The organism is Croceitalea marina (assembly GCF_042684265.1).
GTDB classification, from domain to species: domain Bacteria; phylum Bacteroidota; class Bacteroidia; order Flavobacteriales; family Flavobacteriaceae; genus Croceitalea; species Croceitalea marina.
The window spans coordinates 57,126-114,796 of record NZ_JBHULB010000017.1; the positions used below are offsets into that span (position 1 = coordinate 57,126).

Below are 57,671 nucleotides of genomic sequence, written 5' to 3' on the forward strand. Positions count from 1 at the left end.
GAATATAGATGTATGCCCCTTCTCGGCTGAAAGCGGTATTCAATGTCGTTAGAGACTCATCTTTAGAAGCTACTTTGTTAAAATATACATCTATTACCTGTTTGTACATTGGCTTGGTCAATGCCGAGCTCATCAAACAAATGTCTACACCATCATGGGTAGTTTCCGATAAAAAAGAGCTGTAAATACCATCTATAAAAACAATTTTATAGGTATCTATTTCATGCAGAAAATAGCGTTTTACATCTTTGTATTCCAATGCGTTTTCTTGCTTTGGAAAAATGCTAAAATCTATTTTCTGAAGGTTATTTAAGGATGTATATTTCCAGGCTTCATCTTTTTTAGTGGGAAAACCTTTTGCCTCAAAATTCTTTATGGCTTCTGAACGAATGTCATGAACAGGATGTTCAACGTCTACGTTGTTTTCGAACGCCATAAAGGAGGAAATTAATTTCTCTTTTAAATCCATTTTCAAAAAGTTTAAGGTTTTTCTAGTTTCATGTTTAAGGTTAGTTTTCCTTGAACTTGTTTCCTTTGAAATCCTTTTTATTTAAATAGTTAATAAAATTCGCTATCCTTCGACTTAAAGTTTCATAGTCTGCAACCAATTTTTGTGCCTCCTTATCAGTTATGTAATCATTATCAAAAACGCAATAAAGTTGCGACCTGGTTTCTCCTGCGGAGGCCTTTGCAATAGATAAGAACTGTCTAAACTCTAAATTTCCATATCTTTCAAAACCTTCAGCGATATTATCCATAACAGAACCAGAAGATGCCTTAATTTGATCTCTTAACCTGAAATCGGATTTTAAATCTGTCGTCTTAACAATTTGAATAATCTCTTTAGATAACTCTCTTGCCCTTTGCCAAATTTCTAAATCTTCAAATTTCTTTATAGTCGCCATAGCTTGAAACAAAAGAAACTAGAAATTAAGCGATAACACCGTTCTTTATCCAGTCGTATCCTTTTTCTTCAAGCTCCATAGCCAATTCTTTTCCGCCAGACTTCACTATTTTACCATTATGTAAGACATGAACAAAATCAGGGACGATATAATCTAACAATCTTTGGTAGTGCGTAATTACGATAACAGCATTATCCTTACTCTTTAGCTTGTTAACGCCATTGGCAACAATTCGCAATGCATCAATATCTAAACCGGAATCCGTTTCATCCAAAATGGCAACTTTAGGTTCTAGCATGGCCATTTGAAAAATCTCGTTACGCTTTTTCTCTCCTCCCGAAAAACCTTCGTTCAATGATCTAGATAAAAACTTCCTATCAATTTCAAGTAGTTCAGATTTTTCACGAATAAGTTTCAACATATCTTTAGCAGGCATATCTTCCAAACCTCTAGCCTTACGAGATTCATTGATTGCCGTTTTCATAAAATTCGTAACGGAAACACCGGGAATTTCTACTGGATATTGAAAAGAAAGAAACACCCCTTTGTGTGCTCTTTCTTCAGGAGCAACATCTTCTAAATCTTCTCCATTCAATTCTACCGAACCCTCGGTTACCTCAAATTCTTCTTTGCCTGCGATTACAGAAGCTAAGGTACTTTTACCTGAACCATTCGGCCCCATAATAGCATGAACCTCACCTGCTTTAACCTCAAGGTTTATTCCTTTTAGTATTTCTTTATCCTCTACTTGAGCGTGTAGATTATTGATTTTCAACATCGTCTCTTAATTTAAATATTTAGGTGCCTTAGGCATTTTATTAAAATCTTCTTTTTGGTGCTGCAAGTATACTTTCGCATTCTTTTCTTTGGCAAAAGCCTCAAAAGCATCCATACTTTTCAATGTTTGTTGCACATCTGTATTAAAAACCGGCACACGTTTGTGCTCTCTATTTTCATAGGTATGGTATAAATCCCCGGTTAAAAGTGTTGGCCCATTTTCCACCAAATCCAAATACAATACTTGATGCCCCGGGGTATGGCCAGGCATTGATTTTATCACTACACTTCCGTCACCAAAAACATCATAATCACCATTTAGTTTTTGTACGTTGGTAAGCTCTTTTATTGCCTCGTATAGACCAGCATTTTCACTATTCTTAATTTCATCACTGGTAACCATTGCGTACTCCGCCTCTTGAACCAGCCACTTGGCATCTTTAAAAAAATTGGCATGGCCACTATGGTCAAAATGTGAATGGGAGAGTGCGATATAATCAATATCGTCAGCTGTCATATCGATACTTTTTAACTGATTTAGAACAGAATCCCTTCTTGAAATAGTGAAGGCACCACCCGGAGGCGTCACAGGTTCTGGGGAAGCCACTAAAGCTTCAGGAAGACCTGCATCCCACATTAAATTTCCTTTAGGATGTGAGATCACATAAAATGCATCGGCAAACTCTTTAGATTGCCCATGGTAGGTAGTGTCTTGAGAGAACAACTCCAAATTGTTCACCATAACAGTACCCCCATCAAAAGTATACAGTTTTACTTCTGGTTTTTCTGATTTTGTGATAGCTTCCTCGGCTTCTTTTTTTATCTCCTTACAAGAAAAAAGCGTTACCGAAATTAAAAATGTGAGTAGTATTTTTTTCATTTTCATGTTTCTATTAAAATCTTAGGAATAATCGACCATGCTAGCAGAACACCCCTAAAGTCCCTTCGAGGGGACAATCCAAAAATTAGCCTACCGAACCTTCTAGGCTTATTTCCAATAGTTTTTGAGCTTCAACGGCAAACTCCATTGGAAGCTTGTTGAGCACTTCTTTACTAAAACCATTCACTATTAATGCGATTGCCTTTTCAGTATCGATACCTCTTTGATTGCAATAAAAAATTTGGTCTTCACCAATCTTACTGGTCGTTGCCTCATGCTCTATTTGAGCCGATTTATTTTTAGCTTCGATATATGGAAAAGTATGCGCACCGCATTCGTTGCCCATTAACAAAGAATCACATTGCGAAAAATTTCTTGCGTTTTCTGCTCGAGAACCAATCTGAACCAAACCTCGATAACTGTTTTGTGATTTTCCTGCAGATATACCTTTTGAAATAATGGTACTCTTCGTATTCTTGCCCAAGTGAATCATTTTCGTACCCGTATCGGCTTGCTGAAAATTATTGGTAACGGCAATTGAATAGAATTCACCAACCGAATTATTTCCTTTCAGGATACAAGAAGGATATTTCCAAGTGACTGCAGAACCTGTTTCGACTTGGGTCCAAGAAATTTTGGAATTTGTCTCACATAGACCCCTTTTCGTTACAAAGTTGTAAACACCACCTTTACCCTCTTTATTCCCCGGAAACCAATTTTGTACCGTTGAATATTTGATTTCTGCATCATCTAAAGCAATCAATTCCACAACCGCGGCGTGCAATTGATTTTCATCACGTGAAGGTGCGGTACACCCTTCTAAATAACTTACATAACTGCTTTCGTCGGCTATGACCAAAGTACGTTCAAACTGACCCGTACCCCCTTCATTAATTCTAAAATACGTCGATAGTTCCATAGGACATTTCACCCCTTTCGGAATATAGCAAAAAGAGCCATCTGTAAAAACTGCTGAATTTAATGCAGCATAAAAATTATCTTTTTTAGGGACAACCGTACCCATATATTTTTTAACCAATTCAGGGTGTTCTTGAATTGCCTCCGAAATCGGCATAAAAATAATACCCTTTTCGGCCAAAGTCTTTTGAAATGTAGTGGCTACGGAAACCGAATCTACAACAATGTCAACCGCGACATTTTGAAGCTTTTTTTGCTCATCTACAGAAATTCCCAACTTCTTGTACATCTCAAGTAACTCAGGATCTACATCATCTAAAGTTTTGTTGGGGTCCGCTTTTTTTGGTGCGGAATAATAACTTATGGCCTGAAAATCTGGTTTTTCATAACGAACATTCGCCCATTCTGGTTCTTCCATCTTTTCCCAAATGCGGTAGGCGTCCAAGCGCCACTCGGTCATCCATTCCGGCTCGTTTTTCTTCTTGGAAATAGCACGGACAATGTCTTCGTTTAAACCTTTTGGAAAAGTATCCGATTCTATATTGGTGTAGAAACCATATTCATACTCTTTGGTTTCTAACTCTTTCTTTAATTCCTCTTCTGTATATGCCATCTTCTAATGTCTCTTTATAATGAAAAGCTTTCACCACAGCCACATGTTCTTTGGGCATTTGGGTTATTAAAAACAAAGCCCTTACCGTTTAAACCGCCAGAATATTCGAGGACGGTTCCGACCAGATATAAAAAACTTTTTTTATCGACTATTATTCGAACATCGTTATCTTCAAAAACCTTATCGGTTTCACCCATTTTATTATCAAAATCCAATTCATAGGAAAGACCGCTACAACCGCCACTTTTGACCCCTACACGCACGTAATCTTTTGTAGCATCAAACCCTTCCTCAGTCATTAAGTTGATGACTTTCTGTTTAGCTGTTTCTGATACTTGAATCATAATTAACTAGATTAAATCTAAATAGCTTACAAATATAGACGATAAGTAGGATTTCTACCTATTTCCTAACATTATTATAACGTATGTTTTAATAAGGGTTTTCTATTAGACCTGAATAGAAACTAATTGATTTTTGCAACAACCAAATCTACCCCTCCTTTATGTTTAATCTCGGGGAAATCACCACTGGCCGTTTCTCCAACGACAAAAATGCTACCATCATTGGCTTCAATAGCATCATAGGCAAAGTCTAAATCTGTACCTCCCATAGAAACTTCGTTTAGAAGATTTCCTTGGGCGTCTGTGGTAAGTATCCAAAAATCATTTTCTCCTTGGTTTACCGATACATCTTTATCAGCGCTTTTAGAATTACCCGATATGATAAAACCGCCGTTTACTGCGAGATTTACCGAGTCGGCAGAATCGAACCCACTACCCCCATAACTGTGCTGCCAGATTAGCTCTCCAGCAAAACTTATTTTTATCAACCAAACATCAGAGCTTCCGTTGTTTTCGGTTACTTGAGTATCGTTACTAAAGGTATTACCTACGATTACATAATTACCATCCGCTGTTTTTGAAATATCTCTTGATTGTTCTATACCTGTGCCTCCAAAAGACCGCTCCCACTCTAAACTACCGTTCTTATCAACTTTTACTACCCAAAAATCATAGCTTCCTTTTGGGTCAGAAATGTCAAAATCATCACTTTCAGATGCTCCTGAAAGTATAAATCCGCCATCAAGTGCATTTATTACACCGAATGATCTATCATTATTGGTTCCTCCAAAAAATCTACGCCAAACAATAGTGCCGTCGGCATCCAATTTCGTTCCCCAAAATTCCCCAACGCCATGCCTGGTCAAACCTGAGTTCTTATTTGTACTACCCTCCCCATTGGAAGAGGTAACATCTAAAAAGCCTGAGAAAAATAGCCCTCCGTCTGGAGTTTCAATAATATCATAAGAGTGATCATGCCCAGAAAAGCCAAAACTTTTTTCCCATAAAATTTCACCCAAAGCATCTAACCTAAGTACCCAATTATCGTGGAACCCTTCATTATTACTCGCATCTCCATCATCACTCATAGCATAGCCCGTAATGGCATATCCGCCATCGGCGGTTTGTATCACTTTTTGCCCACGATCATCTTTGCTTCCTCCATAGGTTTTTTGCCATTGTAAATTACCTTCGGCATCTAACTTTAGCAACCAATAGTCGTTTACGTTTAGTGTTTTAGCTGACAAATCGCCGTCCGTACTATTCGTAAAACCGAATACGACAAAGCCTCCATCTTTTGTCTGTAGTATACTTCTTGGCGAATCATCACCTGAGCCTCCAAAATTTTTGATCCAAGTACTTTGGTTTACCGCCTCTATATTTTCCGAATTATTATCATCGTCACTACAGGCAAACACTAAGCATATCGCTAAACCAAAAACAACCTTCTTCATAGCTAAAAGAATTTTATTAGTTTGATTTCTTTACAATAAAAAGGCCTGAATTGATATCATTGATTACAATTTTTCCGCTTTCGAAATAGGGATAAACACTCCAAACACCATCGAAACTTGTTGCATTATTAGCGGGTAACGTATCAAAAAAGCCAGTCTCCGTAATAACTTCACTACCAATTTGTGAAATGTCCAAAACACGCATTCCAGCGGAATAATTGGCCAAGAAAAATTCATCACCCAAGACATAACCATTGTGGTCAATAGCAGCCGTTGGACCGGTATAGGTGGTGTGCAATATAGGATTGTTTAAATCTTGCAGGTCAAAGACCAAGGTTCTTGAGTTAAAGCCAAAATCACGTTCATCTAATTCATCGCCTAAAAGAAAATACCGTTGGTCTTCGGTAAACCATCCTTGATGGGTGTAACTTAACTGACTATAATTTAGGGTGGCAATTCTTGTTGGGTTGGCCTTATCGGTAATATCTACAATTGCAATTTGGTCTTCGTTCGCCCCAATAAAAATCTCCCTTCCTGCGTAATCAGTATCCGGCCCGGCATATGAAATTACCTGGGCATCGTGACTGTATCCATCAGCTCCATATCCTCCAACAGCAGTTGGGTTTAGCGGGTCTTGAATGTCAATAAAATGTACCCCGCCATTAAACGCATCATTTCTTGCCGTACCTACGGGATAGGCAAAACCCATTGTTTCGTTGATTACAATATTGTGGGCGTTACCAATGCCTGTATAACGTTCGTCTGCAGTAAAAGTTTGGGGTGGATTACTTACATTTCTAAGTTTTGTCAAATCAAAAACCTGTATGCCATGGCCTGAGGCCTCTGCAACAATAAAAGCAAAGTCTTGATAGATTTTAACATCTCGCCAAGGGCTTGAACTTGTAGCTGTAGGTAATTTGCCCAGGTATATCGGGTCGTCTTCAGAAATATCAACAAAAGCAGTGCCGTTATCCAGTCCGACCAAAGCATACTCTTTACCGCTACTACTATCTGTCCATCCCCATATGTCATTTGCTGCTGAAGCCGATAACTCTGAAAGGTTTAGTCTGCCGAGCAAATCATATCCGTTACATGGAAAATTACCAGCCAATCCGTTTTCGCAAGGGTCTATGCCCTTAATTTCATAAAAAGTATTGTCTTGGCCACCTAACAAAAGACCATTGGTAGGTTCGCTAAGTTGCAATTCAAAGCTTTCTGTATTCTCAAGGTTCGTATCATCGATAATAGACAAACCAGGTATCGCTATAGCTGAAGCTACTGAGCCATCATAACTCCCCTCAGGTATGGTTATAGTCAATGGCGCTTCTAATGTGTAATCGACTCCTAAAGTTGCATCACCTGTATCAGTATTTATGATCGTAATAGTTGTATTGGCAGCAATTATTCCACTAACTACCAACATAGGAAGGTTTCCACCACTATTTTCCCTGTCCGAACCCGATGCTTGAGAAAATGCAACCGACGTGCTCTCGTCATCAATGATTGTCAGAACTAGCGTAGACCGCGTTCCTAAAACGGCATCACCTGTAGGATTGCTCAGACTAAATCGAATAGTTTCAAAACCTTCGACTAAGTCATCATCTTGAAAAATTAAACTTCCAATATCAATAGCAGTATTGCTTGTGCCGTCATAAGTTCCCGCTGGTATATTGATAGTATTGGGAGAAGTAAAGCTAAAATCTACCCCATTACCTGTTGCAGAACTTAAGTCATCAATATTTATGGTAACTGTTGTTGGGTTTTCAACAGCACCATTCAATATTAAAACTAAATCATTTTGACCACTGTTTTCTGCCAAAGACGTGGTCGCTTCAGAAAACTGCACCGTGACACGGGCTTCGATTATGGTGTTAGAAGAATTATCCTTATTACATCCAAAAAAAACGAAAAGGAATAGCAGTAGGCATATCTGTTTCATAGCATAGAAACTTTTAGTAAATCGTAAAGATACAAAACACAAAATTCGTGCCTTAAAAATTTGGCTATCAGCTCTTTTAAAATCAATTAATTGAATTAACTTGAAGGGCGAAATCAAAAAACCTTATTTCCTATGGCTAAAAAGAGACCTTACCATAAAAATTCTCGAAGAAATTTTCTTAAAAACACCAGCTTGGCAGCTACCGGATTTATGATTGTTCCCCGACATGTTTTAGGCGGCCAAGGTTATATTCCTCCTAGCGATAAGCTCAATATTGCGGGTATTGGTGTAGGTGGTAAAGGCCATAGTGATCTTACATCATTTGCTGAAAGCCCCAACGTAAATATCGTTTCATTATGCGATGTAGATGATAGGTTGGCCGTTAGGTCAAGAGAAGCTTTCCCACGTGCCAGTTATTATGCAGATTTTAGGGAAATGCTTGAGAAAGAGGGTAAAAACATAGATGCTGTTTCCGTTTCCACACCTGACCATAACCACGCCGTACCTGCCTATCAAGCAATGGCGATGGGCAAACATGTTTATGTACAGAAACCTTTGACCCATGATATTTGGGAAGCAAGGATGTTGACAGAGGCAGCCAAAAAATTCAAAGTGGTCACCCAAATGGGCAATCAAGGTGCTTCAGGCGAAGGTGTCCGAAAAATGAAGGAAATTTATAATACGGGTATCATTGGAGAAGTTCACACTGTAAAATGTTGGACCAATCGGGCTATATGGCCACAGGCATTACAAACCCCTACGAAAAAAGATAAAATTCCTAAGGGGCTCAACTGGGACCTTTGGTTAGGTACAGCAGCAATGCGAGATTACAATGATGCCTACCTTCCTTTTGATTGGCGCGGTTGGTCAGATTTTGGAACGGGTGCTTTGGGTGATATGGCCTGCCACATTATGGATCCGGTTTATAGAATTCTGCCTATACTCTATCCTACGCAGGTAGAGTGTAGTGTTTCGGATTCTTTCAGCGGTAATTTTCAATATAAAGACTACCCTAAAAGTTTTCCTAACTCTAGTAAAATCCACCTAAAATATCCAAGAACAGATGGTAAAGGAAACATAAAGGTTACTTGGATGGATGGCGGACTTTTACCTGAAAGACCCGAGGAATTAGGAGATAATGAAGCCCTAGGCAACTGGGATGGTGGCGTGCTCTTTATAGGCACAAAAGGAAAATTAATGGCAGATTGTTATGGGGCCAATCCAAGATTACTGCCATTATCACTAAACGAACAGTTTGAAGTTGAAGAAACTTTACCGAGAGTTCCTGAGGGGCATTACCTGCAATGGGTGAATGCCTGCATGGCCGGTTATGGTAATGCCGAAACCAGTTCTTCCTTTGATTATGCAGGGCCTTTTACCGAGAGCATTCTCATCGGTAATTTAGCTCTAAAAGCCTATTTTGAAGTAGACCCTAAAGCAGAGAACAAAGGTTTCTGGAGTGGCGGTGGGCAATACTACGGTAGAAAACGCTTGCAATGGGATGCCAAAAACATGAAAGTGACCAATTTTGAACCCGCGAATAAGTATGTAAAACGAACGTATAGAGAAGGGTACTCTATGGGTTGATAGTAGTAATTTTTCTAAAAGATAAAAATTGAAACTGGAGTTTTTTAGCTCCAGTTTTTTTATGCCTACATGTTAGGTTTACTCCTTACTTTTGCAAAATGCTAGCGGATAAAAACGAACAACGGACTTCAATTGAAGAGCTTGGTGAATTCGGACTTATAAAACACCTCACCAAAGACTTTGAACTCAATCATAAATCTACACTAAAAGGTATCGGTGACGATGCCGCCGTTTTAGATTTTAAATCAAAAAAAACAGTGGTCTCTACAGACTTATTGGTAGAGGGTGTACATTTTGATTTAAGCTATATGCCTTTAAAGCATTTAGGCTACAAATCGGTAGTAGTGAACTTGTCGGATATATATGCTATGAATGCCAACGCTACACAAATAACCGTGTCCTTGGCAGTTTCAAATCGTTTTCCGTTAGAAGCTTTAGAGGAATTTTATGCTGGAGTAGCTGCCGCATGTAAAGTTTATGGAATAGATTTAATTGGTGGCGATACCACATCTTCAACTAAAGGGATGCTCATAAGCATTACCGCTATTGGCGAAGTTGATGAAGAAAAGCTGGTCTATCGGTCAGGCGCCAAAGAAAATGACCTTCTTGTTGTAACAGGTGACATTGGCGGTGCTTATTTAGGCCTTCAGATTTTAGAAAGGGAAAAGGAGGTTTTTAAGGTAAATCCTCAAAATCAACCAGACCTGGAGCCTTACTCTTATTTAATAGAACGGCAATTAAAGCCAGAAGCGAGAAAAGATATTGTAGACCTATTGGAAAAGTTAGAGGTACAGCCTACGGCCATGATCGATATTAGTGATGGCCTATCTTCAGAAATTTTGCATTTGTGCGAACAAAGCAAAGTAGGATGTAATCTATATGAAGAAAAAATTCCTTTAGACCCAACTGTCATTTCAGCATCAGAAGAGTTTAAAATGGATAGTACGATGATTGCTTTAAGCGGAGGCGAAGATTACGAGCTGTTGTTTACGATAGCTCAAGCTGACTTTGATAAAATTAAGGGCAATCCTAATCTAACTGTAATCGGTCATATGACCCAACAGAGCGAAGGGGCGCATCTTGTGGCAAGAAATAATACCAAGATTCCTATCACGGCCCAAGGCTGGAATAGTTTTAATGCCTCTTAGGCTACTTGTCTTCTTACGGTACTGGTTCTACGGTTACGCTTTTGGTACATCTCTTCCAAAGTCTTGTTTATTTCTTGCATAACAGGGGTCAAAGCAGAAAGTTTACCACGTTCATCAGTGGTAACCTGTTTTTGACAATGCAGACATTTGTACTCTTTAATATGCTCCGTAACTCGTTTTGAAACGGTGTAGTGGTGTCCAAAAATATGGCAGAAGATGCCAGTTAATTTATTTCCTTCAGGGGTAGTTTTTTTCATAAGCCGGGGAGCTGTTAGCATAACGATTTGGGGTCGAAAATGCGGGATTATTATTTCTTTTTGTTGATTTTTACAAGACAAATTATTCACCTTGTATGTAGTTGAACGATTTGCTCCCATGTTTTAGTATATGTATTTAGTTGACAATTAGACTTTTCGATGAAATACATCGATTAAGTGTTAAAAAGTATCGGTGATTAACATCGGAAACAATATACAATTTTGACCTATATTAACAAATAATTTAGACACATGTACAGCAAAAAAGTCACTGTTGTAGTTGCTTTCGCACTTTTCTCGTTGTTTTTTGGGGCAGGAAATCTTATTCTTCCACCTCAGCTTGGTTTTAAAGCCGGTGACACTTGGTGGTTGGTTGCACTCGGGTTTTGTATTTCGGCAGTTTTAATTCCAATATTGGGAATCTTAGCACACGCCAAATTACAGGGCGGAATGTTCGATTTTGCCAAAAAAGTATCGCCAACTTTTAGTTTGATTTACTGTTATATCGTTTATGCCATTTCAATCAGTTTACCATCGCCACGAACAGCCTCGGTTACACATGAAATGGGCGTTCAACCTTTGTTCGATTCTTCACCCTTATTGACCAGTGTCGTTTATTTCATTCTGGTATTTCTTTTTGTGGTGAATAGATCTAAAATTTTAGATATTATCGGAAAACTATTGACCCCAGCCATAATTCTAATTTTATTGGCTATAGTCTGTACTACGATTTTCAATTTTGAATTTAGTTTTGGCGAAAACGTATTCACCAGTCCTTTTTCAAGCGGCATTTTAGAAGGCTATCAAACTTTTGATGCCATTGGTGCGGTCGTTGTCGGTGGGGTAATTATCATTTCTATCAACCTCAAACATACCGAATCAAATTATTCGGCCAAACGAACTTTAATTGCCAAAGCAGGATGGTTGGCAGGTCTAGGTCTTTTTTTAATCTATGCAGGTCTAATTGTAACTGGTGCCATGATGCACACTTCATTTGATTCAGATATTTCAAGAACCGCCCTTTTGAGTGGTATTAGCATTAAAACCTTAGGAAGCACGGCCAGCTTCTTTTTAAGTGTTTTGGTAAGCTTGGCCTGCTTCACTACTGCCGTAGGTATCGTTACCGGTACGGCAGATTTTGTAAAGGGCCAGTTTAAAGATTCTCGAACCGCCTATGTCATCACTGCAATAATAGGGTGTATTTTAGGGGTGCTTATGGGGCAGTTTGATGTCCATTACATTATAGCCGTTGCAATTCCGGCATTAATGTTTATTTACCCAATAACAATCGTTCTTATTCTGCTGAATGTTCTCCCGAATAAATATGCTTCCAAACAAGTTTTTAGAGCAGTTGTACTTGCCACTATTATCTTTAGTATTCCTGATTTCTTAGGAAGTATTGGCTTAGGTGAAGTTATCGCCGGAATCTCTAAATGGATTCCTTTGAGTAAATTTCAAATGGGTTGGGTATTGCCTGCGTTGTTGGCCTTTGTTGTTGCCAATGGTAACATTAAAGCTGAAACTGCAAAGAATTAGATTTCTCACATAAGTTCGAAATGACTTGTTGCAGTTCTAGTCATTTCGAAATGAGCTTTCACTCGGAAGTTACCGAAGTAAAAGCGATTGAGAAATCTCATTATTTTTTCTTTTAACTTTAATAAATGAACAAACTCGTAATTGTTGGTAATGGTTTTGATTTGGCACATGGGCTACCAACTTCATACAAAGACTTTATTGACGATTTCTGGAAAAATCTAAGAAAAAAATTCAATACATCGCCCTATAAAGAAATGGTTTTTTTAAATGAGGACTATATGGGTGTCTTTGATTACGGAAAAATTAACTCATTCTATGATTTTGAGAATAATATACAGAAATACTGCAAGCAATATAACGCTCACTATTCTTACCAAAGTAAAATTTGCTCAATTAAAATTGAAAATCATAGACTTGAGATTGTTGAAATGCCAATATTTGGTTTTAAAAATGATTTTTTTAGGGTTCTTTGCTCAAAATCGTTAGTAAACTGGGTAGATATTGAGAATGAATATTATAACGAATTATTATCCCGAGCCAAACAAATAAGTAGAGATTCTGAAGAAAATGATATACGTGTACTAAACCAAGAATTTGAAAATATTAAAAAAATATTTGAAGAATATCTAGAGCGAAGTGTAATTAATTCATTTAAACTTAATGAATTTAAAGGTCGAGAATGGATCAAACTATATGATTTTTTTAAACCCATTTCTATTTTTAACAATAATTCAAAACTTTTAGAAGAATTTAGATTAAAAGAAGATCAAAAAGAAATCCGACAAATTTTTGAAAATGAAAATAATGGTGAAAAAGGTAACACCAGCACTTATGTTCTAAATTTTAATTATACAACTACTACAGGGCAATACTTGTATCAAATTTTTAAATCAGATTATTACAATAATCTCAATCATATTCATGGCATATTATCTAATAAAGATGATAACCAAATAAATTTTGGTTTTGGAGATGAAATGGATGATGATTATAGATATATCGAGAATTTGAATGATAATGAATTTTTGAAAAACTTTAAATCCTTTAAATATTCTCAAAACTCAAATTACAAAAACCTTTTAAATTATATTGACTCTGATAAGTTTCAAGTTTACATTATGGGACATTCCTGTGGGCTCTCGGATAGAACTTTATTGAATACCATATTTGAACATAAAAATTGTCGTTCTATAAAAGTATTTTATCATAAAAGAGAAGATGGTAGCGATAATTTCACGGAAATAATACAGAATATCTCAAGACATTTTAATGATAAAAAAGAGATGCGAGCTAAGTTGGTAAACAAATCACTTTGTGAACCTTTGCCGCAAGATATCCGTTTCCAGAAAAAAGAGTCATAACGCTAATCCTTCGACAAGCTCAGGATGACAAGCCAAACTACCAAGCAGCATAAATTAAAAATCCGCCAAAGAAAAAGGCAAGCGGAGAAATGAATTGAAAATAAAGTGGCTTAAGTATTTCTGCTGCTTTTAGCGAATAAGCGTGATGTAGTCTTCTTGGTAAAATTAATAGCACTATGGAAGTGATTAGCATCACCCAGCCCAAAAATTTGAAAAATTCTGGAGATTTCGAAAAACCGGAATAATATACCAAAGCTGCGGCCGGTATCATTCTTATCACTAATTCTCCATAGTTAATCGATTAGTGCTCCCTGCCTTCTTTAAAGTTGCCCTTGCTTTTTTAGGATTAAATAACATTAAAAAACCAGCTAAGATTATAAACACGCCAAAAGCAATGATACTATATTTTGCAAATACCACCCAATGTTCCAATCTTAATGTATTTAAGGTTCAGTATTGGTTTCCTTTTTAAATTCTCCGAAACCTCTAATCATAGCTTTTATGCATTCACAAGGTGTTGGCCCACCCTCCCAAATACCCTCACAGGGCACTTCAATAATTTCGTTTCTATTTTGTTTTACCCAGTCTTTTGCCGTGTAATACAAATCAGGGTCATTTGAAGAAGTAGTGACAGAACGAATATTCCCTTTTTTTACGGTGATTCGAAAAGTGTCGGTAACATTAAAGTCTATGGCCAAAGCTGCCATAAGGTCGTCTTTCACCGTTACCGGACAAAGTAGGGTTGAATCGTTTTGAACCACAAAATCTTGCCGATTCAATACCATATAATTTCCACATTTAGCCCATTTCTGATAATATAAGATGCTAGGTTGTGATTCTTTGGCCTCCGAAAGTACCGAAGCCAGCCTAACCTTGTCAAATGAATAAAAAGCATCAATGAACTCGCTTGCAAGCGTCTCTTTTGTGGGAGTACTAGAAGGTGCAACGTTTTTACAACTCGTCAACAACAAAATACATACTATTAGAATCGATATCCCCTTCATAATTTTAGGTTTGTTTATTAGTAAAGCATCTGTTCTACTACCGCATCAACTCCTCAATTTCATCGGCCTCGACTGGAATATTTGCCATTAAATTAAAAGGTTCTCCTTTCTCTTGAATTACCACGTCATCTTCTATACGAATCCCCATACTTTCTTCAGGAATATAGATTCCGGGTTCTACCGTAAATACCATATTAGCTTTCATGGGTGTTTTTAGCGCTCCGTAATCGTGGGTATTTAACCCAATATGGTGGCTTGTACCGTGCATGAAGTATTTTTTATAGGCTGGCCACTTAGGATTTTCGTTTTGTACATCGGCTTTGTCCAACAAACCAAGGCCCAATAATTCTGAAGTCATAAGTTTACCACATTCTTTGTGATACTCTGTCCAAAGCGTGCCAGGCACCAATAGTTTTGTAGCTTCATTTTTTACACGAAGTACGGCATTATAAACTTCTTTTTGGCGCTTGGTGTACTTTCCGTTTACGGGAATGGTTCTTGTCAAATCACTGGAGTAATTGGCATACTCCGCAGCAACATCCATTAAAATCAGATCACCATCCTTACACTGCTGATTGTTCTCTATATAATGCAGCACATTCGCATTGTTACCAGAGGCTATGATGGGCGTATACGCAAAACCTTTTGAACGGTTGCGAAGGAACTCGTGCAATAACTCTGCCTCTATCTCATACTCCCAAACACCCGGTTTTATGAAATCGAGTAGTCTACGAAAGCCCTTCTCGGTGATATTACAGGCCGTTTGCATTAGTTCGATTTCTTCGGGTTCTTTTACCCCCCTTATTTCATTTAAGATAGGAAAACTTTTTGCCCATTGGTGTGCCGGGAATTCTTGTTTACATTTTAAGATAAACCGGTCTTCTCGGGTTTGGGTTTCTACGGCTTGGCGATAGTGCTCGTTGGTATTGAAGTAAACCGTATCCGCTTCGGTCATGATATCAAAAAAGATTTTATCAAAATCTGATAGCCAGTAAATAGTCTTAATACCTGAAACTTGAGTCGCCTTTTCTTTGGTCAATTTTTCACCTTCCCAAACGGCAATATGTTCATTCGTTTCCCTAACAAAAAGGATTTCACGTTGCTTTTTATCCATCGCATCAGGAAATAAAACCAAGATAGTTTCTTCTTGGTCTGCACCGCTCAAATAAAAAATATCGCGATGCTGCTCAAAAGGCATTGTTGCGTCAGCACTTATTGGATAAATATCATTGGAATTAAATACCGCAATGCTTTTTGGCTTCATCTGTGCCATAAACTTCTTGCGATTCTTTATGAAAAGTGTATTGGGAATTTGCTCGTATTTCATCAGGAAGTATTTTCTCAAAAATAGCGATTCCGCATACCCTTACAAAACAAAAAAGGGCCCTAAGGCCCTAAGTTTAAGTTGGCAGTTATTTAGTTATTTTGACATTGCGCCTTTAATAGCGCCAATTATTGCCATTATTACTCCACCTCCGACGCCACCGCCAGCTACGCTACCCAGAATTCCCGCTACATCCATACCTCCATCACCTGCTAGTCCGAGCATACCTAAAAGATATCCTCCAAGTCCTCCACCTAAAATTCCTGAAATGGAATTTCCAAGTGTTCCTAAATTCAGTTTTGGCAATAACTTACCTGCTACGTTTCCGCCTACAGCTCCAGAAATAAGCTGAATAATTAATGGCAAATACTCTTCCATATTTTTAGTTTTAATGGTTACTTGATAATAAATAAACGTCATTTTAATGGAAATCGCAAAAATTAATATAATTAATTGTCATCTATTCAATTTTTTAGCTTCATTTTTTAGCTCTTATTAGTTTGTTGTAATAGCGGGTTATTCATAACTTCCACTTCAAATTAAATCAACCCATAATGAGACACTTCCTTTTTCTTTTTTCTTTCTTAATTGTGCAATTAAGTTTTTCACAGCAGTCTGCTACTTCCGCAGCTGAAGTCGAAAAAGCATTGAGCCAAAAGGCTGAAATGGCAAAAAACTCCCTTGTAAAAAATATTTCCCTAAAAAATATTGGCCCTTCTGTGATGAGCGGTCGCGTAGTAGATTTGGAAGTAAATCCGGATAATCCCACGGAATTTTATGTGGCTTATGCTTCGGGTGGTTTATGGCATACAAGCTCTAATGGTATTTCTTTCGAACCTATTTTAGACAATTCACAAACCCAAAATATTGGTGAGATTGCCGTGGATTGGAAGAACGAAATCATATGGGTGGGTACAGGAGAGAATAATTCTTCGCGTTCTTCATATGCCGGTATCGGCATTTTGAAGTCAAGGGATAAAGGAAAAACTTGGGAGAATATGGGCCTAAAAGATTCGCACCATATTGGTAGAATTATTTTAAATCCCAACAACCCTGATGAAGTGGTAATCGGTGTTACAGGTCATCTCTATTCAAAGAATCAAGAACGCGGAATCTACAAAACGACCGATGGTGGCAAGTCATGGAAAAAGACCTTGTTCGTAAATGATGAAACGGGCATTATCGACGTAGCGTGCTCTCCAAACAATTTCAACATTCAATATGCCGCAGCTTGGCAAAAAGACCGTAAAGCTTGGAATTTTACTGGCAATGGTTCGGGCTCGGGAATTTATAAAAGTGTTGATGGAGGTTCAACTTGGACGCTTTCGACCACAACGGAAAGTGGTTTCCCTACTGGTAATGGTGTAGGCAGAATCGGTTTGGCCGTTTTTGATGACACCACAGTGTACGCTGTTCATGATAATCAGTTTAGACGTGAATCTGACGGTAAGAAGAAAAAGTCTTCTGACGAATTAACAAAAGACGATTTTAAAACCATGTCCACGGAAACGCTTCTGGCATTGGATAATAAAAAGTTAAATACCTATCTCAAAACAAATGGCTTTCAAGAAAAATACCGTGCAGAAAATGTAAAAAACATGGTCAAAGATGGTGCGGTAAAACCAGCCGATTTGGCCAAATATTTGGAGAATGCCAATTCTGCCCTGTTCGATACCCCAGTAATAGGAGCGGAAGTTTATCGTAGTGATGACGCCGGAAAAACATGGAGAAAAATGAACCAAGATTATATTGATGACCTTTTCTATAGCTATGGATATTATTTTGCCCAAGTACGTGTGGACCCTTCCGATAAAGACAAGATTTATTTGGCAGGGGTACCTTTAATTATGTCCAATGATGGCGGAAACACTTTTACCGCTATTGGCAAAGAAAATGTACACGCTGACCATCATGCCCTTTGGATAAATCCTAAAAGACCCGGCCATCTAATCAATGGAAATGACGGAGGAGTAAATATCACCTATGATGATGGCGGTACTTGGATGAAAAACAACTCACCTACCGTTGGTCAATTCTACGCAATAAATGTTGATAACGAAAAACCATATAATGTATACGGCGGGCTCCAAGACAACGGGGTTTGGAAAGGCGCCCACACATCAGAAGAAAACAACCGTTGGCAGCAGTCTGGCAAGAATCCATGGGAAATGATTATGGGTGGTGACGGCATGCAGGTACAAATTGACAATCGAAATTCTAATGTTGTTTACACCGGATTTCAATTTGGAAATTATTACCGATTGGATTTAGGAAAAAACAAACAAACCCGTATTCAACCAAAACATGAGTTGGGCGAGGCACCGTATCGCTTTAATTGGCAAACCCCCATCCTACTTTCATCTCACAATCAAGATATTTTGTATTTAGGCGGAAATAAATTACACCGCTCGTTAAACCAAGGTGACGATTGGGAAGCTATTTCTGATGATTTAACCCAAGGGTCTAAAGAAGGAAATGTTGCTTATGGCACCCTAACGACAATTTCAGAATCGCCATTCAAATTTGGTTTGTTGTATACCGGTAGTGATGACGGTTTAATTCACGTTTCTAAAAATGCGGGAGGCAGTTGGGAAAATGTTTCAGCATCGCTACCAAAAAATTTATGGGTGAGTGAAGTTGCTGCTTCCAAGCACAAAAAAGAACGTGTTTATGCCACCTTAAATGGCTACCGTTTTGATGATTTTACTTCTTATGTATTCGTGAGCAACGACTTTGGAAAAACCTGGAAAAGCATTTCAAAAGGAATTTCCACTTCACCAGTCAATGCTTTAGTTGAAGATCCGGAAAACGAAAATTTACTATTCGTTGGAACCGATAACGGACTTTATGTTTCCTTTAATCAAGGTACATCATGGGATTTGTTTCAAAACGGAATGCCCAATGTTGCCGTGCACGATTTGGTCATTCAGCCTGAAGCAAAACATTTGTTGGTCGGTACACATGGGCGCAGCATTTACAAGGCGGATATCTCAAAACTACAGCAAATGAATACCAACATTATGGACGATGATTTGTATGTTTTTGATGTGGATCCTATAAAACACTCCAAACGTTGGGGAAGCAGCTGGAGCAGTTGGGGCAAACCACAAACCCCAGGATTGGATGTGACTTTTTATTGCTCAAAAAAAGGTACTTGTACTGCTGTGGTTAAAACTGCAGACGGAATTGAAGTTAGTGCTACGGAAATGGATGTCGCTAAGGGATTAAATATTTTGTCTTATGATGTTGCTTTTACCAAAGAAGGTAAGCGTAACTTTCTTAAAAAAAATAAAATGAAATTGACCGAAGCTAAAAATGGAAAAACGTATTTACCTATAGGGAAGTACACCGTTGAGATTTCTGGCAATGGCGAAAAAGAAACAATCGAATTTGAACTAAAATAAATGCAACTAACCCTAAGCATTCCTGCATTACTTTTTCCCGCTATTTCGTTGACGATGCTGGCCTATAACGCTCGGTATTTGGCCATTGCCGCTTTAATTCGAAATCTTCACGGGCAGTATTCAAACGATGCCACTGCACCGCTCAAAAAGCAGATAGAACAACTTCGAAAAAGACTGGATATTATCAAATATATGCAAGCTACCGCTATTGTGAGTTTTCTATTGGCTGCGGTTACCATGTTTTTGGTCTATGTGGAACTTGAAGTATGGGCAAATATCATTTTTGGAATTAGTTTGGTCTTTTTAATGATATCCTTGATTCTTTCATTAATCGAGGTGCAATTATCCACGAAGGCCTTAGGGATTCAACTAAAAAATATGGAGGAGTAAAAAAAGCCCAAGTAAGCATTTACTTGGGCTTTTATATTGTCTAAGCCAATTGCAATTGCTTTAAAGCTTCTAAAATGGCAACTGTATCAGCTCTTTTAGTATAATCTTCATTAACAAAGGAATACAACACTTTTCTATTTGACCCAACAACTAATGTTGCTGGCATCGGTAGTTCAAAATTTGAATTTTCGTTATGGGCTTCTACATCAATACCAAAGGCATTGTATACTTCTTGGAGATCCGGTGGCATTTTAAAAACCAGACCAAGCTCTTTTGCATACGAGTTATCATAATCTGTAAGCACATCAAAAGCAATTTCATTTTTCTCTACTGTAGTAAGTGAATTATCCGGCGTCTCTGGTGTTATCGCGACCAAATTTGCCCCCAATTGCTTTAGCTCTGGTTGAATCTGTTGTAAGGCCCTTAACTCAAAATTACAATAGGGGCACCATCCACCGCGATAAAAAGAAATAACCAACGGGCCGTTATCCAATAGTTTGCCAAGGTCCAATTTTTCTCCTTTCGCATTCACAAGTTGGGTTACCGGAAGTGTATCACCCTTCTTAATACTATTATTTATAATATTTTCATTTACCAAGGCTTTAGTGGCCCTATCCATAATGGCCAAACTGGCAGCAGGAATTCGTTCTCTACTTTTTTTGTTATACGCTAATAATGTTTCTGTAAGTGACATAGTTATACTATTTACTCACTTAGGTCGTGTAAAATTTAAATCATTATCCAGCAATGGGTTAAAATACTGTTAAGGCTAAGCATACTCAAAATAAGCAGTTATTGATACTATCGGCCTATGTGGAATAAAGCATCCCCTTGGTTAACCACTGCTTGATGGTTTATACAGAAAACATATCCATCTGAAGGAGCCAATATCTTTTTACTTCTTTTAGCAAAAGTATCTGTAATGACACCTAATGTTTGTCCTTTTTCTATCGCCGCCCCATTCTCAACTTCCGGAATGAACATACCCGCCCTTGATGCTCTTACCCATCTTGTACTTTCTAAATGTACATTCTCTTTTTGCGATGATTTAGAACCGGCCAACATTCCATACTCAATAAGCACATTCTTAATACCTTCAATAGCAGTTTGTATCGAGAGTTCGTCAAAACGCATGCTCTCTCCAGCTTCATAAACAACTATAGGCTTATGTATTTTAAAAGCTGCTTTACGAAAAGAACCTGAAATTAATTTGGATGCAAAATAGAGGGGCGCATTAAAAATTTTGGCTAACTTCTTACTTATTTCATCCTCTGCGGTATACCGTATTTGAGGGTAGTTATGCCGCTGCCCTCCACCGGTATGCAAATCGATTCCGAAATCGATTTGAGGTAAAATTTCATTGGTATAATGATAAGCCATCCTACTTGCTAAAGATCCGGATTTTGTGCCAGGAAAACTTCTGTTCACATCTTTACCATCGGGCACATCTCTAGAAAAATGGATGAACCCGAAAATATTTAAAATAGGAACCACAATAACGGCTCCTTTTTCAATATTGAAATCGTTCTTTTCTAACATTCTTCTTAGGGTCTCAACACCATTAATTTCATCACCGTGGAGCCCGGCCTGAAGTAAAACTGTCGGCCCCGGTTTTTTGGCGTTAAAAACATGCACAGGAATATCGATTAAGGTACCTGTGGGCAAACGTGAAATTTGAATTCGCACCAGCTTATTTTGCCCTGGTTTGATATCATCGCCATTAATGGTTAGGGTCTTATTTTCGTTTTCTAAGGGCATTTCTTTCTACAAATTGAATGATATGTTTTGCCACATTTACCCCAGTGGCTCCTTCTATTCCTTTTAATCCTGGGGATGCGTTGACTTCTAATAAAACTGGTCCGTTCTTTGAGCGCATTAAATCCACTCCTGAAACGCCAAGGCCCAAATATTTTGTAGCATTAAGCGCAATATATTTTTCTCTTGGGCTAATCTCAACTTCCTCAGTTTTGCCTCCTCGATGTACATTAGATCTAAACTCATCAATCTCACTGGTACGTTTCATGCTGGCCACCACCTTGTTGCCCACAACAATAATGCGAATATCTTCACCATTGGCCTCCTCAACATAACGCTGCAATAAAATACTCGTGTCCATTTTATAAAAAGTGTCAATGATAGACTTTGCGGACTTTTTGCTTTCAGCCAAAATGACGCCCATCCCCTGCGTTCCTTCCTGAATTTTTATAATCACAGGTGCACCGCCCAAAATACGTATCTGCTCAGCAATATTATCAGGGTTTATAGAAAATAAGGTTTCAGGAATAGGGATGCCTTTTCTCGCCATTATCTGTAGGGTACGCACTTTATTTCTGGCTCTGGTAATACCTAAAGATCGGGCGGTACTGAAAACACCGTTCATTTCAAATTGTTTTACAATGGCCGCACCATGACGGGTAACTTTCGTGCCTATTCGCGGGATAATTGCATCAAACTCATTGGTAACATCTTCTTCGCCCAAAAATATTTTTGGTTTACCATCTCCTAATTTCACGGAGCATTTGGTATGATCAATAAGTTCTACATAATGGCCAAGTTTTTCAGCTTCTTCAGCAATTCTTCTCGTAGAATGTACATTTAAACTTACCGACAAAAGGGCGATATCCATACCAATATAAAAAGCAAATTATATACCCTTTCAATATCGCTCAAAAATTTTTGATTTGACGCTAAAGTGCTTTTTATTTTTTAAACAGTTTTATAATTAGTAGTGATCTAAATTTATTTTGTTCAGCTTTTTAATCGTTTTATGCAAACAAAAAAGTCATATCTTAAACAATTCAAATTCTTCGCTTAAACTGATTATAAATAAAATACGAAAACGTTGTAAAAGTTGTTAATAACTTGCCCGTACCGTAACTTTGTAATGTTAAAAAACTAACAAATGAGTGGATTGATTAAATCTTCGCTGGCCAGAAAAGTCGTGATGGCGCTTTCAGGTCTTTTTCTTGTCTTTTTCTTGGCGCAACATTTTACCATCAACATTACTTCCGTTATTGACCCAGAGACATTTAATACTTGGTCTCATTTTATGGGCTATAATCCTTTGGTGCAGTATCTGCTTCAGCCTATTCTAATTGCTGGGGTAATCATCCATTTTGTAATGGGCTTTATTTTAGAGTTTCAGAACCGAAGCGCAAGGGGGGTAAGCTATGTAAAATATAAAGGTAGTGCCAATGCACCTTGGGTATCTCGAAACATGATATATTCAGGTCTGGTCGTACTAGCCTTTTTAGGTCTTCATTTCTACGATTTTTGGGTACATGAAATGAGTTACAAATACATTGATGTACTTCCGGAAGACCCAACAAGATATCATGCGGAAACTGTCGAAAAATTCGCTCCGTTCTGGAGAACCGTTATTTACGTGATTTCGTTTGTTTTGCTGAGCCTTCATTTATGGCATGGCTTTGCATCATCATTTCAGAGTATGGGCTTGAACAATAAGTACACCCCAGCTATCAAAACATTTGCTAAAATCTTCGCGGTGGTAATTCCATTAGGCTTTGCTTTTATAGCACTTTACCACCACCTTAACCCAATAACACATTAATTATGGGAGTATTGGATTCTAAAGTTCCTGAAGGCCCATTGGCCGAAAAATGGACCAAACATAAAAACGACATTAACCTGGTTAACCCGGCCAACAAAAGAAACATCGATATTATCGTTGTCGGTACCGGTCTAGCCGGTGGTTCAGCTGCAGCAACTCTTGCAGAATTGGGTTATAATGTAAAAACATTCTGCTACCAAGATTCGCCACGACGCGCGCATTCTATTGCTGCCCAAGGTGGAATCAATGCAGCAAAAAACTATCAAGGTGATGGAGACAGTCCTTACCGATTATTTTACGACACTATTAAAGGTGGTGATTACAGATCTAGGGAGGCCAATGTATATCGCTTAGCGCAAGAATCTGTCAACATTATTGACCAATGTGTTGCCCAGGGTGTGCCTTTTGCACGTGAGTATGGAGGTTTGTTGGATAATCGTTCTTTTGGTGGTGTATTGGTTTCTAGAACTTTCTACGCCAAAGGACAAACAGGACAACAATTGTTACTAGGTGCCTATTCCGCAATGAACCGTCAAATCAACAGAGGAAAAATCAAACCAATGAACCGTCACGAAATGATGGATTTGGTATTGGTAGATGGAAAAGCACGTGGTATCATTGCCAGGGATTTGGTCACCGGAGAAATACAAAGACATTCGGCACATGCCGTGGTTTTGGCCACTGGTGGTTACGGCAATGTATTTTTTCTTTCAACCAATGCAATGGGTAGTAATGTAATGGCAGCATGGAGAGCACACCGAAGAGGTGCATTTATGGCCAATCCTTGTTTTACGCAGATTCATCCAACTTGTATTCCGGTTTCGGGAGACCATCAGTCCAAATTGACCTTGATGTCAGAGTCATTACGTAACGACGGTCGTATTTGGGTACCGAAGCGCAAAGAAGATGCAGAAGCAATTCGTGCCGGTAAATTAAAGCCAACACAACTTGCTGAAGAAGAACGCGACTATTATTTAGAACGTAGATATCCAGCTTTCGGCAACTTAGTTCCTCGTGATGTGGCGTCTAGAGCGGCAAAAGAACGTTGCGATGCTGGATTCGGAGTTAACAAAACCGGGGAAGCTGTTTATTTAGACTTCTCTGCGGCAATTAAACGTTACGGAACCGAAAAGGCACTTACCTCAGGTATGAAAAATGCCGATGAAGCGACTATCATAAAACTAGGTGAAGAAATTATAGAGGCCAAATACGGAAACTTATTTCAGATGTACGAGAAAATCGTTGATGAGAATCCGTATAAAACTCCTATGATGATTTACCCTGCCGTGCACTACACTATGGGCGGACTTTGGGTGGATTATAACTTACAAACAACCATACCCGGATGTTATGCCGCCGGTGAAGCAAACTTTAGCGATCACGGGGCCAATAGACTTGGTGCTTCGGCGCTAATGCAAGGTTTAGCAGACGGCTATTTTGTATTGCCTTATACTATTGGGGACTATCTCTCCGATGATATTAGAACGGGACCAATCTCTACAGATTCTCCAGAGTTTGAAGCTGCGGAAAAAGATGTTAAGGACAGGTTAGAGAAACTAATGTCCGGCAAAGGAGAACATTCCGTGGATTATTACCATAAGAAATTAGGTAAAATCATGTGGAACAAATGCGGAATGTCCCGTAATGAAAAAGAGCTTAAAGAAGCTATTGCAGAGATTTCTGAACTGCGTAAAGATTTCTGGGAAAATGTTAGAATTCCCGGAGAAGCCAATGCTAAAAACCAAGAGCTTGAAAAAGCTGGTCGCGTTGCCGACTTTTTAGAATTAGGTGAGCTTTTTGCCAAAGACGCTTTAACAAGAAACGAGTCTTGCGGTGGTCATTTCCGTGAAGAATACCAAACTCCTGAAGGAGAAGCCCTGAGGGACGATAAAAACTTCAAATTTGTTTCTGCTTGGGAATACAAAGGTGAGCCAAAAGATGCCAAGCTTCATAAAGAGACTTTGAAGTACGAAAATATTGAATTGAAAACACGCTCCTATAAATAATTGCTATGAAGTTAAACTTAAAAATTTGGAGACAGAAAGACGCTAACGCCAAAGGCAAAATGGCCGAATATACCCTTGATGGTATTGAAGGTGATATGTCTTTTCTAGAAATGTTAGACATCTTAAATGAAGATTTAATTGCAAAGGGTGAAGAACCCGTAGAATTTGATCACGATTGTCGTGAAGGTATTTGTGGTTCATGTTCTTTACAAATTAATGGCGAGCCTCATGGTCCGGACCGTTTGGTTACAACTTGCCAATTACACATGCGTAAATTCAATGACGGTGATACTATTGTCATTGAGCCTTTTAGAGCAAAAGCTTTTCCAGTAATTAAAGATTTAATTGTTGACAGAAGTGCTTTTGACCGTATTCAGCAAGCTGGTGGCTATGTTTCTGTAAATACTTCCGGAAATACCCAAGATGCCAACTCTATTCCAATCGATAAGCATGACGCAGATGAGGCTTTTTATTCTGCTGCATGTATTGGTTGTGGAGCTTGTGTGGCCGCTTGTAAAAATGCAAGTGCTATGTTATTTACTTCTGCAAAAGTATCTCAGTTTGCTTTGCTACCTCAAGGTCAAGTAGAAGCTGCTGACCGCGTTCAAAATATGGTGCGCCAAATGGACTTGGAAGGTTTTGGTAACTGTACCAACACTGGAGCTTGCGAAGTAGAATGCCCTAAAGGAATCTCATTAGAGAACATTGCCCGTATGAATAGGGAATATTTAGCGGCAAACATTAAGGGATAAACACGACTTTTTTAAACATATGAATCCTGCTCCCATCCGAGCAGGATTTTTTATTTTTAAATATGCCAAAAAAATATTCGGAAGAGCGTATTAAAGTCCCTCGATTCAATGAGAAATCTGGCTTTTACACTACCCCTGAACGCTCAAAGATTATGGGCAAAATCAGAGGTAAGAATACCAAGCCCGAACTTGCTTTTAGAAAAGCGCTATACGCGGCAGGTTACAGATATAGAATCGATTATAAAAAACTAATAGGCAAACCCGATATTGCCTTAAAAAAATATAAAACAGTCATTTTTATAGATGGTGAATACTGGCATGGTTATAATTGGGAAGAACGTAAACCTAAAATAAAGACCAACCGTGAGTTTTGGATTGCTAAGATTGAGCGAAACATGCAACGAGACAAGGAAGTTAACCAAGAGCTTCTAGCGTTAGGTTATACCGTATTTCGCTTTTGGGAAACCGATGTAAAAAAAAAATTGGATAACTGTCTTCAAAAAGTAATCCTCCATTTAGAAGCGGTACAACGACAAATCAAATAAAATTAGTTAACTTAGTTAACTAATTTTTAACCATGATTACAGCACCAATCATAAACTCTAAACTCCCAGATGTTAAAACGACAATTTTTACGGTTGTCGGTGACTTGGCCAGAAAACATAATGCCATTGATCTATCACAAGGGTTTCCCAATTTTGATGCCGACCCAGAGCTCATAGAACTTGTCAGCAAAGCAATGAGAAACGGGCACAACCAATACGCCGGCATGAAAGGGCTTCCAGAGCTGCGCGAAATACTATCCGATAAAATTCAAAAACTTAATGGCCATCACTATTCCCCGGAAAACGAAATTACAATAGTAGCAGGTGCTACTCAAGCTATCTATACCGCGATTACAGCTTTCATAAATGCTGGTGACGAAGTAATTGTTCTTAAGCCTGCATACGATTGTTATGAACCTGCCATTAAAATTAATGGGGGGCACACCGTTCATGTAGAACTTGATGCTCCCGGCTATGAAGTAGATTGGGAACTCTTCAAAACCAAAATAACTGCCAAAACCAAAATGGTAATCATCAATACGCCCCACAACCCCATAGGCCGTATTTTTTCAAAAAATGATATGTTACGGTTACAAAAAATTCTGCGTGGCACCAATATTATTTTATTGAGCGATGAAGTGTATGAGCATATTATTTTTGATGGCGAAACACATCAAAGTGCCTCACGTTTTATAGATTTGGCTTCTAGAAGCATCATATGCTCCTCTTTTGGAAAGACCTTTCATGTTACTGGTTGGAAAATCGGTTATTGCGTAGCTCCCCAAGGGCTTATGCATGAATTTCAAAAAGTGCATCAATTTAATGTGTTTTGTGTACCAAGACCGGTACAACATGCTTTGGCTACTTACCTTCAAACCGAAAATCACTATTTAGAATTAGGTGCTTTCTATCAAAAGAAACGAGATTTCTTTTTAGATGCCATTAAAGGTTCACGTTTTAAATTTACCCCTAGCCAGGGGTCATTTTTTCAAATTTTAGATTATTCAGAGATTACAGATGAGAAGGATGATGAACTTGTAAGGCGCCTCATTCTTGAACATAAATTGGCAAGCATTCCAGTTTCAGAATTTAATTTAAACTATAGAAGTGATAAAATGCTACGTTTTTGTTTTGCAAAAAAAGAAGAAACACTTCAACAAGCGGCCGATATTTTAAATAAAATATAACCTATTTTAAAGAAGCATTCACCTTTGTCATGAACTCACCTATTTTATTAGGTTCTAGCCAACGGGTAACCACGACCAAATCATTTTCCTTATCAATGACGATAAAATTACCTCCAAAACCTGCGGCGTAGTAGATGTTCTCTGAAAGCCCTTTCCAATGGCGACTTCCTTTTTTGTTCAGCCACCACATATAACCGTAGTTTACATTGGGTTTAGAAGGTGTAATCGCTTTTGAAATCCATTCTTTACTTAATAATCGCTCATTTTTCCAATGACCCTCATTTAAGAATAACAGTCCGAAACGTGCCATATCTTCGGTAGAAATAAATAAACCCGCCCCAGAATGGCCTCCTCCGGTAACTGATTTCATTTGTACTCCGTCAATTTCCGTCCATGCATGGTCATACCCGTGCCAACGCCACGTTGTAGAAGCATCTATTTGGTCCATTAAGTTTTCTTTTAAGACCATGGGCAAAGGTTTACGCCAAACATGAGTTAAAGAATAAGCCAAAACATTTACACGAACATCATTATATTCCATAACCGTTCCCGGTTCTTTTGGTCTTTCAAATTTCCAATCGTCGACATCTCCTTCTCTTGGTGGCCTGTCCCCCCAATCTTTTCCTCCCCATAATTCTCCAGACCATGCAGAATTTTGTTGTAACAAATGTTCCCAAGTTATTTTTGAATTGTGCTCACCATTAAAGGTACCGTCCCAAATATAATTTTCGACTTTATCATTTGTATTCGCTATCAATTTTTTATCTACGGCTAGACCGGCAACGGTGGATAAAAAACTTTTGGTAACGCTAAAGGTCATATCAACTCTTTTAGTATCGCCCCAAGAACCAACCAGATAACCGTTCTTTAAAATCATACCTGCTGGACCGCCTCGCTTTTTAGTGGGGCCTAAGATTTCATGAAAAGGCTCGCGTTCAAAACCCTTTAAAATAGCAATACGCAAATCTCTTGAGCCAGAATATTCATTATTCTTGGCGAACTCTATAGCTTCTGAGAGCTTTTCATTATTGATATTTAGCGTTTGGGCACTTTGCCCTTTCCAAATTTCATTGCGCTCAGGAAAGTAGTACTCCTGCCCGCAGAGAAGATTAAACGTCAACAGTATTGTTATACAACTCAGGCTTAACTTATTCATGTTATAGTTCTTTTCGCATTAACCAATCGGTTTGTTTGTCGTTTCCGATGTAATAGGGATGTGTATCAAACTTTACAAAACCATGTTTCTGGTAAAAACGAATGGCATCTAAATTATGTTCCCACACTCCAAGCCAAATATATTGTTTCTCTTTTTGTCTTGCGATTTTTAAAGCCTCTAACAGTGTTTTGGCACCTAAGTTCTTTCCTTGATGTTTATGAATAATATAAATCCGTTCCAATTCTATACCCTCTGGCTGTTTTAATTCGCTTTGGGCATCAAACTCATTTAATTTAAAGTACCCGATTAGTTGTTTCTTTAAATAAATGAAGAAGAAATGTGAAGCTTTGGTATTTAGTTCCCTTTTTAAAGTGGAATGTGAAAATGCTTTATGAATATAATCTTGAAAATCGCGTGGATTGTTCTGTAGTGAAAAGGCATCTGTAAAAGTCTCGCGGGAAATTTTAGAGAGTACAGGTACATCTTTCTCACAACATTTTTGAAAATCCAGTTCCATATAACTAATGTAACCCAAATGCGAATAATGAAAAAGGGCAACATCATGGATGTTGCCCTTTTAAAAATGTCTTTAATGAATCTTTATAACATAAAAAGCTTTTTTACTAATAGCGCAAAGCCAGCATAAAAATCATTACGATATACCTTGATTTCTTCTTCAATAGGCATATGGTTAAATTCTGATGTCATGGGGTAAATTTTAAGTGGTTAATTTGGGTAAATATTTTGTTATATCAAAACTAAACCACAACTATTAATAGTTAAAATTTATGTTGTGAATTCGAATTAGGTTGTTGTAAATGGAAAAACAAGTATGTTTTGATAGCCTAAACGAATAGTAATCTACATCCATCTATCGATATTTTTATTATTACGCCGATTAAATAAGGTGTATAAAATATATCATAGTAATATAGGAGTCCCAAACAAGTCTTACTGCTTATTTAAATACCTACATGCGTATGAGTTATGATTTGAATCCTTTATTAAAAAAGCAATTGTCCGAATTCGACAGCTTCAAAAACGGGTTCGAAGACTTTCCATCTTTTTTACAAAAAGTAAATGAATCTTACCTTTCTTTAGAAACGTCTATAAAACAGCTCGAACAGTCGCTCGAGATTCATAGAAAACAAAAAACGCACACCAATCTGAAGATCGAGAATATTACACGTAATGCGAACAATGCCGTTGACAATATTACCGAAGTAGTCTTTGAAATTGATTTGGCAGGAAATTGGATTTACTTGAATCAAGCTTGGGAAAAATTAACTGGATTAAAGGTCATAGATTGTCTTGGGGAGCCTTACACCAAGTATCTTGGTATTCTAAAGCCAAAAGACAATTTAGAATTAAGCAGATTAATAAATAGCAGTTTTAAATCGTATTGTAAGGTGTTGGAAATCCATCCTAGCAATGGCGAACCGCATTGGCTTGATGTGAGCATAAAAACGATTTTTTCGCTTTCTGGCGAACCCATAGGATATATAGGCACCATATGTGATATTACTTCGCAGAAAAAGGTAGAGCTTTCTTTGCTTCAGGCAAAAGAAAAAGAAATTCTGGCCAATAAGGCCAAAGATGAGTTTTTATCGACCATATCACATGAAATTAGAACTCCGTTAAATGCAGTAATAAGCACTTCGCATTTACTTCTTATAGAAAACCCTCACAGTTCACAATTAGAAAATCTAAATATTCTTAAGCATTCTTCGGAACATTTACTTTCATTAGTGAACGACGTGCTAGACTTTGGAAAAATAGAAAGTGGTAATATTGAACTGGAAAATGTTGAGTTTAACTTTTCGAATGTCATCAATAGTTTTTTATCGACATACTTAAATATTGCCGAAGAAAAAGAAATCAATTTTTCAGTAAATAGAGATTATGGTATTCCTGAAATTTTAATAGGCGATGCTACCCGACTAGCACAAATTTTAAGAAACCTAATAAGTAATGCCATAAAGTTTACCTCATCTGGTGGGGTTGTTCTTAATATTAAAAAGAGTAAGAAAACCAGTAAGCATGTAACTTTAAATTTTGAGATAATAGATACGGGTATTGGCATTTCAACAAGTGAGAGACAAAAGATCTTTAATTCGTTTACGCAAGCCAATACGACTACAGCCAGAAAATTTGGAGGCACTGGTTTAGGGCTTAGCATTTGTAAAAAACTATTGCAATTGATGGGCAGTAAAATTAACCTGCAAAGTGAGCCTGGTATAGGGTCTATTTTCAGTTTTCCTCTGACTTTTGAAATTGGTAGTGAAAATCAACATCAAAAACATCTAGAAATTCAAGAGAACAATTCAAATAAGTCACTAAGAGGGCTATCTGTTTTAGTTGCCGAAGACAATAAAGTAAATTGCCTTGTTTTGCGAAAGTTCTTATCTAAGTGGGATGTTTCTTTTGAAATAGCGACTGATGGTAATGAAGCAGTTGAAAAATATCAAAATGGTTCGTTTGATTTGATTTTAATGGATATTATGATGCCAAACATGAACGGTTTTGAAGCAACCAAAACAATTCGGAAGTTTGACTCCAATATACCGATTATAGCTTTATCAGCTGCAACTGCGGTGCATATGGAGAAAGAATACGATGAAGCCGGAATGAACGGTCATATTAGCAAACCTTTTAATCCTAATACCTTATTTAGCACCCTAAAGAGAATGCAAACCATAGGATATAAAAAAGTCGATTATTTAAATTAGCATTTCAGGAACATTTCCTTCAATCAAAAGATTTCCTTCGGTAGCATTTTTAATTTCTTCAACAGAAACTCCTGGTGCACGTTCTAAAAGTTTAAATCCTTCGTTAGTAACTTCTAAAACCGCTAGGTTGGTAACTATCTTTTTAACGCATCCAACTCCTGTTAGCGGTAGGCTACATTTTTTTAGCAGCTTAGAATGACCTGCCCTATTGGTGTGCATCATGGCTACAATGATATTTTCCGCCGAGGCAACCAAGTCCATCGCACCACCCATCCCCTTGACCATTTTTCCAGGTATTTTCCAATTAGCGATATCACCGTTCTCTGCGACTTCCATAGCACCTAAAATGGTAAGGTCTACATGTTTGCCTCGAATCATGGAAAAGCTCGTAGCCGAATCAAAAAATGATGCCCCAGGTAATGTTGTTATGGTCTGCTTGCCTGCATTAATGATATCTGCATCTTCTTCATCTTCAAATGGGAAAGGTCCCATTCCAAGTACTCCATTTTCACTTTGAAATTCTACACTAATATCATCGCGTACAAAATTGGCGACCAAAGTTGGTATGCCTATACCAAGGTTTACATAATAACCGTCTTGTACTTCTTGTGCGATTCGCTTTGCGATTCCGTTTTTATCTAACATCTTTTTGTTATTCCTGCAGAAATAGAAATCTTTTTAATTATATGTTACTGCTATTGATTTATTCTCTTCTAATTGCATATCTATTGAAGTCTCCAACTACTTTGTTTTCTCTATTCCAAAGAAAAACAGGAATACCCGCAATTGTGCTACCGGCCGCTGCAATGACTTTCCACCAAGTTATTCCATTGTTAGGAGTTGAAAACAAATAAATTCCAGATAACAGAACAATAATCAAACCAGCTACAAATCCACCTACTACTTGTCGATTATCTACAACAGCACTTATTCTATTAATATGTTTCTTTTCAAATTTTCCACAACTATTACAATTTACTTTCATTTCATCACCAAACTTCATCTGTAAATCAGCTCTAGTATTTGCTTTAAGTTTTAAATAGTTTTGTTTCTTGCATGCTGAACAAGTATATGTCAATCTCATACAATAAAAATTGGTGTCTATTTATCTAAAATTTAGATTGTTTTAGCTCTTACAGTTCGCTGTTCTATTCGTTTCTCATATTTCTCTCCTTGAAAAATGCGTTGTACAAAAATTCCCGGAATATGAATTTCGTTTGGATTGAGCATTCCAGCAGGAACCAATTCCTCGACCTCAGCAACTGTAATTTTAGCCGCCCCGCACATACACGGATTAAAGTTTCTTGCCGTTCCCTTGAAAATTAAATTTCCTGCTTCATCACCTTTCCAGGCCTTCACAAATGAATAGTCTGCTTTAAATGCAGGCTCAAGCACGTACATTTTACCATCAAACTCCCTTGTTTCTTTTCCTTCGGCTACTTCAGTGCCATAACCCGCAGGGGTATAAAAAGCCGGGAAACCTGCCTGGGCAGCCCTACATTTTTCTGCAAGTGTTCCCTGAGGGGTGAGTTCTACTTCTAATTCTCCACTTAACATTTGGCGTTCGAATTCATCGTTCTCCCCGACATATGAAGAAATCATTTTCTTAATTTGATGTTTTTGAAGTAGCAGCCCTAATCCAAAATCATCGACTCCTGCATTATTGGAGATACATGTGATGTCTTTTATTCCTAATCGTACCAATTCTGTAATTGCATTTTCAGGAATTCCACAAAGACCAAAACCACCTAACATAAAGGTCATTCCGTCTTGTACTCCTTCAAGAGCTTCAGAAACATTAGAAACTACTTTTTTTATCATCGTTTTGTATTAAAAATCCAAGTCTTCAAGATCGTCTTCAGTATCCAAATCATCTTTCATCTCTTTGATGATTTTAGTACAGTCAACATTTATGGATAAATTCGAAGGTTTTTCAAAAGCTTCTTTTGAAACACCCAAGGCTTCGTTGGCATAATTGGCTTTCATATACAAGCCCCAAATAGGCAACGCCATAGATGCTCCTTGTCCATAAGCCAGACGACTAAAATGTGTAGATCTTTCTTCACCACCTACCCATACACCAGTTACCAAGTTAGGTACCATACCCATAAACCAACCATCACTTTGGTTTTGCGTAGTACCTGTTTTACCGGCAATCGGATTAGTTAATTCATAAGGATAACCAGTAACAACCTCTTTATAAACCTGATTATTTTTATTAAAGGTATGTCTTAATCTCCCTCCTGAACCATATTGTGTAACTCCTTCCATAAGATTGACCATTGCATATGCAACATCTTTACTTAAAACATCTTTGGTTTCCGGCACATACTCATATAAAACTGTACCATACTTATCCTCAATTCTGGTGACCACGACAGGCTTTACATAGACCCCTTGATTGGCAAAAGTACCATAAGCTCCTACCATCTCAAATACATTCATTTCGGGTACGCCTAATGCTATAGCGGGTACTTCTAGGATATCTCTAGTTATACCCATACTTTTTGCAATTCTTGCTACCGACCCTGGGCCTACCTGGTCTATTAACCTTGCCGTTATCGTGTTTACAGAATTTGCCAATGCTTGTTTAAGTGTCTTATTTTTACCCGAGTATTTCCCGTCCGAATTTTTAGGGCACCAAGACTCCATATTACCATGTTTTCCAGCCTCAATACAATATTGAGTGTCCGGCAAAGAATCACAAGGTGAATATCTTAGCTGATCAATGGCCGCTGCATATACAAAAGGCTTAAAAGTAGACCCTGCTTGTCTTGAACCTTGGATTACATTATCATACTGAAAATGCTTATAATCAGTGCCCCCTACCCAAGCTTTTACATGGCCCGTTTGCGGTTCCATCGACATCATGGCCGTCCGTAAAAAGGTTTTATAATAACGGATAGAATCCATAGGGCTCATCACCGTATCCTTTTCGTAAGAATCACTGTTCCAATCAAAAACGGTCATATTTATCTTCTTTTTAAAAGAAGCCCTGATTTCGTTTTCAGATTTGCCCTGTGCTTTTAAAGCTTTCCAACGAGAGGAAGTTTTAATGGCACGTTCCATAATATTGTCTATTTCAAACTTCTCTAAATCTAAAAATGGGGTTGTAGGATTTCGTTCTTTTGTATTCTGCACAAAGAATTCAGCCTGTAGTTTTTTCATGTGTGCTACTACCGCTTCTTCTGCATTCTTTTGCATTCTCGAATCAATCGTCGTATAAATTTTTAAACCGTCGAGGTACATATTGTAATCTTCACCATTGGGCTTTTTATTTTCTTTGATCCAATTTTTTAACCAGCTTCGCTGCAGATACATTCGTAAATACGTCGCTAAACCTTCTTTATGGGATTCTGGACTATAATTAAGTTTTAGAGGAAGCTCTTGTAAAGAGTCTTTTATTTTGCCATCTAAATAACCATACTTTGCCATTTGTGCCAACACTACATTTCTTCTATTCCTTGTGCCAACCGGGTTTCTATGCGGCCTAGGATTGTAAAATGATGAATTTTTAAACATGCCAACCAGCATAGCTGCTTCTTCCGTTCTTAATTCCATTGGTTCTTTTCCAAAATAAATTCTAGTAGCTGAACGGATACCATCTGCGTTGTTACCAAAATCATATATGTTGAAATACATGGCTATGATTTCTTCTTTGGTATAATTTCTTTCAAGTCTTGTTGCAATTACCCATTCACGAATTTTTTGAAAATACCTCCTCCAGTCTTGCGCTTTTTTGCCAACAAATAATTGTCTAGCCAATTGTTGCGAAATTGTACTCGCTCCACCTTTTTTCCCTAAATACATTAAAGCCCTTGCAAATCCTCTCGCATCTATTCCAGCATGGTCATAATGCCTAACATCTTCAGTAGCCACCAAAGCATCAACCAAAACTTTTGGAAGTTGATCAAATGCTATTGGTGTTCTATTGTCTTCGAGGTAAAGCTTCCCAAGTGTTTGACCGTCGGAAGAAATAAATTCGGTAGCCAGATTAGTTTGCGGATTTTCTAAAGATTCAAAAGTTGGCATTTCGCCAAATGCTTCCCAAGAAGCTAATAAAAAAACCAGGGCTACTAGAGCAATCCCTGAACCAAATAAAATCCAAAACCACTTTATATATTTAACGAAACCTGTACTTTTCTTTTTTGTAGCCTTTGCCATAGCTATTTTGTTCTTTTACTTATTTCTACTCCGACATCGGTAATCCCGGTAAGGTTAGAGATGCCATCAACTTTTCCGTTTTGCCGCATTGCGTGCGAAATCTTTAGTTTATATACGCCCGAATCTGGAAAAACGATGTTTTCACGATACCAAAGTTTATTTTCCTTTACACTGCCAAAACCCTTACCCAACCAACTGCCATCTGGCAACGCCATCTCATACTCTAAAGTATCCGAAACTGTTTCACCGTTAGGATAGTCCAACTCAGTGATTAAAAAAAGGTTGCTGTATTGAAAATTATTGTCATTTCTAAGGTTAAGATATACATCATACGGTTTCGATAGATCCAAATCAGAAAAACTAAACTGTACGGTATCTTCTACTTGCCAAACCCCTTTGTCTAATTGTTTGTACTCAGAATAGGCAGTTTGTGTTTCACATGAACTTAACAAGGCAAAAACACCACTAAAAAGAAGATATTTAAGATTTCTTATGTGCATTTTGTTTGTTTCTTCTTCGCTTTTTATTGTGATTCCTCTTTTTGTTCTTCTTTGGTCTATCAAAACGGTTTAGACTGTCTTGCCCAACTACATTTTCAAAGACCATTTTTTCTTCGGTTACTGTTTCGACAACATACTGCTCAAGGCTGGCAACAGATTCCTTTTTCTTATTCTTTTCAATTATCTCTTGAACCCTCTCTTTGCTTAAAGCATACCAATTAGAAGGGTCGTTTTTGTAAGAAAACCAAAGCGTTTCTTTAAAAATATCGGATTTCTGACAAAAGGCAACGCCTTTCTCGGTATGTAGTTTTGTGTCTTGCCCCGGGAAATCTTTTAAAGCATCAAGATACATATCCAACTCATAATTCAAACAACATTTTAGCTTTCCGCATTGCCCTGCTAATTTCTGCGGATTTAGTGCCAATTGCTGATATCTTGCCGACGACGTACTTACCGATCTAAAATCATGCAGCCAGGTTGAACAGCACAATTCGCGCCCGCAAGAACCAATTCCACCTAAACGCTGGGCCTCTTGGCGATATCCAATCTGGCGCATTTCGATACGAATTGAAAAGGCCTTGGCCATATCTTTAATTAACTGACGAAAATCAACACGGTCTTCGGCAGTATAGTAAAAAGTAGCCTTAGATCCATCACCCTGAAATTCCACATCGCTGAGCTTCATTTGTAGGTTCAGCGAAATAGCAATTTCTCTAGATCGTTTTTGAATTTCAGCTTCTTTATCACGGCATTTTTGCCAAATATCGATATCTCTTTGAGAAGCTTTTCGGTATACTTTTGGTAAATCTTGGTCAGTAGGGTCTACTTTTTTTCGTTTCATTTGAACCTTTACCAGCTCGCCTGTTAAGGTTACTATACCAACATCATGACCAGACTTTGCCTGAGTAGCGACTACGTCTCCAATCGCTAACGATAGGCCTTCGGAGTTCCTAAAAAATTCTTTTCTGCTATTTTTAAAACGGACTTCTACACAGTCGAAAGGTTTTTGCCCATTGGGCAAAGACATGTTAGAAAGCCAATCAAATACCGTGAGTTTATTACAACCATCAGTGCCACAAGTGCCATTATTCTTGCATCCCCGCGGCTGCCCATCCTTACCGGTTGAACAACTGCTACATCCCATACTTTATATATTGAATTAAGAAAAAAGCCAGAGCAATTTCTTAATTAGGGTTCATAAATTAACTAGAAGTAAATATAGCTAAATTAACTAAACCTCTACTGTCTTTAGGTTATAGGTTTTTGTATAGAAATAGTTCTGATTTAATCTGAGTGACATAAGAGTCGGAAAAAATATAACTTAACATTCACATATTGTCCTAAAGCTCCAGCTATTTGCTTTTACAATGACAACACAATGTATTTTGTGGTAAGGAAGAAGAAAGTTCAAATGACTCAGCGGTTGTCATTAAACAGGAGGCCTTCATCTATTTTGAGATGACTCACAGATTTTTTCAGTTGTTGACATGCGAATAAAATCCATCACCACTATAATTACCTCCCTCCACCAATACTAATATTCGATTTGCACCTTTATCCAAGGTTATTGGAAGACTTTGACCAGAATGTTCCGAGTTTTCAAAAAAATCAAACCAGGCAAGTTTTTGTTTTTCAATAAGGCCAATGTAGTTTGAATTGACCCAAACATGTAAATTGTTCAAAGAGCCGAAGTGAATTTTTATTTGTTTATTCTTGTTTGAATTGATTTGTGTTGAGAAATAAACCAATTTTTGATTTGTTTTGAACCTTGAGATTTTCCCTGCCAATAAACAACCCCTAACATCGGTTGAAAAATTTTTCCATTCAAATTTTTGCCCATCAACTCTTAGCGTTTGGTTTTTAGTTGAACCTTCTACTTCATTGATACGCTTACTGAATGGCCCTAAAGCTTTCCAGTTATTTATCAATGCCTCTCTATTATAATTGATGTCCGTTTGGCTCATTGGTGCCACATAACTAAAATCATCAATTCGCTCAATTGAAATATTATCCATCCAAACCTCACCACCTGCAAGTCGAGGCTTAAAACCTAATTTTCCTTTTGGGTATTCATAATGCTGGAAAACCACTTTAGGGGTTTTCATATCGGTCACATAAAAATGACACTCAGCATCAATGATTTCGGCTTTAAACGAAAACCATTTGTTTTTCTTTATTTCGGCATCATTGGCCAGTGGTGTTCTATACTCTTCATATAACGCCCTGGAAGCATTGCCATCGCGATGGGGGTTAACCCTTATATAACTTCCTTTCCCCTTTATATAAATACATCCAAAATCAGCCCTTTCCGTTTTATTATAATTGTAAACAAGACCTAAATAGTCATGCCTGTCTGTTGGAAAAAGAGCTTCACCTTTAATTACAACTTTATCCCATTTATCAGAATCCTTTACCAGAATGCATTCTGCCGTTTTGTTTGGTGTAAGTTGTAGTACTGATTTATGCAATTTATCTTCGGTAGTGATTATTTCTGCAATTCCTATATTTTCAACTTCCCAGTTATCAAGACCCGTTTCAAAATTGTCTTCGAATAATAGTTGTGCTGAACAAAATAGTGGAAAAACTACTAATGGAGTTAGAATTTTCAGTTTCATTAATATTTGTTTTTTTGGTTTTAATCACCTGTTTCATATGGCAGGTTAAAACAATCTTTCTTGAATATTTTTTTATAAAATCAATTATTGAAACTACCTTTTAAAACCAACATTAATATCTATACCCTCAGATATATTTAGAACATTTTAAAGCCTACGTATAGTTGAAAATTTCTATTTCTAAAAGTACCTTCGTCAGTATTTGAAATATCTGAGATGCCTAGATTGTATCTTGCACCAAACTTAAAATTGCGCGTAAACCTATACTCCGCTCCAACTACTGCGGAAAACTCAAAAGATTTAAAGTCTGCATCCACAAAAGGATCCCCATCATTATTATCCAATTCAATGGTGTCTTTTACCATAAAACCAAATTGGGGGCCCAATTGAAAAGATAAACCATTGGAAAAAGGCCTGTAATTAAGCAAAAGAGGAACTTTAATGTAGTTGACCCTTTGTTTAAAGTCTATGCCTTGTAGGTCAACATCAGAACCTTCTTGAGAATATAAGGCTTCTGCTAAAACCCCTGTTTTTTCAGAAAGCTTAAAGTCGCCATAAAACCCTATATGAAATGAAGATGTGGCAGTGGTAGTTAATTGAATAGATGCATCTGGGATATCATATTTTGCAGTTTGATTAGAAATGTTCAAACCCGCTTTAACCCCAAAGTTTGTCTTGTAGGCTTCTTTTGCATAATCTGGAGTTATGGGTTTTTGGCCCCAAACCGAAAGTGAAGCAACTACTAAAATTACAGTTGTTAATTTTTGAATTTTCATTTGTTATTAACTTAATATTTAACCCAAAACTAGTTTTGAAATTAAACCGGAGGGAGAACTTTCCATTAAGCTATGATTTTGCAAAACAAACCTCACGTTCTATATGATGTTCAAATACGTTGTGCGGTATTGTGGGTTGCCTTGGCTAATCTAAAAAAGTAGAGATTACCACTTTAATTCCAAGCCATTCTTAACCCTCTTTACAATCTTTTTAATTGCCGTAATATCCTCTAAAGGATTTTCTTTGAGCACCAAAAAACTGGCCTCATATCCATCTTTAATAGCCCCAATGTTTCTGTCTGAAAATATGATTTTTGGAGATTGAACAAGGATGTTTAACAATTCTAAATTATTAAAAGCCCCAATTTCAATAATATCATCAATTTCTTCCGACAAAGTTGTATTCGTTTGGTCTGCACCCAATGCAATTGTAATATTTGCATTCTTAAAACGAATGAGTTGCTCTTTTAAAAATGCATATTTCTTTTGAAGTAAAACAGTATCCAAGGCCATCTTTTTACCGTCCCAATAGTTGGCATAGTATTTTGCGAATGATACCGGTAGGAATAATCATGGCACCTTTAGCGCCAGCCTCTTTAAGAGTTGCATCTGAAATGGTCAGTTTTTGTAAATCTGGATTTCCTAAACCACCTCCGTATCCTGGCATATGGGCAAAATGTTTTATATCGTGTTTTAAGGCGACTTCGAAATCTGAAACGGTTTCTATATGGGCATATAAGCGAACATTGTCCTTCCTGGCCAGCTCACTGACCTGTGTAACTACGACCTCTGACAATCCATAATTACCAATATTTTTATTGGTAATTTCTTTAGTTCTATCTAAAATATTTGACATGTAAATCTTGACAATAGCTGGTTTTTTTGATGTGACAGTTGCCCATTTTTTTCTTACATCTGCAATAGAGTCCATAAGATAATAGGCATCATTTTCCTTTAACCTACTATTTATAAGCTCTTCTTTTTTTGAAGGGTCCAACATTGCCCGCCAAGAGTAGTTTATGGCTTGGGTTTCGTATAATGTATGCGGATGACCTCCCGTGCTGGTAATTCCTCCGTGAGCAAAAGCCACCTCTAATTTTCCGGGGCTATTTATAGAATCTTTTAGTTGTAGATAATGGGAATAATGGTTGTTTAGTACCTGAATATAGAACACCCCTTCTCTTATATAGGCCTTGTAAATGCTATCAAACTTTTGCAGATTATCAAAATTATGGGTGTGCGCATCACCAAACGGCGGAATTACATATTGGTCTTTTAAATCGACTATGACGTCTGGCTGAAATGTTGCATTAAATTGAAAAAGCCCATCCTTTACCAAAAAATCTTTTTTTGCAAATGTCTCTCCATTAAAAACGTTGGCGTTCGTATATAAGATAGAAATTTTATGTTCTTTTTTTGCGCAACTGAACATTGAAAAAAATAGGGCCAATATGAATACTTTATGCACGGTTCTTAAGGTTATAAATCGTTAAACTGTACTGACTCAAACTCAGGGGAACCTTCAAACAGCTCATCTAAAAGCCATTTATGCATAGCTCCGTAAATAATTAAAATTCGTTCTTCTTCGTTTTCAACCAAATTAGCGGTATTTACAAAAATGCGTGTGTTGCGTCTATACCAGTGCCCTGTTAAATCGGTTCCCATATAATTGTCATAGACACCCAAATTTACCATACCGGTCAACCATATTTGTTTGCTCCTTTTAGCATACTGTTCAGAATTGTATAACCCCAACACATCCAACACCGTATTGGTTTTTTGGATAGAGTCCAAATAATCATTAAAAGCTTTGTTGTCATCATCATAAGCATGCATTAATTCTTTTTGCCCCAATGAATCTGCAAAATTTTCCAAATCTTCATCATCATCCATTTCACTTATGGCTTCAGGCATTGGAGGTCTGTTATCTACACAGTACAATTTATCATGATTTAGTTGTTTGGCCAGTCTAAACCCTATTTGAAATATCTCATTTTTTCTAATTTCCCAGCTATCATTCTTATACGCATTGTACAGCGAATCAACTGTCGGTTGAACTCTTGGTTGCCATTCTACAGCAATTTTTGTTGGATTGAATTTTTTAAGGATTTTCATTAAACTGTCCAATTGCTTTTGATTGTCCTCAGAAAAAATATCCATCCTATTTTTTCCTTTTATATCACTTGCATCACTATTGGAGTCAAAGTGAAACGTGCCAAGAACCATTGCTTTGTGTTTTGGTTCCTCATCTAATGACGGTAAGCTTTCTACTAATGGATCTTGAGTCTCCATAACATTTACAGTTTGTACTTCTTCTTTTTTGCAAGCAGCAAAGGTCAATATGCCAACTAATACTCCAATTTTATTTTTAAATTTTCTCATCTGATTTAAACCATTTAATTGCTTCTATTACTTTTTTATCTTTTTCTAACTCATGAAAATTATCGTCTTCAAACAGATAAATATCTGGCCGTAAGAAGCTCATTTGATTGTTATTCCTGTCTTGTTCGTAGCCTATTGATAGGGTTAAGATGATACCTAAAGGTTCTATGCCCTCACCAAACGGCAGACTGTATACTTCGTTTGCCGTCATTAAGCCTTTGCTTCGTTCCCCAATAAAAATAGTGTTGGGCCTTCCCTTAAATGCCAAACCCGTAATTTCACCAGAGCTTGCGGTAAACTGACTAGTCAGCACAGCTACTTTGGCATTGATAAGGTTTTTGGGAAGGCAATAATTTTTTAATTCGGCCGCTCTATCTTTATCATAGTACACACCTCCATCTTTAATATACCAATCCGTAGTTTTATGCTGTTCTAAAACCGAGGCAAAAGTTCCTTCACCTAAAAATTGTTGAATTCCAGATATCATGGGAAACATATCTCCACCTCCATTTAACCTGAGGTCTAAAATCCATCCTTTGATATCATCAGAATAGATATCACATATCATATCCTGAATTTCTTGGGATTTAGCGACTTCTTCCTCAAAATCATCACTTGATCTTAGATAAGGGATTCTTATATAACCATAATCTTCAATGCGCTTGGCCATTAACACAGCTTCGCCTGTTTTATAAGCTTCTCTTAGGGTTTCTTTGGCTTCGGGCAATGTATCATTAAAATCGATGGTGGCGCTATATAATATTTTTCCGTGCCACATCATACTATGCTTATCTTCCATAGTATTAAAAATTTCTGAAAACACAGAAAAAATGGCCTCCAGACTATCCTTCTTTACATTTGGTTTGTAATAGGTGTCATGAATGTTTTCCCAGTCCAATTTATCTTTATATAACCCATGCCTTTTAATTATGGCAAAGGTCGAATCCAAGAAATAGGTAATACTATCCGATGTATTCTCTAACTCACTTATATCGAGTCTTTTTCTTGCATTGTTCGCTCTATCGCTACAACTTAGTATTGTTAAGGAACAACTGATTATAATGGCTATTTTTTTCATCTTGAATTTTAAAGGGGCCTTCTGTAATAGGTTAGTTGACCATTTCCCATGCCCAATCAATAATTTGCTGGCTTATTTGGTCTTCCCATTTGCCGGGTTTAAAATTGAAACTATTACTGTAATTTGGATGAATGGTACTCCAATGGTCCAAATCTTTGTATTTGAATAATTCATGGTTTTGGTGATTGTTCTTCTCTAAAACCGAGATAATCATATCATTATCATGTTCCGTCATTATCCAGTCATTGGTACCCCAACGTATCCTTGCAGGGACTTTTAGGTTTTCCCAATGTTTTGCAAAATTAAAATCCTGCACTTGGTGATAATATGCCATAGGTCTACCATACATATGGTTTACCCCTTGTCTATGGTGTTTGGCGTATGTTGGGTTTTCCTGTAGCACCTCTTCAAAACTTCTTTTCTTAATCAACATTTCATAGTATAACGGAACGTAAACGGTATTCATCAAATCGTAAATTTCTTCTTGGCTTTTCCCCTCAATCTCCAGGATTCTTCGCTCTATCTCAAGCATATGCTCATACCAGGATTTAAAGAAGGTGCCGTCTGAAATTACCCCTGCAAAGTCATATGTGGTGGCTAAGTAAGGTGCCAAGGCACTACCCATACTATTCCCATAAACTATTATTTTATCTGGGTCTACGTAGGGTTTGGATTTTAGGTCTTTAATAGCAGTTTCATACCCATTTAGCTCTGTCAGGAAATCTATTTTGCCACAGTCGCCCTCACTATCGCCCACGCCGGGTTTTTCAATTCTATATAAAACCATATCCGACTTTTCAGCCAAATCTTGTATGAGTCTTATCCAATTATTACTTCTATCAGAATACTTTTCTACAGTTGAACAGCTCAAACCTTGTATGAGTATGATTGCGGGGTGTTTTTTATCAAGATTACCATCTGGCACGGTAATTATGGAACGCTGTTTTATCCCAAAATCACTTGTTATGGAGGAATAAATTGTTTTAACCCCTTTGTTGGTCTCAAAATCCAACGGTTTTAGACTAATCTGTTTTGTAATTGATTCTTGGCCTCTTTTAACTTTGATTGTTGTTTTTTGGTTGGATCTAATGCCGAAAACAATGGCACTCCAATCTTCTTGGTCAATTACATCCCTACCATTAACGGAAAGTATACGGTCATTTGGTTTTATCCCTGCTCTGTAAAGAGGAGAGTTACTTTCTATACTTTTTATTATAGCCCCTGGTACCGTGTTGTTTGGCCAAGAGATTTGAGCATCAAAAGTGGCCCTTCTGGGCAAATCTTGACCAAAAGAATACAAGCAACATAATAGGATAAGAAAAGAGTAGTATTGTTCTGTTGTTTTCATGTGTTAATTTTAAGAGTCCTATAATCTTTGATTGAGATCAATACATCATTGAATTGCAAATGTTGATTGCTCCATACTATCTATTAATTTTTCCTTTAGAATCGTTTGGTGATATTAAAAACCAATCATAGTTTTTAAGTTCCCAAGCAGTGCCCTTATCCACAGACAGCCCTTGCTCTTCAACCATTTCTTTTAATGGTCTTAGGTCTATTAAAGCCCATTTGTCCTTTTTTCCCATTTGCATTAAAAAGCTGGTATTACTCCAACCACTTTTGTTTATCTGATCTTGGCCATTTTTATAGCGCCTTACGTGCCTAATTGCTAAAAATTGTGTGTTGTTCGCTTTTGCTTTTTCGTGTAAATGGCGCCCTACATCGTACCTGCCATAAATGGAGTTGCCATGTGTTAAGTGCACGCCCCCTAATTTTGCTAGGACCTTTGGAAGCTTTTCTTTTTGGGTGGCTATACTATATAGGCTATCAAACTTTCTCCTCATATATTTGACTCGTGCGGCACTACCACCTTTTTTTTGTACAAACCAACAATAGATATTCCAGGAGTTTGTTAGTTCTTGAGCATAATTATTTAAATATTGTTCCTTAGAAACTTCATTTAAGAAGCGGTTTATCTTGGTATTGTTAAGCAACCAACAGTATTTGGATTTACCTGAAATTTTATCCTTAAAAACAACACTTGTCATCTCTTTTTGAGCCTCATTGTACAATTGGTAAATTACATCCGATTTGGTTGATAATTGGTACATTTTATCCAAATGCATCAAATAAGAAAATTCGTATTCCCTATCTATTCCCCAGAGATTAAATTCCAGTCGTGCAGACTCTTCAATAAATTTGGCATCAGCAATTTTGTCAACAAAAATGAAGGGCAGATATGGAAACTTGCTCTTCCCATACTTCTTATTTAAATCTTTTATTTTTGACATTATTGCCGTAGGCTCCTTAAAACCTTCTTCTAGAATTGTAGCGGCATAGTCGCCTACTTCAAGAGCAAAATGATTGAATCCATTAGATTTCAAAATTCCCAAAAAAGAAGAAGTAAAAAGACTTAATTGTTCTGATTGATGCACCTCGGCTATCCCAATAAACTGATTTTTATCAGCTTCTTCATTTAAAATGGACAAAACATTTTCTGAAAATTGCAACTCCTCTGAAACCGAAAAGTATACGGTTTCTTTTTCTACATCTTCCAACGTTAACTTATTTTGGGCTTTAATTCCCAAAAAGGCAAAGAAAAGTATCGTTACAAAAAAAGTATTTAGTTTCACAACAGGAATTTAGAATATGTAATTTACATACCCTACAAAGCTAAACCTGAGCGCTCTTCCCATAGTTAAGATTCCATCAAACGTTACATTCAAAAGATAAAACTGTTTACGTACAACACTTGTTATTTTGTTGTGCAGTTAAGGGGTTTTATAAGCAAAATAGTGCCCTTAATACTAAATTTTAAGTGATAGGTGGTTTTATAATTACTTTTGGAGTGTGAAAATTGATAATACTTTTAGATATCATCTACTACTTGCAGTTGTCATAATTGTAATGGATTTTTATGTGGACTATGTGTTTAAAAGCAGAACTTATTTTTTGGAAAGCTTTACGCTACTGGGTATCATTTTTAAAATCACCTACTACACAGCATTTTTTTCTGTTTACGCCTTGAACTACAGGTTTATTTCGCCAAGGACCTTACCCAAAGGAAGGCTATTATTGTTTGGCTTGGGCGTTATCACGCTGTTCTTTGTTTTTGCAGGTGTTAGATACCTATTGGAAGAAATCATAGTCTATCAATTAACAGGTTATCATAATTATCCCGAAAGAAACAGAACATTTCAATACTATATACTTGATAGTTCATACTACAGCTTAAAATCCATTCTTTTTAGCACTGTTATGTATTTACTGTTTCTGTACTTAAGGAACAGCTCAAAAATGCATCGTTTGGAATTGGAACACCAAAAAGCCGAATTGGATATTTTAAAAGCACAATTAGAACCCCACTTTTTGTTCAACACCCTAAATGTTTTCTATTCAGAATTAGCTGAAAAACAACCCGAAACTGCCAAAGGTATTTTTAAACTGTCAGAACTTTTAAGATATCTTACATACGAGGCAAAAAAAGACTTTGTGCCCTTAAAGAAAGAATTAAAATTTATTGAAGATTATATTTATTTATACCAAAAACGCTTTGAAAACAACTTGTTCTTAAATCTTAGCATTGAAGGCGAGATTGGTTCCCAAAAGTTACCCAGTTTAATATTGATTCACTTTGTAGAAAATATTTTTAAACATGGTATCACGAATGAAAAAAGAACTCCTGCAAAAATAGAAATATCGGTAGCGGAAAATTATCTTGTGGTACACACTGAAAATAAAATCTCTAATGTAAAAAACTACAGTACTACGGGTATTGGCAAAGAAAATTTAAAAAAAAGACTGCAATTGCTCTTTGGCAAGGATTATGAATTAAGTAGTAATGCGTTGGACAATATGTACTCTACATATTTAAAAATACCTCTAAAATGAAAGTCTTAAAATGTTTAATCATAGATGACGAAGCACCAGCAATTAGATTATTGGAGTCTTATGTAAAAAAAGTGCCTTTTTTAAAATTGGTCGCCACATCCTCCAACCCCATAGAAGCCATTGCCATAATAGAAAAGGAAGAGCCCGATCTTGTTTTTTTAGACATACAAATGCCAACAATCACTGGAATTCAGCTATCTAAAATCGTAAAAGATAAGGTCAAGATTATTTTTACAACGGCATACCCACAGTTTGCCATTGAAAGTTATGAGCTAAATGCTACAGACTATTTGTTAAAACCATTTGAATTTGAACGGTTTTACACTGCGGTATTAAAAATTAAACCGTTCAAGAATAAGCAAAAAACAACCAATACCAATGATTTTATTTTCATTAAAACGGATGGTAAGAACAACTTTAAAAGAGTCCAAATTAATGAGGTTTTGTACATAGAAAGTCTTAAAAATTATGTCTGTATTCACCAAAAAGACAGTCAAATCATTACTTATAATACACTCAAACATTTTGAAACGGAATTGCCCGAATCACTATTTATAAAAATTCATAAATCCTACATCATAAACATTGAAAGTATCCTTAAAACAGATTCCTTATCCGTATTAATGGTAAATGGTAAAGACCTTCCCATAGGAGATACTTATAAAAAAGCTTTTTTTGAAAAAATCAATTCCTTAATGCTATAAGGCCCTATTAAATGTAAGCAAAGGGGTTTGCGTGAATTAGCGATACTCTTTTTCAAGCAATTACTTGACGTTTTCTTCACTTAGTTTAAAAAAACCATGAATAGCATTGGAGCTGTCACTTTTTTTGGAAGTACAGATTTTATCTTTTAGCAGGTTCTTATTTCTTAAACTTCAACACCTCTGAACGTCCTTTTTTAAAGATTTTATTGCTGGCATGTTTTCCTTTACGAAGCTTTTTTTGCTCCTCATAAGGTAGGGCGTGAATTTCTTTACAATCATCTGAACAACAATTGTTCATGGCCCTAGCACATTTCTCACATTGAATAAACAACAAATGGCATGCTTCATTGGCGCAATTCACATGCTCGTCACATGGTTTTCCGCATTGGTGACAATTGGCAATGATATCTTCAGATATACGCTCTCCCCTTCTATGGTCAAAAACGAAGTTTTTGCCTAAAAACTTGTTTTCCAGCTTCTTTTGGTTGACCTGACGGGTATATTCTATAATTCCACCTTCCAACTGATATACGTGTTTGAATCCCTTGTGTTTGTAATAGGCACTGGCCTTTTCACAACGTATGCCCCCTGTACAATACATGACCAATTTTTTATCTTCTTTGTGGTCTGCCAAGTCTTTTTCTATAATATCCAGCGAATCACGAAAAGTATCGACATCGGGTGTGACCGCATTTTTAAAATGGCCAATCTCACTTTCATAATGGTTGCGCATATCGACTAACACCGTATCTGGGTCTTCAATCAATTCATTAAACCGTTGTGCATCTACATGAATGCCTTTATTGGTAACATCAAAAGTCTTATCGTTAAGACCGTCAGCAACTATTTTTTGACGCACTTTTACTTTTAACTTTAAGAACGATTTATTGTCTTGCTCTATGGCAATATTCAGTCGTACATTTTTTAAAAAAGTAATGCTGTCTATATGTGTTTTAAAAGCATCAAAATTCTCTGCAGGAACAGAAAGCTGGGCATTTATGCCTTCATGGGCAACATAAATTCGCCCTAATACTTCTAAAGCATCCCAGTTAATAAAAAGATGATTTCTGAAAATTTCGGTATTACCGATGTGTGCATATTTATAGAAAGAGATAGTAAGCCGGTCTTTACCTGCTTCTTCTATTAATTTCTCTCTTTCTTTTGCACTTAATGTATTGTACAGTTGCATGCTATACTAATATTTTAAGTTTTAAAGTGTCGCAAAAATAGGAATTAAATAAAAAAGGCGCACCTTGCTTTCGGGTGCGCCTTTGACCACTAACATTTCTTTTTCATAGAATAAAATAAGATACTGTGGTCTCAAAAAGTTTTAGAAACTATTTGACAAGTATTTGAATTAGCTACCTAAAGGATGTAAACCTTTTAAAAAGGTTGCGTTGCCATTTTTAAATGCAAAAGAAATGGTATTTTAGTCGTCTAATTTTTGAAACATGGCTAACGAGAACGAGGCAAAATTAAAAGCGTTAAAATTAACATTAGATAAGCTTGATAAAACATACGGTAAAGGCGCCGTTATGAAACTTGGTGATAGTGTAATAGAAGATGTCGAAGTCATATCTTCTGGCTCTTTAGGTCTGGATTTGGCCTTAGGTGTTGGTGGTTATCCAAGAGGAAGGGTAATCGAAATATATGGCCCGGAATCTTCGGGTAAGACAACTTTGACATTACACGCCATAGCTGAAGCTCAAAAAAATGGAGGTATCGCCGCCTTTATTGATGCAGAGCATGCTTTTGACCGTTTTTACGCCAAAAATTTAGGGGTCGACATTGATAATCTCATCATTTCGCAACCCGATCACGGCGAGCAAGCGTTAGAGATTACGGAGAATCTAATCCGTTCTGGGGCAATCGATATTGTTATCATTGATTCCGTTGCCGCTCTTACACCCAAAAGTGAGATTGAAGGGGAAATGGGTGACTCTAAAATGGGTTTACATGCACGATTGATGTCTCAAGCACTCAGAAAACTAACTTCCACAATCAGTAAAACGCACTGTACGGTTATCTTCATTAATCAATTACGTGAGAAAATCGGGGTGATGTTCGGTAACCCAGAAACTACTACTGGTGGTAATGCACTTAAATTCTACGCTTCTGTTAGATTAGATATTAGACGTTCTACACAAATAAAAAGCACCGATGGTGAAGTTTTAGGAAATAAGACCCGTGTAAAAGTAGTTAAGAACAAAGTTGCTCCACCATTTAAAACAGTGGAATTCGACATTATGTACGGCGAAGGTATTTCTAAAGTAGGTGAAGTTTTAGACCTTGGCGTAGCCTATGAAATTGTAAAGAAAAGTGGTTCTTGGTTCAGTTACGGTGACACCAAATTAGGTCAAGGACGTGATGCAGTAAAATCACTTTTAGAAGATAATCCTGAATTGGCCGAAGAACTTGAAGAAAAAATACGCGAAGCCATAACTACGCTAAAAGAGTAATTTAAATCATAAAAAACGTCTTAAACGCAACCTTTCTGGGCAAAACGCATCTTACTACTTGAAATTAAAGCCTATGAAAAAAGTAATTTTAGCGCTGTGCTGTGCTTTAGCAATTCTCAGCATTTCTAGTTGCTCGCTAGATTCCGATGAACAGAACTTTCAATTTACTGTTTTAGAAGTGGTAAGTGCTGATTTTCCCGAGTCTTTTGACCACAATGGAATACATGAAATTGAAGTGACTTTTACAAGACCCAATGACTGTACGTTTTTTGAAGGTTTTGAGGTGACCTCACCAGAGACCACCACTAGAATTGTTTCTACAATCGGCACAATACTTGAGAGTGATTCTTGCAACGATTCCTTAGAAGAAGTTAGTGCGACCTTTAGATTTCGAGTGGATTATACGGATACCTATTTATTTCGATTTTATTCGGGAACGGATGAGGCCGGTAACGCCACATACTTGGAATATGAGGTGCCAGTAATGCAATAAAGACGATAATAATCTTAGTATTAAATCTAACCAACAAATAGCTTGAGTCTTGAAAAACTCATAAATAACTGTAAACAGGGCAATCGACGGGCTCAAGAAGAACTCTACCGCAAATACTCGGGAGTGCTTTTTGGAATGTGCCTAAAGTATTCACGGAATAAAACAGAAGCTGAAGACAGTCTTCATGACAGTTTTATGACGATTTTCGACAAAATTGATCAGTTTACGAACAAAGGTTCTTTTGAAGGCTGGATGAAACGGATTACCGTAAACACTGTTCTACAGAAATATAGAAAAGAGCAGCATTTGAATGTAGTCTCTGAAAACATGGGAGATGAAGAGGTAAGCATTGAAAGTGAGCATGTAGATAATATTAATCTCTCTACATTACTGAATCACATTCAAGAACTGCCCAACAAATACCGGCTCACGTTTAACCTTTATGTTCTTGACGGCTATTCTCACAAAGAAATCAGTGAGCTTTTAGGAACATCAACAGGAACATCAAAATCTAATTTGGCGAGGGCCAAAATGATTTTAAAAGAAAAAATTGAAAAAGAAAATATAAGCATAGCTTAATTACATTAAGTATGGAAAAAAAGAATTTAGAAAAACTCTACCAAGAGAAGTTGAAAGACTTCAGGCAGGTTCCTGATGAGCATGTTTGGGAATCTATTGCCGCTTCCTTGGATAAGAAGAAAAAGAAAAGGGTAATTCCGCTCTGGTGGAAACTGGGTGGAGTTGCTGCATTATTGGCACTATTTGTCTTTGTGATAAATCCTTTTGAATCAGCTATTCCTGAAGATCAAACTACAAGCACGGAAAAAAATACGGACCAAAATCCTGAGAAAAATACACGTAATCAAAAACTATCGAACGACTCTATTGAAATCATTAGAGCGGAAAATGAACCCAAACTAGCGGATACCGAAAAAGCTGACCAAACTAATGAAACTAACACTATTCAAATAACAACCACACAATCTTCACAAAAAGATAACGTGAACGAAGCTGCAGGCCAACAATTTGCCAACACTAAAACGCAAAAAGACCAACAAAAAGAAAGTGTAAAGAATAAAGGAAGAATTCTTGTTGCAGAAAATGAGCCCTCTAACGAAAGGAGGCTTAAAAAGAATAACAATCAAATAGATTTTAATAAATCACTATCTAATAATTCTAAAAACAGTGAAGTAGCAACCACTATTGATACTGAAAAAGAAAAGGTCGACACCGACCTTTATAAAAAAGACGCTTTAGATAAAGAATTATCAAATACCAAAGAAGCTGTTGCCAAAACGGCTGTTGATTCTCTGGATTTAGAAAATGGCAAAAAATCGATTTTCGACGCTATTAAAGAGAAAGAAGATCAAGAAGAGGTTGCTGAAGTAGAAACCAAGGAAAATAAATGGTCTGTCGGACCTTCTATTGCACCGGTGTATTTTGATGCCGTGGGACAGGGTTCACCTATACATTCAAATTTTGTAGAAAACTCAAAATCTGGAAACATTAATTTGAGCTACGGTTTAACGGTTGCCTATGATTTAGGCAAAAGACTAAAAGTTCGTTCGGGAATTCATAAGGTAGATTATGGTTACGATACCAACGAAATTGTTTTCTCATCGTCAATAGCCGCAAATAGCACCGGTACTATAGATAACATTAACTTTTCTCAAAGTTCAAGAACTATTGTGGTTCAAAGCAAAAAAGCTGCTTCTAATGAATTATCCAGTCCGAATGCGAGTGATTTTGCAGCCCAAACTCCAGAAAGAGATGGCATTATGTCTCAGCAACTTGGCTATTTAGAAGTTCCTTTAGAATTAAACTATACCCTAGTGGATAAGAAAGTTGGTGTAAATCTTATAGGAGGATTCAGTTCATTGTTTCTTGTAGACAACTCGGTTTCATTACAGTCTGAAGGTCTGGTTACCGAAATTGGTGAGGCCAATAATGTGAATACCGTTAATTTCAGTGGAAACTTCGGATTAGGATTCAGTTATGAATTCTCTCCAAAAATTCAAATAAACTTAGAGCCGGTTTTTAAATATCAGTTGAACACCTTCTCGCAAACAGCAGGTAGTTTTAATCCTTATTCCGTTGGTATTTATAGTGGTGTTAGGTTTAACTTTTAATGTTATGATAAGGCATTAAAGTTTAAAAAGTTGGTTAGGAAGTGTCGCGCTAGCGGCATCCGAAAACACCTCGTAACAATTGCGAGGTGTTTTTTATGCGTTTTTAATCAGTTCATCCAGTATTGTTTCCCTGACCTCTTCCCTAATTGTAGATGTGTCTTCAGTACCCAAAATCTGGGTATCCACAAATTTGTGCACTTTGACCCTAAGTCGCCCAGGGCCACCGCTAAAAAAGGTCCAAGAAAAGCGCTTCTTACAATCTAAAAAAGTAATTGGAACAATTGGTATATTATGTTTTATTGCCATACGGAATGCGCCATCCTTAAAACTATCAAGTACCACATTTTCATCGGGCACCCCGCCTTCGGGAAAAATACATATGCTTAAGCCCTGGTTCAGCCTGTGTTGTACGCGGCGATAAACAGCAATTCTACTTTTAGGGTCATGGCGGTTCACCAAAATACAGACCCGTCTATAAAAAAAACCGAATAAAGGAATCTTCGCCAGCTCCTCTTTGCCCACAAAAACAAAAGGGTTTTTACTGACATAAAGCATCAACATAATGTCTAGCATACTAGTATGGTTCGCTGTAAGCATATAGCTTTTCTTCTTGTTAATTTCTTCTTCTAGTATTACTTTCGGAAAACAAAACATACCGAAAAGTATCGTTTTTGCCCAAATGTTTCGAGCCAACCAGAAGAACTGTGGATAGGTCTTTTCAGAAATCGTTGTAACCAATAAAAAAGGAAAGAATATGACTATTGGTAGAGCTACTAAGATGTAGAACCATATTCGGTATAGGGTATATCCTATATTTCTAATGAATTTAGACACAGGCAAAAATAGAATTTTTGACTATCTTTCTGATACTAACCTTAAAAAACAAAAAAATGGGTCTTTTATATGCTTTGTTAATCGGTGCTTTAGCGGGATGGCTGGCCGGAAAAATAATGAAAGGTGGTGGCTTTGGCGCACTGATCAATATTATTTTAGGAATCGTTGGCGGGGTCGTTGGAAATTGGCTTTTCGGCATACTCGGAATACACATAGGCTCAGGTATTATCGGTGACCTGGTTACCGGGGTCATTGGTGCTGTTGTAGTTTTATTCGTTGCCGGACTCTTTAAAAAATAAGTCACATCTATTAATTACTACGAAGCGGCTAAAAGCCGCTTTTTTTATATCCTTCGGATTGTTACTTTTACCACTTTAAAATACAACATGGCACGAATCTTAACAGGAATTCAGAGTACCGGTGTTCCACATCTAGGAAATATTTTAGGCGCAATTATGCCTGCCATCGCCATGGCAGAAAACCCAGCCAATGAATCTTTTCTTTTTATTGCGGATATGCATTCGCTTACCCAGATAAAAAATGGTGAAGAATTACGAAAAAATACCTATGCTACTGCCGCCACATGGCTTGCTTTTGGTTTAGATGTCGACAAAACAGTATTCTACCGCCAAAGCGACGTGCCTCAGGTTACAGAGCTATCTTGGTATCTAAGCTGTTTTTTTCCATACCAGCGTTTAACGCTTGCGCATTCCTTTAAGGATAAAGCAGATCGATTGGAAGATGTAAATTCCGGATTGTTCGGTTACCCCATGCTTATGGCGGCCGACATTTTGTTGTATGATGCCAACATTGTGCCTGTTGGTAAGGATCAGTCGCAACATTTAGAGATGACCCGTGATGTGGCTTCAAGATTCCACAATCTTTTTGGCGAAACCTTTGTAATGCCCGAGACGAAACTTCAAGAAAGCACCATGTATGTTCCTGGAACGGATGGTGCAAAAATGAGTAAGAGCAAGGGTAATACCATTAATCTTTTTCAACCGGATAAAAAGTTACGCAAACAGTTAATGGGCATTCAAACGGATAGCACACCTATGGAAGACCCCAAGGATCCTACAAACGACAATGTATTTGCTTTGTACAAGTTACTCGCATCACAAGAACAGATTGAAGAAATGAGTGCCAATTACCTGGCCGGCAATTATGGCTATGGTCATGCCAAACAAGCCCTATACGAGGTTATTCTTCAAAAATTTGAAGAACCCCGAGAAAAGTTTGAATATTACATGAACAACCTCAACGAAGTTGATGAGGCTTTGGCCATTGGTGCCGAAAAAGCCAAAAAAGTAGCGAATGGAGTTCTAGAAAGAGTGAGGAGCAAGATTGGGTATTAAGCCTCCACCAACCCCTCCACAGGAGGGGAATTAATTTGCCAACAAATCTTGCCCTAAATTTTCACAACCAATAATTTGCTAGTTAAACCTTGAATCTTGCATTTCCTCGATTCTTACGCTTAAAGGTATAATTCCTTAAAATTCATGTATTTCAAACTGGTAATGGCATTAAGGTACTTCATCTAAATACAAACCTTTTTTTAGATCCAGAGTCTACTTTGTTTAAGATTCAAATCAATGGTTTCCAGACAAATAACAGTTAAAAGGTCATAGAATAGAGCTGAAAAGTCGTTTAAAATAGAATGTCTTTTCTGTCTACAAACTATCGATAAAAGGGAAATCAAAGTTGGTTCTGAATTATATCGCTTCGAACAATTTACCGGGCAACGGACGAATCGCTCCTTTCATCTCCATATTCAATAACGTGGCCGAAACTTTAAAAATTGGCAACTTGCACTCCAAAGCAACGGTATCCAGTAGTTGTTTGCCGTTCAATTGCAAGTACGAGTAGATTGACTGTTCTGTTTCATCAAGCTCAACAAACAACTGTTTTTGAACAGGCCCTTTTTGCTGCTCATCGACCTGCCAGCCCATTAAATAAACCAATTCTGCCGCTGAGGTCAGCATTTGGGCCTTTTGTTGTTTGATCAAATTATTGCAGCCCACGCTATACTTGTCGGTGGTTCTTCCGGGTACTGCAAAAACATCTCTATTATAGCTATTGGCAATATCTGCTGTAACCAAACTGCCTCCTTTTTCGGCAGATTCTACCACTATGGTAGCTTCGCTCATACCAGCAATAATACGGTTTCGTTTTAAAAAATTCTCTCGATCAGGGTTACTTGTGCTCCAAAACTCCGTCAAAAAACCACCGTTCTTCTCAATTTGAGCGACATATTTCTTATGTACCTTAGGGTAAATTTGGTTTAACCCATGTGCCAAACAACCAATAGTTTGTAGGTTGTGTTCCATTGCGGCACGTTGAACCGTAATATCTACACCATAGGCAAAACCACTAACGATTATTGGGTCTAAGGGCGCAATCGCCGAAATAAACTCTTCGCAAAATGCCTGCCCGTAGCTGGTAATTTTTCGCGTGCCGACCACACTAACAATTTTTCGGTCTTTTAAATCAATATTGCCCGATTTAAAAAGTAAAATAGGGCCGTCGATACAATGCTTTAAGTGTTTGGGGTAGTCTGGGTCAAGAAAATAAGCATACGTAATATTATTATCTTGAATGAATTTTAACTCTGCCTCGGCCGCTTCTAAATGCTCCGTATCATATAAATTCTGAATAGTATAAGTGCCTATACCATCTATTTTAAGTAACGTTCCCCCTTTTTCCTTGAAAATTGCCTGGGCATTACCACATCTATCCAACAATTTTTTGGCATTTACATCGCCTATATTAGGTATTCGCTGTAATCGAAGTAGGGCAATTAGTTCATTCTCAGACATCAATTCTGCAACTTGAGTTTTCCACAAAATACACAAAATAGAATGTTAATAAAAAGTTATCTAGGCTATTTCCTACTCTTTCAAATTTTCTAATATTTGCTCCAATGCGAACCGAACACTATATCAAAGAATTACTATACAGGTATAACTGTGTGGTTGTGCCAGAGTTTGGAGCCTTTTTGGCCCATACAGCTTCTGCACGTATTGATTCGGTATCCAACACTTTACATCCACCAACAAAAGTGATTTCATTCAATCAACAGCTTTCTAAAAACGATGGTTTGTTGGTCTCGCATATATCAAAGGCAAAAAAGCTTTCATACGAAGACCTTCTAGAAGAAGTAATCTCCACTTCTAAAAGTTGGAAAGAACGTTTACAAAACGGCGAAAGTATTGACTTGCACGGTGTGGGAAAATTATCGATGAACACCGAGCAAAAGATTCAATTTGAGCCTGAAGAAAGAATCAACTATTTGGCTTCTTCATTCGGACTTTCTGCTTTCTCTGCCGCACCTGTGCTTCGAGAAGCTTTAAAAGAAGAGGTTGAAGTATTGGAAGAAAAGGTTCCCTTTATAATTACGCCAGAAAAACGTAAAGAATCCTCCTTTAGACCCTTATTAAAATACGCAGCGGTATTTTTACTGCTTTGTGCCACGGGTGTTACGGGATATCAATTTTACAACCAGAATTTAGAGAAGCAAGAACTGGTTCAAAAAGAAGCCCAAAGAGAGGTCTCAAGACATATTCAAGAAGCAACTTTTTTTGATACTACACCTTTGGAACTTCCAGCATTGAGTATCAAAATTGATAAAAAAGAAGTTGTTACAGGTCCGCAACATCATATTATTGCCGGTGCTTTTCGCGTTAAGGAAAATGCCAATAAAAAAGTAAAACAACTTGAAAAATTAGGCTACAGCGCCCAATACATTGGGGCAAATAAATTTGGTCTGCATCAAGTAGCTTATTCTAGTTTTAGTGATTCTCGTGAAGCGCTCCGTTTTCTTAGAAAAATTAAACGTACCGTATCAAAAGATGCTTGGATG

General features: G+C 37.3%; 55 protein-coding genes (2 of these 55 cut by a window edge). 21 read left to right on the forward strand and 34 right to left on the reverse strand.

From position 1 onward, the window contains the following. The 8 genes from sufD to ACFSQJ_RS13365 all read right to left on the reverse strand — a co-directional run. Positions 1 to 469: the start of a Fe-S cluster assembly protein SufD gene (sufD, locus tag ACFSQJ_RS13330; RefSeq protein WP_377767464.1), read on the reverse strand. Its footprint begins 848 nt before the window's first position; 469 of the gene's 1,317 nt are visible here — the first part of the coding sequence; it begins with the start codon at positions 467 to 469; its stop codon lies beyond the left edge, outside the window. A 40-nt stretch (positions 470 to 509) separates the two neighbouring features. Next, positions 510 to 905, reverse strand: a complete 396-nt coding sequence (locus ACFSQJ_RS13335; protein WP_377767465.1) for a four helix bundle protein — start codon at positions 903 to 905, stop codon at positions 510 to 512. Between the two features lie 25 nt (positions 906 to 930). Continuing rightward, positions 931 to 1,683 (reverse strand): Fe-S cluster assembly ATPase SufC, encoded by a 753-nt coding sequence (gene sufC, locus ACFSQJ_RS13340; protein WP_377767466.1) that lies wholly within the window; start codon positions 1,681 to 1,683, stop codon positions 931 to 933. A 6-nt stretch (positions 1,684 to 1,689) separates the two neighbouring features. Beyond that, the gene (locus ACFSQJ_RS13345; protein ID WP_377767467.1) at positions 1,690 to 2,562 is read right to left on the reverse strand and encodes an N-acyl homoserine lactonase family protein; all 873 of its coding nucleotides are present in this window, start codon (positions 2,560 to 2,562) and stop codon (positions 1,690 to 1,692) included. An 85-nt stretch (positions 2,563 to 2,647) separates the two neighbouring features. Beyond that, a complete protein-coding gene (gene sufB / locus ACFSQJ_RS13350; RefSeq protein ID WP_377767468.1) occupies positions 2,648 to 4,093 on the reverse strand; it encodes a Fe-S cluster assembly protein SufB in 1,446 nt (481 codons plus the stop codon). A 14-nt stretch (positions 4,094 to 4,107) separates the two neighbouring features. Next, complete coding sequence (locus tag ACFSQJ_RS13355; RefSeq protein ID WP_377767469.1) at positions 4,108 to 4,437, reverse strand: HesB/IscA family protein; 330 nt, start codon at positions 4,435 to 4,437, stop codon at positions 4,108 to 4,110. A gap of 122 nt (positions 4,438 to 4,559) precedes the next feature. After that, a complete protein-coding gene (locus ACFSQJ_RS13360) occupies positions 4,560 to 5,891 on the reverse strand; it encodes a hypothetical protein (RefSeq protein ID WP_377767470.1) in 1,332 nt (443 codons plus the stop codon). 16 nt (positions 5,892 to 5,907) lie between these two features. Then, positions 5,908 to 7,830 carry a choice-of-anchor B family protein gene (locus ACFSQJ_RS13365; protein ID WP_377767471.1) on the reverse strand — a complete coding sequence of 641 codons (1,923 nt, stop codon included), beginning with the start codon at positions 7,828 to 7,830 and terminating at the stop codon, positions 5,908 to 5,910. A gap of 132 nt (positions 7,831 to 7,962) precedes the next feature. Here ACFSQJ_RS13365 and ACFSQJ_RS13370 point away from each other — a divergent pair, with 132 nt between their 5' ends. Next, positions 7,963 to 9,417 carry a Gfo/Idh/MocA family protein gene (locus tag ACFSQJ_RS13370; RefSeq protein ID WP_377767472.1) on the forward strand — a complete coding sequence of 485 codons (1,455 nt, stop codon included), beginning with the start codon at positions 7,963 to 7,965 and terminating at the stop codon, positions 9,415 to 9,417. A 98-nt stretch (positions 9,418 to 9,515) separates the two neighbouring features. Then, on the forward strand, positions 9,516 to 10,565 hold the full coding sequence (gene thiL, locus ACFSQJ_RS13375) for a thiamine-phosphate kinase (RefSeq protein WP_377767473.1): 1,050 nt from the start codon (positions 9,516 to 9,518) through the stop codon (positions 10,563 to 10,565). Here the strand turns inward: thiL and ACFSQJ_RS13380 are convergent. After that, positions 10,562 to 10,822 carry a hypothetical protein gene (locus tag ACFSQJ_RS13380; RefSeq protein WP_377767474.1) on the reverse strand — a complete coding sequence of 87 codons (261 nt, stop codon included), beginning with the start codon at positions 10,820 to 10,822 and terminating at the stop codon, positions 10,562 to 10,564. The two genes, thiL and ACFSQJ_RS13380, sit on opposite strands and share 4 nt — an antisense overlap. Positions 10,823 to 11,074: 252 nt before the next feature. On the opposite strand from ACFSQJ_RS13380, the gene brnQ reads away from it, so the two are divergent. Continuing rightward, positions 11,075 to 12,358 carry a branched-chain amino acid transport system II carrier protein gene (gene brnQ, locus ACFSQJ_RS13385; protein ID WP_377767475.1) on the forward strand — a complete coding sequence of 428 codons (1,284 nt, stop codon included), beginning with the start codon at positions 11,075 to 11,077 and terminating at the stop codon, positions 12,356 to 12,358. 125 nt (positions 12,359 to 12,483) lie between these two features. After that, the gene (locus ACFSQJ_RS13390) at positions 12,484 to 13,719 is read left to right on the forward strand and encodes an AbiH family protein (protein ID WP_377767476.1); all 1,236 of its coding nucleotides are present in this window, start codon (positions 12,484 to 12,486) and stop codon (positions 13,717 to 13,719) included. A 443-nt stretch (positions 13,720 to 14,162) separates the two neighbouring features. Here ACFSQJ_RS13390 and ACFSQJ_RS13395 read toward each other — a convergent pair whose 3' ends face one another. The 3 genes from ACFSQJ_RS13395 to ACFSQJ_RS13405 all read right to left on the reverse strand — a co-directional run bounded on the left by ACFSQJ_RS13395 (position 14,163) and on the right by ACFSQJ_RS13405 (position 16,425). After that, positions 14,163 to 14,723 carry a hypothetical protein gene (locus ACFSQJ_RS13395; protein ID WP_377767477.1) on the reverse strand — a complete coding sequence of 187 codons (561 nt, stop codon included), beginning with the start codon at positions 14,721 to 14,723 and terminating at the stop codon, positions 14,163 to 14,165. Positions 14,724 to 14,760: 37 nt separating this feature from the next. Then, on the reverse strand, positions 14,761 to 16,050 hold the full coding sequence (locus tag ACFSQJ_RS13400; protein ID WP_377767478.1) for an aminopeptidase P family protein: 1,290 nt from the start codon (positions 16,048 to 16,050) through the stop codon (positions 14,761 to 14,763). Between the two features lie 93 nt (positions 16,051 to 16,143). Beyond that, positions 16,144 to 16,425 carry a hypothetical protein gene (locus tag ACFSQJ_RS13405; protein ID WP_377767479.1) on the reverse strand — a complete coding sequence of 94 codons (282 nt, stop codon included), beginning with the start codon at positions 16,423 to 16,425 and terminating at the stop codon, positions 16,144 to 16,146. Positions 16,426 to 16,601: 176 nt separating this feature from the next. Between ACFSQJ_RS13405 and ACFSQJ_RS13410 the strand changes: the two genes are divergently transcribed. Further along, positions 16,602 to 19,451, forward strand: coding sequence for a glycosyl hydrolase (locus ACFSQJ_RS13410; RefSeq protein WP_377767480.1), 2,850 nt, complete (start codon positions 16,602 to 16,604; stop codon positions 19,449 to 19,451). Beyond that, positions 19,452 to 19,841, forward strand: coding sequence for a DUF2721 domain-containing protein (locus tag ACFSQJ_RS13415; RefSeq protein ID WP_377767481.1), 390 nt, complete (start codon positions 19,452 to 19,454; stop codon positions 19,839 to 19,841). It begins immediately after the preceding gene. 40 nt (positions 19,842 to 19,881) lie between these two features. On the opposite strand, the gene ACFSQJ_RS13420 is transcribed toward ACFSQJ_RS13415, so the two are convergent. From ACFSQJ_RS13420 to ACFSQJ_RS13430, 3 genes are all read right to left on the reverse strand, one after another. Continuing rightward, complete coding sequence (locus tag ACFSQJ_RS13420; RefSeq protein ID WP_377767482.1) at positions 19,882 to 20,535, reverse strand: peroxiredoxin-like family protein; 654 nt, start codon at positions 20,533 to 20,535, stop codon at positions 19,882 to 19,884. Positions 20,536 to 20,642: 107 nt separating this feature from the next. Next, the gene (locus ACFSQJ_RS13425; RefSeq protein ID WP_377767483.1) at positions 20,643 to 21,599 is read right to left on the reverse strand and encodes a succinylglutamate desuccinylase/aspartoacylase family protein; all 957 of its coding nucleotides are present in this window, start codon (positions 21,597 to 21,599) and stop codon (positions 20,643 to 20,645) included. Then, positions 21,577 to 22,467 (reverse strand): RimK family alpha-L-glutamate ligase, encoded by an 891-nt coding sequence (locus ACFSQJ_RS13430; protein WP_377767484.1) that lies wholly within the window; start codon positions 22,465 to 22,467, stop codon positions 21,577 to 21,579. The genes ACFSQJ_RS13425 and ACFSQJ_RS13430 overlap by 23 nt, the downstream gene beginning before the upstream one ends. Positions 22,468 to 22,743: 276 nt before the next feature. On the opposite strand from ACFSQJ_RS13430, the gene ACFSQJ_RS13435 reads away from it, so the two are divergent. The 5 genes from ACFSQJ_RS13435 to ACFSQJ_RS13455 all read left to right on the forward strand — a co-directional run bounded on the left by ACFSQJ_RS13435 (position 22,744) and on the right by ACFSQJ_RS13455 (position 27,902). Next, positions 22,744 to 23,412, forward strand: a complete 669-nt coding sequence (locus tag ACFSQJ_RS13435) for a succinate dehydrogenase cytochrome b subunit (RefSeq protein ID WP_377767485.1) — start codon at positions 22,744 to 22,746, stop codon at positions 23,410 to 23,412. A gap of 2 nt (positions 23,413 to 23,414) precedes the next feature. Beyond that, positions 23,415 to 25,418, forward strand: coding sequence for a fumarate reductase/succinate dehydrogenase flavoprotein subunit (locus tag ACFSQJ_RS13440; protein WP_377767486.1), 2,004 nt, complete (start codon positions 23,415 to 23,417; stop codon positions 25,416 to 25,418). Between the two features lie 5 nt (positions 25,419 to 25,423). Then, positions 25,424 to 26,170 carry a succinate dehydrogenase/fumarate reductase iron-sulfur subunit gene (locus ACFSQJ_RS13445; RefSeq protein ID WP_377767487.1) on the forward strand — a complete coding sequence of 249 codons (747 nt, stop codon included), beginning with the start codon at positions 25,424 to 25,426 and terminating at the stop codon, positions 26,168 to 26,170. Positions 26,171 to 26,232: 62 nt separating this feature from the next. Continuing rightward, on the forward strand, positions 26,233 to 26,715 hold the full coding sequence (locus ACFSQJ_RS13450) for a very short patch repair endonuclease (protein WP_377767488.1): 483 nt from the start codon (positions 26,233 to 26,235) through the stop codon (positions 26,713 to 26,715). A 32-nt stretch (positions 26,716 to 26,747) separates the two neighbouring features. Continuing rightward, on the forward strand, positions 26,748 to 27,902 hold the full coding sequence (locus tag ACFSQJ_RS13455; protein ID WP_377767489.1) for a methionine aminotransferase: 1,155 nt from the start codon (positions 26,748 to 26,750) through the stop codon (positions 27,900 to 27,902). Between the two features lies 1 nt (position 27,903). Here ACFSQJ_RS13455 and ACFSQJ_RS13460 read toward each other — a convergent pair whose 3' ends face one another. Further along, complete coding sequence (locus tag ACFSQJ_RS13460) at positions 27,904 to 29,058, reverse strand: serine hydrolase domain-containing protein (protein ID WP_377767490.1); 1,155 nt, start codon at positions 29,056 to 29,058, stop codon at positions 27,904 to 27,906. A 1-nt stretch (position 29,059) separates the two neighbouring features. Continuing rightward, a complete protein-coding gene (locus tag ACFSQJ_RS13465; protein WP_377767491.1) occupies positions 29,060 to 29,575 on the reverse strand; it encodes a GNAT family N-acetyltransferase in 516 nt (171 codons plus the stop codon). Positions 29,576 to 30,038: 463 nt separating this feature from the next. Here ACFSQJ_RS13465 and ACFSQJ_RS13470 point away from each other — a divergent pair, with 463 nt between their 5' ends. Beyond that, positions 30,039 to 31,787 (forward strand): PAS domain-containing hybrid sensor histidine kinase/response regulator, encoded by a 1,749-nt coding sequence (locus ACFSQJ_RS13470; RefSeq protein WP_377767492.1) that lies wholly within the window; start codon positions 30,039 to 30,041, stop codon positions 31,785 to 31,787. Here the strand turns inward: ACFSQJ_RS13470 and ACFSQJ_RS13475 are convergent. The 14 genes from ACFSQJ_RS13475 to ACFSQJ_RS13540 form a co-directional block, all read right to left on the reverse strand. Next, positions 31,779 to 32,432 carry a CoA transferase subunit B gene (locus tag ACFSQJ_RS13475; RefSeq protein ID WP_377767493.1) on the reverse strand — a complete coding sequence of 218 codons (654 nt, stop codon included), beginning with the start codon at positions 32,430 to 32,432 and terminating at the stop codon, positions 31,779 to 31,781. The genes ACFSQJ_RS13470 and ACFSQJ_RS13475 overlap by 9 nt on opposite strands. 58 nt (positions 32,433 to 32,490) lie before the next feature. Next, positions 32,491 to 32,871, reverse strand: a complete 381-nt coding sequence (locus ACFSQJ_RS13480; protein WP_377767494.1) for a hypothetical protein — start codon at positions 32,869 to 32,871, stop codon at positions 32,491 to 32,493. 32 nt (positions 32,872 to 32,903) lie between these two features. After that, positions 32,904 to 33,608, reverse strand: coding sequence for a CoA transferase subunit A (locus ACFSQJ_RS13485; protein WP_377767495.1), 705 nt, complete (start codon positions 33,606 to 33,608; stop codon positions 32,904 to 32,906). A gap of 9 nt (positions 33,609 to 33,617) precedes the next feature. Next, positions 33,618 to 35,951 carry a transglycosylase domain-containing protein gene (locus ACFSQJ_RS13490; RefSeq protein WP_377767496.1) on the reverse strand — a complete coding sequence of 778 codons (2,334 nt, stop codon included), beginning with the start codon at positions 35,949 to 35,951 and terminating at the stop codon, positions 33,618 to 33,620. Between the two features lie 2 nt (positions 35,952 to 35,953). Then, positions 35,954 to 36,451 carry a gliding motility lipoprotein GldH gene (locus ACFSQJ_RS13495; RefSeq protein WP_377767497.1) on the reverse strand — a complete coding sequence of 166 codons (498 nt, stop codon included), beginning with the start codon at positions 36,449 to 36,451 and terminating at the stop codon, positions 35,954 to 35,956. Then, positions 36,432 to 37,595, reverse strand: coding sequence for a PSP1 domain-containing protein (locus ACFSQJ_RS13500; RefSeq protein ID WP_377767498.1), 1,164 nt, complete (start codon positions 37,593 to 37,595; stop codon positions 36,432 to 36,434). The genes ACFSQJ_RS13495 and ACFSQJ_RS13500 overlap by 20 nt, the downstream gene beginning before the upstream one ends. A 331-nt stretch (positions 37,596 to 37,926) precedes the next feature. Then, on the reverse strand, positions 37,927 to 39,066 hold the full coding sequence (locus tag ACFSQJ_RS13505; protein ID WP_377767499.1) for a hypothetical protein: 1,140 nt from the start codon (positions 39,064 to 39,066) through the stop codon (positions 37,927 to 37,929). A 137-nt stretch (positions 39,067 to 39,203) separates the two neighbouring features. After that, positions 39,204 to 39,842 (reverse strand): porin family protein, encoded by a 639-nt coding sequence (locus ACFSQJ_RS13510; protein WP_377767500.1) that lies wholly within the window; start codon positions 39,840 to 39,842, stop codon positions 39,204 to 39,206. 165 nt (positions 39,843 to 40,007) lie between these two features. Then, positions 40,008 to 40,355, reverse strand: a complete 348-nt coding sequence (locus ACFSQJ_RS13515) for a hypothetical protein (protein ID WP_377767501.1) — start codon at positions 40,353 to 40,355, stop codon at positions 40,008 to 40,010. A gap of 4 nt (positions 40,356 to 40,359) precedes the next feature. Next, a complete protein-coding gene (locus ACFSQJ_RS13520; protein WP_377767502.1) occupies positions 40,360 to 41,310 on the reverse strand; it encodes a hypothetical protein in 951 nt (316 codons plus the stop codon). A gap of 11 nt (positions 41,311 to 41,321) precedes the next feature. Then, positions 41,322 to 42,224 carry a DUF5694 domain-containing protein gene (locus tag ACFSQJ_RS13525; RefSeq protein WP_377767503.1) on the reverse strand — a complete coding sequence of 301 codons (903 nt, stop codon included), beginning with the start codon at positions 42,222 to 42,224 and terminating at the stop codon, positions 41,322 to 41,324. Further along, positions 42,211 to 43,302: a S41 family peptidase gene (locus ACFSQJ_RS13530; protein ID WP_377767504.1), complete on the reverse strand. Its 1,092-nt coding sequence runs from the start codon at positions 43,300 to 43,302 to the stop codon at positions 42,211 to 42,213. Before ACFSQJ_RS13530 ends, ACFSQJ_RS13525 begins: the two co-directional genes overlap by 14 nt. Before the next feature lie 31 nt (positions 43,303 to 43,333). Further along, complete coding sequence (locus ACFSQJ_RS13535; protein ID WP_377767505.1) at positions 43,334 to 44,650, reverse strand: PDZ domain-containing protein; 1,317 nt, start codon at positions 44,648 to 44,650, stop codon at positions 43,334 to 43,336. A gap of 76 nt (positions 44,651 to 44,726) precedes the next feature. After that, positions 44,727 to 45,935 carry a hypothetical protein gene (locus tag ACFSQJ_RS13540; protein WP_377767506.1) on the reverse strand — a complete coding sequence of 403 codons (1,209 nt, stop codon included), beginning with the start codon at positions 45,933 to 45,935 and terminating at the stop codon, positions 44,727 to 44,729. Between the two features lie 217 nt (positions 45,936 to 46,152). Here ACFSQJ_RS13540 and ACFSQJ_RS13545 point away from each other — a divergent pair, with 217 nt between their 5' ends. After that, positions 46,153 to 47,193, forward strand: a complete 1,041-nt coding sequence (locus ACFSQJ_RS13545; RefSeq protein WP_377767507.1) for a sensor histidine kinase — start codon at positions 46,153 to 46,155, stop codon at positions 47,191 to 47,193. Next, the gene (locus tag ACFSQJ_RS13550; RefSeq protein WP_377767508.1) at positions 47,190 to 47,897 is read left to right on the forward strand and encodes a LytR/AlgR family response regulator transcription factor; all 708 of its coding nucleotides are present in this window, start codon (positions 47,190 to 47,192) and stop codon (positions 47,895 to 47,897) included. Before ACFSQJ_RS13545 ends, ACFSQJ_RS13550 begins: the two co-directional genes overlap by 4 nt. 157 nt (positions 47,898 to 48,054) lie before the next feature. Here the strand turns inward: ACFSQJ_RS13550 and trhO are convergent, their stop codons facing one another. Next, positions 48,055 to 49,086, reverse strand: coding sequence for an oxygen-dependent tRNA uridine(34) hydroxylase TrhO (trhO, locus tag ACFSQJ_RS13555; RefSeq protein ID WP_377767509.1), 1,032 nt, complete (start codon positions 49,084 to 49,086; stop codon positions 48,055 to 48,057). Positions 49,087 to 49,348: 262 nt separating this feature from the next. On the opposite strand from trhO, the gene recA reads away from it, so the two are divergent. From recA to ACFSQJ_RS13575, 4 genes are all read left to right on the forward strand, one after another. Continuing rightward, on the forward strand, positions 49,349 to 50,356 hold the full coding sequence (gene recA / locus ACFSQJ_RS13560) for a recombinase RecA (RefSeq protein WP_377767510.1): 1,008 nt from the start codon (positions 49,349 to 49,351) through the stop codon (positions 50,354 to 50,356). 73 nt (positions 50,357 to 50,429) lie between these two features. Then, positions 50,430 to 50,849: a hypothetical protein gene (locus ACFSQJ_RS13565; RefSeq protein WP_377767511.1), complete on the forward strand. Its 420-nt coding sequence runs from the start codon at positions 50,430 to 50,432 to the stop codon at positions 50,847 to 50,849. Positions 50,850 to 50,891: 42 nt separating this feature from the next. Continuing rightward, on the forward strand, positions 50,892 to 51,428 hold the full coding sequence (locus ACFSQJ_RS13570; RefSeq protein WP_377767512.1) for an RNA polymerase sigma factor: 537 nt from the start codon (positions 50,892 to 50,894) through the stop codon (positions 51,426 to 51,428). An 11-nt stretch (positions 51,429 to 51,439) separates the two neighbouring features. Then, positions 51,440 to 52,978, forward strand: a complete 1,539-nt coding sequence (locus ACFSQJ_RS13575; RefSeq protein WP_377767513.1) for a hypothetical protein — start codon at positions 51,440 to 51,442, stop codon at positions 52,976 to 52,978. A 93-nt stretch (positions 52,979 to 53,071) separates the two neighbouring features. On the opposite strand, the gene ACFSQJ_RS13580 is transcribed toward ACFSQJ_RS13575, so the two are convergent. After that, positions 53,072 to 53,812, reverse strand: a complete 741-nt coding sequence (locus ACFSQJ_RS13580) for a lysophospholipid acyltransferase family protein (protein WP_377767514.1) — start codon at positions 53,810 to 53,812, stop codon at positions 53,072 to 53,074. Positions 53,813 to 53,868: 56 nt separating this feature from the next. Here ACFSQJ_RS13580 and ACFSQJ_RS13585 point away from each other — a divergent pair, with 56 nt between their 5' ends. Both ACFSQJ_RS13585 and trpS read left to right on the forward strand, forming a co-directional pair. After that, positions 53,869 to 54,111: a GlsB/YeaQ/YmgE family stress response membrane protein gene (locus ACFSQJ_RS13585; RefSeq protein ID WP_377767515.1), complete on the forward strand. Its 243-nt coding sequence runs from the start codon at positions 53,869 to 53,871 to the stop codon at positions 54,109 to 54,111. Between the two features lie 87 nt (positions 54,112 to 54,198). Beyond that, on the forward strand, positions 54,199 to 55,167 hold the full coding sequence (gene trpS, locus ACFSQJ_RS13590) for a tryptophan--tRNA ligase (RefSeq protein WP_377767516.1): 969 nt from the start codon (positions 54,199 to 54,201) through the stop codon (positions 55,165 to 55,167). A gap of 357 nt (positions 55,168 to 55,524) precedes the next feature. Here the strand turns inward: trpS and dprA are convergent, their stop codons facing one another. After that, positions 55,525 to 56,628 (reverse strand): DNA-processing protein DprA, encoded by a 1,104-nt coding sequence (gene dprA, locus ACFSQJ_RS13595; protein ID WP_377767517.1) that lies wholly within the window; start codon positions 56,626 to 56,628, stop codon positions 55,525 to 55,527. 104 nt (positions 56,629 to 56,732) lie between these two features. Here dprA and ACFSQJ_RS13600 point away from each other — a divergent pair, with 104 nt between their 5' ends. Next, on the forward strand, positions 56,733 to 57,671 hold the 5' portion of the coding sequence (locus tag ACFSQJ_RS13600) for an HU domain-containing protein (protein ID WP_377767518.1). 15 nt of this gene lie beyond the right edge of the window; only the first 939 of its 954 coding nucleotides appear in the window; its start codon is at positions 56,733 to 56,735; its stop codon lies beyond the right edge, outside the window.

Bases quoted from the DNA above. Each gene is read 5' to 3' on its own strand.
- ACFSQJ_RS13335 (WP_377767465.1), bottom strand. From the start codon at position 905: ATGGCGACTATAAAGAAATTTGAAGATTTAGAAATTTGGCAAAGGGCA.
- sufC (WP_377767466.1), bottom strand. From the start codon at position 1,683: ATGTTGAAAATCAATAATCTACACGCTCAAGTAGAGGATAAAGAAATA.
- ACFSQJ_RS13345 (WP_377767467.1), bottom strand. From the start codon at position 2,562: ATGAAAAAAATACTACTCACATTTTTAATTTCGGTAACGCTTTTTTCT.
- sufB (WP_377767468.1), bottom strand. From the start codon at position 4,093: ATGGCATATACAGAAGAGGAATTAAAGAAAGAGTTAGAAACCAAAGAG.
- ACFSQJ_RS13355 (WP_377767469.1), bottom strand. From the start codon at position 4,437: ATGATTCAAGTATCAGAAACAGCTAAACAGAAAGTCATCAACTTAATG.
- ACFSQJ_RS13360 (WP_377767470.1), bottom strand. From the start codon at position 5,891: ATGAAGAAGGTTGTTTTTGGTTTAGCGATATGCTTAGTGTTTGCCTGT.
- ACFSQJ_RS13365 (WP_377767471.1), bottom strand. From the start codon at position 7,830: ATGAAACAGATATGCCTACTGCTATTCCTTTTCGTTTTTTTTGGATGT.
- ACFSQJ_RS13370 (WP_377767472.1), top strand. From the start codon at position 7,963: ATGGCTAAAAAGAGACCTTACCATAAAAATTCTCGAAGAAATTTTCTT.
- thiL (WP_377767473.1), top strand. From the start codon at position 9,516: ATGCTAGCGGATAAAAACGAACAACGGACTTCAATTGAAGAGCTTGGT.
- ACFSQJ_RS13380 (WP_377767474.1), bottom strand. From the start codon at position 10,822: ATGAAAAAAACTACCCCTGAAGGAAATAAATTAACTGGCATCTTCTGC.
- brnQ (WP_377767475.1), top strand. From the start codon at position 11,075: ATGTACAGCAAAAAAGTCACTGTTGTAGTTGCTTTCGCACTTTTCTCG.
- ACFSQJ_RS13390 (WP_377767476.1), top strand. From the start codon at position 12,484: ATGAACAAACTCGTAATTGTTGGTAATGGTTTTGATTTGGCACATGGG.
- ACFSQJ_RS13395 (WP_377767477.1), bottom strand. From the start codon at position 14,723: ATGAAGGGGATATCGATTCTAATAGTATGTATTTTGTTGTTGACGAGT.
- ACFSQJ_RS13400 (WP_377767478.1), bottom strand. From the start codon at position 16,050: ATGAAATACGAGCAAATTCCCAATACACTTTTCATAAAGAATCGCAAG.
- ACFSQJ_RS13405 (WP_377767479.1), bottom strand. From the start codon at position 16,425: ATGGAAGAGTATTTGCCATTAATTATTCAGCTTATTTCTGGAGCTGTA.
- ACFSQJ_RS13410 (WP_377767480.1), top strand. From the start codon at position 16,602: ATGAGACACTTCCTTTTTCTTTTTTCTTTCTTAATTGTGCAATTAAGT.
- ACFSQJ_RS13415 (WP_377767481.1), top strand. From the start codon at position 19,452: ATGCAACTAACCCTAAGCATTCCTGCATTACTTTTTCCCGCTATTTCG.
- ACFSQJ_RS13420 (WP_377767482.1), bottom strand. From the start codon at position 20,535: ATGTCACTTACAGAAACATTATTAGCGTATAACAAAAAAAGTAGAGAA.
- ACFSQJ_RS13425 (WP_377767483.1), bottom strand. From the start codon at position 21,599: ATGCCCTTAGAAAACGAAAATAAGACCCTAACCATTAATGGCGATGAT.
- ACFSQJ_RS13430 (WP_377767484.1), bottom strand. From the start codon at position 22,467: ATGGATATCGCCCTTTTGTCGGTAAGTTTAAATGTACATTCTACGAGA.
- ACFSQJ_RS13435 (WP_377767485.1), top strand. From the start codon at position 22,744: ATGAGTGGATTGATTAAATCTTCGCTGGCCAGAAAAGTCGTGATGGCG.
- ACFSQJ_RS13440 (WP_377767486.1), top strand. From the start codon at position 23,415: ATGGGAGTATTGGATTCTAAAGTTCCTGAAGGCCCATTGGCCGAAAAA.
- ACFSQJ_RS13445 (WP_377767487.1), top strand. From the start codon at position 25,424: ATGAAGTTAAACTTAAAAATTTGGAGACAGAAAGACGCTAACGCCAAA.
- ACFSQJ_RS13450 (WP_377767488.1), top strand. From the start codon at position 26,233: ATGCCAAAAAAATATTCGGAAGAGCGTATTAAAGTCCCTCGATTCAAT.
- ACFSQJ_RS13455 (WP_377767489.1), top strand. From the start codon at position 26,748: ATGATTACAGCACCAATCATAAACTCTAAACTCCCAGATGTTAAAACG.
- ACFSQJ_RS13460 (WP_377767490.1), bottom strand. From the start codon at position 29,058: ATGAATAAGTTAAGCCTGAGTTGTATAACAATACTGTTGACGTTTAAT.
- ACFSQJ_RS13465 (WP_377767491.1), bottom strand. From the start codon at position 29,575: ATGGAACTGGATTTTCAAAAATGTTGTGAGAAAGATGTACCTGTACTC.
- ACFSQJ_RS13470 (WP_377767492.1), top strand. From the start codon at position 30,039: ATGAGTTATGATTTGAATCCTTTATTAAAAAAGCAATTGTCCGAATTC.
- ACFSQJ_RS13475 (WP_377767493.1), bottom strand. From the start codon at position 32,432: ATGTTAGATAAAAACGGAATCGCAAAGCGAATCGCACAAGAAGTACAA.
- ACFSQJ_RS13480 (WP_377767494.1), bottom strand. From the start codon at position 32,871: ATGAGATTGACATATACTTGTTCAGCATGCAAGAAACAAAACTATTTA.
- ACFSQJ_RS13485 (WP_377767495.1), bottom strand. From the start codon at position 33,608: ATGATAAAAAAAGTAGTTTCTAATGTTTCTGAAGCTCTTGAAGGAGTA.
- ACFSQJ_RS13490 (WP_377767496.1), bottom strand. From the start codon at position 35,951: ATGGCAAAGGCTACAAAAAAGAAAAGTACAGGTTTCGTTAAATATATA.
- ACFSQJ_RS13495 (WP_377767497.1), bottom strand. From the start codon at position 36,451: ATGCACATAAGAAATCTTAAATATCTTCTTTTTAGTGGTGTTTTTGCC.
- ACFSQJ_RS13500 (WP_377767498.1), bottom strand. From the start codon at position 37,595: ATGGGATGTAGCAGTTGTTCAACCGGTAAGGATGGGCAGCCGCGGGGA.
- ACFSQJ_RS13505 (WP_377767499.1), bottom strand. From the start codon at position 39,066: ATGAAACTGAAAATTCTAACTCCATTAGTAGTTTTTCCACTATTTTGT.
- ACFSQJ_RS13510 (WP_377767500.1), bottom strand. From the start codon at position 39,842: ATGAAAATTCAAAAATTAACAACTGTAATTTTAGTAGTTGCTTCACTT.
- ACFSQJ_RS13515 (WP_377767501.1), bottom strand. From the start codon at position 40,355: ATGGCCTTGGATACTGTTTTACTTCAAAAGAAATATGCATTTTTAAAA.
- ACFSQJ_RS13525 (WP_377767503.1), bottom strand. From the start codon at position 42,224: ATGAGAAAATTTAAAAATAAAATTGGAGTATTAGTTGGCATATTGACC.
- ACFSQJ_RS13530 (WP_377767504.1), bottom strand. From the start codon at position 43,302: ATGAAAAAAATAGCCATTATAATCAGTTGTTCCTTAACAATACTAAGT.
- ACFSQJ_RS13535 (WP_377767505.1), bottom strand. From the start codon at position 44,650: ATGAAAACAACAGAACAATACTACTCTTTTCTTATCCTATTATGTTGC.
- ACFSQJ_RS13550 (WP_377767508.1), top strand. From the start codon at position 47,190: ATGAAAGTCTTAAAATGTTTAATCATAGATGACGAAGCACCAGCAATT.
- trhO (WP_377767509.1), bottom strand. From the start codon at position 49,086: ATGCAACTGTACAATACATTAAGTGCAAAAGAAAGAGAGAAATTAATA.
- recA (WP_377767510.1), top strand. From the start codon at position 49,349: ATGGCTAACGAGAACGAGGCAAAATTAAAAGCGTTAAAATTAACATTA.
- ACFSQJ_RS13565 (WP_377767511.1), top strand. From the start codon at position 50,430: ATGAAAAAAGTAATTTTAGCGCTGTGCTGTGCTTTAGCAATTCTCAGC.
- ACFSQJ_RS13575 (WP_377767513.1), top strand. From the start codon at position 51,440: ATGGAAAAAAAGAATTTAGAAAAACTCTACCAAGAGAAGTTGAAAGAC.
- ACFSQJ_RS13585 (WP_377767515.1), top strand. From the start codon at position 53,869: ATGGGTCTTTTATATGCTTTGTTAATCGGTGCTTTAGCGGGATGGCTG.
- trpS (WP_377767516.1), top strand. From the start codon at position 54,199: ATGGCACGAATCTTAACAGGAATTCAGAGTACCGGTGTTCCACATCTA.
- dprA (WP_377767517.1), bottom strand. From the start codon at position 56,628: ATGTCTGAGAATGAACTAATTGCCCTACTTCGATTACAGCGAATACCT.